Origin of the sequence: Catenuloplanes atrovinosus (assembly GCF_031458235.1) — a bacterium.
In the GTDB taxonomy this organism is placed as follows: Bacteria; Actinomycetota; Actinomycetes; order Mycobacteriales; family Micromonosporaceae; genus Catenuloplanes; species Catenuloplanes atrovinosus.
Map to the genome: position 1 here is coordinate 8,432,590 of NZ_JAVDYB010000001.1, position 56,707 is coordinate 8,489,296.

At 72.3% G+C, this 56,707-nt stretch carries 53 protein-coding genes; 28 read left to right on the forward strand and 25 right to left on the reverse strand.

Annotated elements, in window-relative coordinates; translation table 11 throughout:
• Positions 1–108: 108 nt before the first annotated feature.
• From J2S41_RS37695 to J2S41_RS37720, 6 genes are all read right to left on the reverse strand, one after another.
• Entirely contained in the window at positions 109–765 is a 657-nt protein-coding gene (locus J2S41_RS37695; protein WP_310375499.1) for an O-methyltransferase, read from the reverse strand.
• An 18-nt stretch (positions 766–783) separates the two neighbouring features.
• A complete protein-coding gene (locus tag J2S41_RS37700) occupies positions 784–1,428 on the reverse strand; it encodes a Maf family protein (RefSeq protein WP_310375502.1) in 645 nt (214 codons plus the stop codon).
• 281 nt (positions 1,429–1,709) lie between these two features.
• Complete coding sequence (gene mycP, locus J2S41_RS37705) at positions 1,710–2,750, reverse strand: type VII secretion-associated serine protease mycosin (RefSeq protein ID WP_310375504.1); 1,041 nt, start codon at positions 2,748–2,750, stop codon at positions 1,710–1,712.
• Positions 2,751–2,791: 41 nt separating this feature from the next.
• Positions 2,792–3,988: a hypothetical protein gene (locus J2S41_RS37710; RefSeq protein ID WP_310375505.1), complete on the reverse strand. Its 1,197-nt coding sequence runs from the start codon at positions 3,986–3,988 to the stop codon at positions 2,792–2,794.
• 4 nt (positions 3,989–3,992) lie between these two features.
• Complete coding sequence (locus J2S41_RS37715; RefSeq protein ID WP_310375507.1) at positions 3,993–4,391, reverse strand: hypothetical protein; 399 nt, start codon at positions 4,389–4,391, stop codon at positions 3,993–3,995.
• Positions 4,392–4,518: 127 nt separating this feature from the next.
• Positions 4,519–4,719: an acyl-CoA carboxylase subunit epsilon gene (locus J2S41_RS37720; protein WP_310375508.1), complete on the reverse strand. Its 201-nt coding sequence runs from the start codon at positions 4,717–4,719 to the stop codon at positions 4,519–4,521.
• A gap of 103 nt (positions 4,720–4,822) precedes the next feature.
• On the opposite strand from J2S41_RS37720, the gene J2S41_RS40015 reads away from it, so the two are divergent.
• A complete protein-coding gene (locus J2S41_RS40015; RefSeq protein WP_445343942.1) occupies positions 4,823–8,287 on the forward strand; it encodes a serine/threonine-protein kinase in 3,465 nt (1,154 codons plus the stop codon).
• A gap of 73 nt (positions 8,288–8,360) precedes the next feature.
• Positions 8,361–8,606 (forward strand): hypothetical protein, encoded by a 246-nt coding sequence (locus J2S41_RS37730; RefSeq protein ID WP_310375509.1) that lies wholly within the window; start codon positions 8,361–8,363, stop codon positions 8,604–8,606.
• 60 nt (positions 8,607–8,666) lie between these two features.
• Here J2S41_RS37730 and J2S41_RS37735 read toward each other — a convergent pair whose 3' ends face one another.
• Positions 8,667–9,053: a hypothetical protein gene (locus J2S41_RS37735; protein WP_310375511.1), complete on the reverse strand. Its 387-nt coding sequence runs from the start codon at positions 9,051–9,053 to the stop codon at positions 8,667–8,669.
• 179 nt (positions 9,054–9,232) lie between these two features.
• On the opposite strand from J2S41_RS37735, the gene J2S41_RS37740 reads away from it, so the two are divergent.
• Positions 9,233–9,970 carry a M50 family metallopeptidase gene (locus J2S41_RS37740; RefSeq protein WP_310375512.1) on the forward strand — a complete coding sequence of 246 codons (738 nt, stop codon included), beginning with the start codon at positions 9,233–9,235 and terminating at the stop codon, positions 9,968–9,970.
• A gap of 36 nt (positions 9,971–10,006) precedes the next feature.
• Here the strand turns inward: J2S41_RS37740 and J2S41_RS37745 are convergent, their stop codons facing one another.
• Positions 10,007–11,572, reverse strand: coding sequence for an acyl-CoA carboxylase subunit beta (locus tag J2S41_RS37745; protein WP_310375513.1), 1,566 nt, complete (start codon positions 11,570–11,572; stop codon positions 10,007–10,009).
• 129 nt (positions 11,573–11,701) lie between these two features.
• Between J2S41_RS37745 and J2S41_RS37750 the strand changes: the two genes are divergently transcribed.
• The 3 genes from J2S41_RS37750 (at position 11,702) to J2S41_RS37760 (ending at position 15,993) form a co-directional block, all read left to right on the forward strand.
• A complete protein-coding gene (locus J2S41_RS37750) occupies positions 11,702–14,374 on the forward strand; it encodes a hypothetical protein (RefSeq protein WP_310375515.1) in 2,673 nt (890 codons plus the stop codon).
• 57 nt (positions 14,375–14,431) lie between these two features.
• The gene (locus J2S41_RS37755) at positions 14,432–15,310 is read left to right on the forward strand and encodes a biotin--[acetyl-CoA-carboxylase] ligase (protein ID WP_310375517.1); all 879 of its coding nucleotides are present in this window, start codon (positions 14,432–14,434) and stop codon (positions 15,308–15,310) included.
• 128 nt (positions 15,311–15,438) lie between these two features.
• Positions 15,439–15,993 (forward strand): PH domain-containing protein, encoded by a 555-nt coding sequence (locus J2S41_RS37760; protein ID WP_310375519.1) that lies wholly within the window; start codon positions 15,439–15,441, stop codon positions 15,991–15,993.
• On the opposite strand, the gene J2S41_RS37765 is transcribed toward J2S41_RS37760, so the two are convergent.
• From J2S41_RS37765 to J2S41_RS37780, 4 genes are all read right to left on the reverse strand, one after another.
• Positions 15,990–16,481: a MaoC/PaaZ C-terminal domain-containing protein gene (locus tag J2S41_RS37765; protein WP_310375521.1), complete on the reverse strand. Its 492-nt coding sequence runs from the start codon at positions 16,479–16,481 to the stop codon at positions 15,990–15,992. The two genes, J2S41_RS37760 and J2S41_RS37765, sit on opposite strands and share 4 nt — an antisense overlap.
• A gap of 8 nt (positions 16,482–16,489) precedes the next feature.
• Positions 16,490–17,137 carry a GtrA family protein gene (locus J2S41_RS37770; protein WP_310375522.1) on the reverse strand — a complete coding sequence of 216 codons (648 nt, stop codon included), beginning with the start codon at positions 17,135–17,137 and terminating at the stop codon, positions 16,490–16,492.
• Positions 17,138–17,207: 70 nt separating this feature from the next.
• On the reverse strand, positions 17,208–17,687 hold the full coding sequence (locus J2S41_RS37775; protein ID WP_310375523.1) for a GtrA family protein: 480 nt from the start codon (positions 17,685–17,687) through the stop codon (positions 17,208–17,210).
• 13 nt (positions 17,688–17,700) lie between these two features.
• Positions 17,701–18,528, reverse strand: coding sequence for a sigma-70 family RNA polymerase sigma factor (locus J2S41_RS37780; RefSeq protein WP_310375524.1), 828 nt, complete (start codon positions 18,526–18,528; stop codon positions 17,701–17,703).
• Between the two features lie 325 nt (positions 18,529–18,853).
• Between J2S41_RS37780 and J2S41_RS37785 the strand changes: the two genes are divergently transcribed.
• Positions 18,854–20,641, forward strand: coding sequence for a phosphoenolpyruvate carboxykinase (GTP) (locus J2S41_RS37785; protein WP_310375526.1), 1,788 nt, complete (start codon positions 18,854–18,856; stop codon positions 20,639–20,641).
• Between the two features lie 150 nt (positions 20,642–20,791).
• Positions 20,792–21,562 (forward strand): isoprenyl transferase, encoded by a 771-nt coding sequence (locus J2S41_RS37790; RefSeq protein ID WP_310375529.1) that lies wholly within the window; start codon positions 20,792–20,794, stop codon positions 21,560–21,562.
• Positions 21,563–21,771: 209 nt separating this feature from the next.
• On the opposite strand, the gene otsB is transcribed toward J2S41_RS37790, so the two are convergent.
• The gene (otsB, locus tag J2S41_RS37795; protein WP_310375530.1) at positions 21,772–22,581 is read right to left on the reverse strand and encodes a trehalose-phosphatase; all 810 of its coding nucleotides are present in this window, start codon (positions 22,579–22,581) and stop codon (positions 21,772–21,774) included.
• 416 nt (positions 22,582–22,997) lie between these two features.
• Here otsB and phoH2 point away from each other — a divergent pair, with 416 nt between their 5' ends.
• The 4 genes from phoH2 (at position 22,998) to J2S41_RS37815 (ending at position 26,995) form a co-directional block, all read left to right on the forward strand.
• A complete protein-coding gene (phoH2, locus tag J2S41_RS37800) occupies positions 22,998–24,335 on the forward strand; it encodes an RNA 5'-3' helicase PhoH2 (RefSeq protein ID WP_310376838.1) in 1,338 nt (445 codons plus the stop codon).
• Between the two features lie 300 nt (positions 24,336–24,635).
• A complete protein-coding gene (locus J2S41_RS37805; protein ID WP_310375532.1) occupies positions 24,636–25,376 on the forward strand; it encodes an aggregation-promoting factor C-terminal-like domain-containing protein in 741 nt (246 codons plus the stop codon).
• 120 nt (positions 25,377–25,496) lie between these two features.
• The gene (locus J2S41_RS37810) at positions 25,497–26,300 is read left to right on the forward strand and encodes a S1 family peptidase (RefSeq protein WP_310375534.1); all 804 of its coding nucleotides are present in this window, start codon (positions 25,497–25,499) and stop codon (positions 26,298–26,300) included.
• A gap of 65 nt (positions 26,301–26,365) precedes the next feature.
• A complete protein-coding gene (locus J2S41_RS37815; RefSeq protein ID WP_310375536.1) occupies positions 26,366–26,995 on the forward strand; it encodes a rhomboid family intramembrane serine protease in 630 nt (209 codons plus the stop codon).
• 93 nt (positions 26,996–27,088) lie between these two features.
• Here the strand turns inward: J2S41_RS37815 and J2S41_RS37820 are convergent, their stop codons facing one another.
• Positions 27,089–28,381: a CE1 family esterase gene (locus J2S41_RS37820; RefSeq protein WP_310375537.1), complete on the reverse strand. Its 1,293-nt coding sequence runs from the start codon at positions 28,379–28,381 to the stop codon at positions 27,089–27,091.
• A 263-nt stretch (positions 28,382–28,644) separates the two neighbouring features.
• Between J2S41_RS37820 and J2S41_RS37825 the strand changes: the two genes are divergently transcribed.
• The 4 genes from J2S41_RS37825 to J2S41_RS37840 all read left to right on the forward strand — a co-directional run bounded on the left by J2S41_RS37825 (position 28,645) and on the right by J2S41_RS37840 (position 32,921).
• A complete protein-coding gene (locus J2S41_RS37825) occupies positions 28,645–29,592 on the forward strand; it encodes a PaaX family transcriptional regulator (RefSeq protein WP_310375539.1) in 948 nt (315 codons plus the stop codon).
• 240 nt (positions 29,593–29,832) lie between these two features.
• Complete coding sequence (locus tag J2S41_RS37830) at positions 29,833–31,116, forward strand: extracellular solute-binding protein (protein WP_310375541.1); 1,284 nt, start codon at positions 29,833–29,835, stop codon at positions 31,114–31,116.
• A 6-nt stretch (positions 31,117–31,122) separates the two neighbouring features.
• Positions 31,123–32,085 (forward strand): carbohydrate ABC transporter permease, encoded by a 963-nt coding sequence (locus J2S41_RS37835; RefSeq protein WP_310375544.1) that lies wholly within the window; start codon positions 31,123–31,125, stop codon positions 32,083–32,085.
• A complete protein-coding gene (locus J2S41_RS37840) occupies positions 32,082–32,921 on the forward strand; it encodes a carbohydrate ABC transporter permease (protein WP_310375547.1) in 840 nt (279 codons plus the stop codon). Before J2S41_RS37835 ends, J2S41_RS37840 begins: the two co-directional genes overlap by 4 nt.
• A 10-nt stretch (positions 32,922–32,931) precedes the next feature.
• Here the strand turns inward: J2S41_RS37840 and J2S41_RS37845 are convergent, their stop codons facing one another.
• Positions 32,932–33,624, reverse strand: coding sequence for a TetR/AcrR family transcriptional regulator (locus J2S41_RS37845; protein ID WP_310375548.1), 693 nt, complete (start codon positions 33,622–33,624; stop codon positions 32,932–32,934).
• A gap of 91 nt (positions 33,625–33,715) precedes the next feature.
• Here J2S41_RS37845 and trpB point away from each other — a divergent pair, with 91 nt between their 5' ends.
• Genes trpB through J2S41_RS37860 form a run of 3 tightly spaced genes read left to right on the forward strand, consistent with a single transcriptional unit; the run spans position 33,716 to position 36,391 of the window.
• Positions 33,716–34,858, forward strand: coding sequence for a tryptophan synthase subunit beta (trpB, locus tag J2S41_RS37850; RefSeq protein ID WP_310375549.1), 1,143 nt, complete (start codon positions 33,716–33,718; stop codon positions 34,856–34,858).
• Positions 34,845–35,591 carry a tryptophan synthase subunit alpha gene (gene trpA, locus J2S41_RS37855; protein WP_310375550.1) on the forward strand — a complete coding sequence of 249 codons (747 nt, stop codon included), beginning with the start codon at positions 34,845–34,847 and terminating at the stop codon, positions 35,589–35,591. The genes trpB and trpA overlap by 14 nt, the downstream gene beginning before the upstream one ends.
• Before the next feature lie 50 nt (positions 35,592–35,641).
• Positions 35,642–36,391: a GntR family transcriptional regulator gene (locus tag J2S41_RS37860; protein WP_310375552.1), complete on the forward strand. Its 750-nt coding sequence runs from the start codon at positions 35,642–35,644 to the stop codon at positions 36,389–36,391.
• Positions 36,392–36,668: 277 nt separating this feature from the next.
• Here the strand turns inward: J2S41_RS37860 and glpX are convergent, their stop codons facing one another.
• Positions 36,669–37,676: a class II fructose-bisphosphatase gene (glpX, locus tag J2S41_RS37865; RefSeq protein WP_310375553.1), complete on the reverse strand. Its 1,008-nt coding sequence runs from the start codon at positions 37,674–37,676 to the stop codon at positions 36,669–36,671.
• 174 nt (positions 37,677–37,850) lie between these two features.
• Here glpX and J2S41_RS37870 point away from each other — a divergent pair, with 174 nt between their 5' ends.
• The 3 genes from J2S41_RS37870 (at position 37,851) to J2S41_RS37880 (ending at position 40,164) form a co-directional block, all read left to right on the forward strand.
• Positions 37,851–38,411, forward strand: coding sequence for a DUF4245 domain-containing protein (locus J2S41_RS37870; RefSeq protein WP_310375555.1), 561 nt, complete (start codon positions 37,851–37,853; stop codon positions 38,409–38,411).
• 99 nt (positions 38,412–38,510) lie between these two features.
• Entirely contained in the window at positions 38,511–39,338 is an 828-nt protein-coding gene (locus J2S41_RS37875; RefSeq protein WP_310375557.1) for a hypothetical protein, read from the forward strand.
• A gap of 13 nt (positions 39,339–39,351) precedes the next feature.
• Positions 39,352–40,164 (forward strand): hypothetical protein, encoded by an 813-nt coding sequence (locus J2S41_RS37880; protein WP_310375559.1) that lies wholly within the window; start codon positions 39,352–39,354, stop codon positions 40,162–40,164.
• Between the two features lie 82 nt (positions 40,165–40,246).
• Here J2S41_RS37880 and J2S41_RS37885 read toward each other — a convergent pair whose 3' ends face one another.
• A complete protein-coding gene (locus J2S41_RS37885; RefSeq protein WP_310375561.1) occupies positions 40,247–40,450 on the reverse strand; it encodes an exodeoxyribonuclease VII small subunit in 204 nt (67 codons plus the stop codon).
• Positions 40,447–41,739, reverse strand: coding sequence for an exodeoxyribonuclease VII large subunit (xseA, locus tag J2S41_RS37890; RefSeq protein WP_310376840.1), 1,293 nt, complete (start codon positions 41,737–41,739; stop codon positions 40,447–40,449). Before xseA ends, J2S41_RS37885 begins: the two co-directional genes overlap by 4 nt.
• Before the next feature lie 191 nt (positions 41,740–41,930).
• Between xseA and J2S41_RS37895 the strand changes: the two genes are divergently transcribed.
• Positions 41,931–42,857, forward strand: a complete 927-nt coding sequence (locus J2S41_RS37895) for an NADP-dependent oxidoreductase (protein ID WP_310375562.1) — start codon at positions 41,931–41,933, stop codon at positions 42,855–42,857.
• 93 nt (positions 42,858–42,950) lie between these two features.
• Here J2S41_RS37895 and J2S41_RS37900 read toward each other — a convergent pair whose 3' ends face one another.
• On the reverse strand, positions 42,951–43,466 hold the full coding sequence (locus tag J2S41_RS37900; protein WP_310375564.1) for a hypothetical protein: 516 nt from the start codon (positions 43,464–43,466) through the stop codon (positions 42,951–42,953).
• A gap of 98 nt (positions 43,467–43,564) precedes the next feature.
• On the opposite strand from J2S41_RS37900, the gene J2S41_RS37905 reads away from it, so the two are divergent.
• Entirely contained in the window at positions 43,565–44,536 is a 972-nt protein-coding gene (locus J2S41_RS37905) for a 4-hydroxy-3-methylbut-2-enyl diphosphate reductase (protein ID WP_310375566.1), read from the forward strand.
• Here the strand turns inward: J2S41_RS37905 and rmuC are convergent.
• Complete coding sequence (gene rmuC, locus J2S41_RS37910) at positions 44,499–45,662, reverse strand: DNA recombination protein RmuC (RefSeq protein WP_374728229.1); 1,164 nt, start codon at positions 45,660–45,662, stop codon at positions 44,499–44,501. The genes J2S41_RS37905 and rmuC overlap by 38 nt on opposite strands.
• A 123-nt stretch (positions 45,663–45,785) precedes the next feature.
• Here rmuC and J2S41_RS37915 point away from each other — a divergent pair, with 123 nt between their 5' ends.
• The 3 genes from J2S41_RS37915 to J2S41_RS37925 are packed head-to-tail and all read left to right on the forward strand — an operon-like array spanning position 45,786 to position 47,991.
• On the forward strand, positions 45,786–46,547 hold the full coding sequence (locus J2S41_RS37915; protein ID WP_310375568.1) for a hypothetical protein: 762 nt from the start codon (positions 45,786–45,788) through the stop codon (positions 46,545–46,547).
• A 44-nt stretch (positions 46,548–46,591) separates the two neighbouring features.
• On the forward strand, positions 46,592–47,320 hold the full coding sequence (locus tag J2S41_RS37920) for an MOSC domain-containing protein (RefSeq protein ID WP_310375570.1): 729 nt from the start codon (positions 46,592–46,594) through the stop codon (positions 47,318–47,320).
• A 47-nt stretch (positions 47,321–47,367) separates the two neighbouring features.
• Positions 47,368–47,991: a hypothetical protein gene (locus tag J2S41_RS37925; RefSeq protein WP_310375572.1), complete on the forward strand. Its 624-nt coding sequence runs from the start codon at positions 47,368–47,370 to the stop codon at positions 47,989–47,991.
• Between the two features lie 223 nt (positions 47,992–48,214).
• Here the strand turns inward: J2S41_RS37925 and valS are convergent, their stop codons facing one another.
• The 3 genes from valS to J2S41_RS37940 are packed head-to-tail and all read right to left on the reverse strand — an operon-like array spanning position 48,215 to position 51,895.
• A complete protein-coding gene (gene valS, locus J2S41_RS37930; protein ID WP_310375574.1) occupies positions 48,215–50,779 on the reverse strand; it encodes a valine--tRNA ligase in 2,565 nt (854 codons plus the stop codon).
• 25 nt (positions 50,780–50,804) lie between these two features.
• The gene (locus J2S41_RS37935; protein ID WP_310375576.1) at positions 50,805–51,395 is read right to left on the reverse strand and encodes a hypothetical protein; all 591 of its coding nucleotides are present in this window, start codon (positions 51,393–51,395) and stop codon (positions 50,805–50,807) included.
• Entirely contained in the window at positions 51,392–51,895 is a 504-nt protein-coding gene (locus tag J2S41_RS37940; RefSeq protein WP_310375577.1) for a SigE family RNA polymerase sigma factor, read from the reverse strand. Before J2S41_RS37940 ends, J2S41_RS37935 begins: the two co-directional genes overlap by 4 nt.
• Before the next feature lie 139 nt (positions 51,896–52,034).
• Between J2S41_RS37940 and J2S41_RS37945 the strand changes: the two genes are divergently transcribed.
• Positions 52,035–52,793: a DUF3152 domain-containing protein gene (locus J2S41_RS37945; RefSeq protein ID WP_310375578.1), complete on the forward strand. Its 759-nt coding sequence runs from the start codon at positions 52,035–52,037 to the stop codon at positions 52,791–52,793.
• Positions 52,794–53,150: 357 nt separating this feature from the next.
• Here the strand turns inward: J2S41_RS37945 and J2S41_RS37950 are convergent, their stop codons facing one another.
• The gene (locus J2S41_RS37950; protein WP_374728230.1) at positions 53,151–55,022 is read right to left on the reverse strand and encodes an ABC transporter ATP-binding protein; all 1,872 of its coding nucleotides are present in this window, start codon (positions 55,020–55,022) and stop codon (positions 53,151–53,153) included.
• Entirely contained in the window at positions 55,019–56,701 is a 1,683-nt protein-coding gene (locus tag J2S41_RS37955; protein WP_310375582.1) for an ABC transporter ATP-binding protein, read from the reverse strand. Before J2S41_RS37955 ends, J2S41_RS37950 begins: the two co-directional genes overlap by 4 nt.
• Between the last annotated feature and the right edge of the window lie 6 nt (positions 56,702–56,707).

The following is a 56,707-nucleotide window of genomic DNA, read 5'->3' on the forward strand; positions in this document are numbered from 1 at the left end:
GCTGTTCCGCTGCCTTTGCTCTGCTTACCTGGACATATCGCCGCACGTACCCGGCGAGGTTCTTCAACGTTGTCCCCGGTAAGCAGAGCAAAGGCGCGCGGACTCAGGTCAGCGGCGGCGGGCCAGGGTGATGCCGTCCGCGAGCGGGAGCACGATCGCGTCGACGCGGTCGTCCGTGGCTACGATGTCGTTGAAGCGCACCATCGCCCGGTCGCCGTCGTTGCGTGGGTCGAGCACCCGGCCGTGGCGCAGCACGTTGTCGATGATCAGCAGGCCGCCGGGGCGCATCCGCGGGACCAACTCGGACCAGTACGTGGGGTAGCCGACCTTGTCCGCGTCGATGAAGACCAGATCGAGGTGCGGCTCGGCGGGCAGTTCGCGAAGCCCCTCCGCCGCCGGGCCGATCCGCAGCTCGATCTTCTTGTCCACGCCGGCGCGCTCCCAGTACCGGCGCGCCACCGACGTGTACTCCTCCGAGATGTCGAAGCAGGTCAGCCGCCCATCCTCGGGCAGCCCGCGCGCGATCGCCAGCGACGACAGCCCGGTGAACGTGCCCACCTCCACCGCGGTGCGCGCGCCGACCAGCCGCGTCAGCATGGTCAGCAGGCCGGCCTGCTCCGGCGAGACCTGCATGGCGACCTCGTCCGGCCCGAGCGTGGCGCGCGTCTCCCGGATCAGCTCCTGGAAGACGTCGTCGAGGGGCATGCCATGAGCCAGCGCGTACGCGTACAACTCCGGCGTGTGCGGCAGCGTCTTGAAGTCCATGCCGCTCACGCTATTGCGTCACGCGGTCGTCCAGAAGTCCGTGATGGAGAAGCCGAGCTCCGCGACCAGCCGGCGCAGCAGCGGCAGCGACAGCCCCACCACCGTCCCGTGATCGCCCTCGATCCGCTCCACGAACGCGCCACCCAGCCCGTCGATCGTGAACGATCCGGCCACGTGGAGCGGCTCCCCCGTACCCACGTAGGTCTTGATCTCCTGATCGGACAGCTCCGCGAAGTGCACGACCGTCGCCGCGACGCCCTCGGCCGTCCCGTTGCCGCCCACGTCGACCAGGCTGTGGCCGGTGTAGAGCGTCCCGCTGCGCCCGCGCATCGCCTGCCAGCGGCGCACCGCCTCGTCCGCGTCGCGCGGCTTGCCCAGGATCTCCCCGTCGAACGCCAGCACCGAGTCGCACCCGAGCACGAGCGTCGCCGGCCCGGTGCCGGGCAACGTCGCCGCCTCGGTCTGCCGTACCCGATCGGCGACGGCCGCCGCCTTCAGCCGCGCCAATATCTGACACAGGGTGTCCGCACTGACCGCCTCCACCGCCGACTCGTCCACGCCCGAGACGATCACCTCCACCTCGATCCCCGCGGACTTCAGCAGGGCACGGCGGGCGGGGCTCGCGGAGCCCAGAATCAGGCGGGGCCGGTTCGACGTCTGCACGGTGCTCAACGCTACCGGTAGCGGTGCGGGGTATCGCTAACCGGGCGCGTCAGTCATAAATCGGGCCAAAAGTTAAACGTGGCCGTAACGCAGGGGAATCAGACTCGCAAGATTGTCTTTGTACGGTGCTTGACTTGGGAGGGGGCTTGCGAGCAGCCGCCACCTGCGGCCGCCGGGCGCCTGGTTCAGGTCCTCGTCGAGCAACGCCGCTCGACGCACCGCGCCGGCCGCGGTGACCGTTCGGGACCGCATCGCCGCGGTCCCGAACGCTCCACCTGTGGTCACGGCTCGGCGCGGTTGCGCGGGCGGGCGACGGCGAGGGCGATCACCAGCGCCACGCCTATCAGGCTTCCGATCACCGCTATGAGAATGACGGCGGTCCGCCCCATCGTGTTCGGCACCGGTGCGGCTTGCGCGGTCGCGGTCGGTTCCGCGGCGGGTTCAGTCTCAAGAGGCGGTACATTCGCGGTCAGCGCTGCCACCGGATCCACGATCCCGAACCCGTATTCGGGATCCCGCCCGGGCGCCCCCTTGTCGACGGCGGTCGCCGTCATCCGATGAACGACCTCGGCGGCCGACAACTCCGGGTAACGACTCCACACCAACGCCGCCACCCCAGAAACAATCGCCGCCGACGCCGACGTGCCGGTTCCGGGCTGGTACGTCTGTCCAGTCCAGGTGCTCAACAGATCGACGCCGGGCGCAGCTAGATCGAGTTTTTCTCCGCTGGTTGATATGTCGGCAATGGCGCCGTCTCGTCCCGTAGCACCGACGGCAACTACGCTATCTATATAGGCCGGGAAAGCTATAACGTTGTGCGTAGGCTTATTTCCCGAGCTGGCCACAATCACAACGTCGGCGGCGATGGCCTCCTCGATTGCTTTTCTTACTTCAATATTGGGGCCGCTGGCTGTCGAAATATTTATAATTTTGGCGCCATGTGAGGTTGCCCATCGAATACCCTTGGCGGTATTGTCTGTGCTTCCCCGTCCTTGGGCGTCAAGGATCTTAATAGGGAGAATTTTCGATCCCGGTGCTATTCCAGATGCGCCATCGGTGCCCCCGGATGCAGCAATAAGTCCTGCAATGGCAGTCCCGTGCCCCTGCTCGTCACTCTGTCCTGAGGTCGCGGCGCCGTCCAGTAAGGAGATTCCGGGAAGCAACGCTGGCTGGAGATCGCGATGGGAATCGACGCCAGAGTCAAGCACCGCCACAGTTATTCCCACCCCCGTCGATATTTGGTGCGCCTGGTCAATCTTGAGGGACTCGAGATGCCACTGCTCAAGATGGGCGGCGGTTTGTATGGGGATTCCTGCTGTCATTATGATAGCAACAGCCGCGCGTGTGTAGCTGGCCTTACGGTTCACTTCTCGCGGCCGATTGCTGGACCCGGGTCGATCGCAGAAAGCGGTGGATCTGGTTGTACTATAGGCGGCACTCCAGTTTCGGTAGACCACGGGCTATCGGCCTCTCGGCTAGGGTCATGCTGTTGCATTCGAGAGTCCCGTGGAGCCGTGGTCTGGAATGGCATAACGGTGTTGGGACTGCTTGTTGCGGAAGATGGCAGCAAGGACCCTACGGGCTGAGCGATCGGTGTCGTGCGGCTTCCCGGAGGCGACCCGATGACTAGGCCAGTTCTCCCGTTGTCGACCCTCGGTGAGGTGTTCTGCGTATTTGTTGATCTACTGGTGTGTCCGATGATGCCGGGTGTCGGTATCGGTGGAAGCGATGTGCCCGTTTTGTTGCCCGACGCATTAACGGTCTCCGAGGACGCGCCATTGTTAGGACCGAGTGGGTCTCGAACTCCAGTAAATTCTGCGAGAGAAATATCGCGATCCCGCATGCTTGGCCCCGGTGCTTGATCCGCAAGGGGCAGAGCGACGTCTCCTGAGCGGGATGGTCGTGTCTCAAGCGGTACGACTGGAGGGATGTCTGGAGGTCTTATACCGGTATCGGGTGGTGGGGCGAGAACTGCACTGGAGTCGATATATTTCGGTGGCACCTGGAGGGCTGCTGTTGCTTCGATTAGCTCCTGGCTGGCGCGGTACATCACGGCGCGGGCTTGGGTTGTCAGGTCGGCCTGGCGGGCGGCTGTGTCTGGGGCGACCGCGTGCATGGCCAGACCCGCTTCGATGCCGGCGCCGTGGGCGGCGCGTTGGAAGTCTTGTTCGGCGGTGAGGTTGACCGAGTATTCGTCGGCGATGGGGCGGAGGGCCGTGTATGCGTCGGTGATGATCGCCAGGGCGGCTGCGTAGGCGGTGTAGTTGGCGACGCTGGCGTCGTGGGTGCGCTGGAAGTTGTCGAGGTCGGCGTCGAAATGGGCCAGGTAGGTGGCGGCGGCGGGGCTGTGGGTGGGGTTCCACGCGGTGGCCAGATTGTCCCGGTAGATGCGCATCCGGGTGATGTGCTGGGAGAGCAGTTCCGAGGTGCGGCGCCAGCCGGCGAGGTGGGTGGCATACGCGTCGGGGGTGTGGTGGGCGATGGTGGCCCAGATGGAGGGTACGTCCATGGTGTGCCACGGGGTGCCGGTCCAGTCGGCGCGGCCGTTGTCGAGGGCCATGGGTTTACCGGGCCTCGGTGGCGCCGGAGGCTTCGAGGGCCTCGCGGACGTCGTGGGTCTGGGCGGCGGAGAAGGCGTCGGCGTCGGCGTAGCGGGTGCTGATCTCGGCGGCGGCGTTGCCGAGGCGGTTGCCGGCCTGGACGTACCAGTAGACGTTGTCGGTGGCGGCGCGCATGGCGGTCTCGTGCTCGGCCAGGAAGCGGGCGTGTTCCCGGAAGTCGCCGGCGGGCCGGGGGTGCTCGGCCTCCATGTCGGCGATGACGCGGGTGGCGTGTGGGACGTAGTTGTCCTGGATCTCGGCGATCAGGGCGCGGGCGAACGCGGACATGGCCTCGATGTCGGCCTCGATCCTGCCGTAGTCGCGCAGCCAGGCCGGTCCCAGATCGTCGTCGGGTATCGCCACAAGATCCTCCCGGAGCCGCCTCGGCATCGAGGTTAGCCAATCGAGGCTCACCCTTGGGGGCACCGACAGGGGGCGCGCCGAATTGTCCGGAGGATGCGATTTCTCACATGGGATGGTTACTCATGTGTCATCGGGGGAGTGCGGAGTGTCGCCAGGTGGCGGTGTAGCCGGGACGGGACGACCGGGACCACGGCGCCGCGGCGGGCGGGGCGGCCGGGCGGGACACCCGTGTCAGCGCACGCAAGGCGCCGATCAGCGCGGCCAGTTCCTCGGGCGTGGGCGTACCGTTGACGATCTTGAGATCTGGGGCACGGTCGCCGGAGTGCATTAGGCCAGACTAAGGCCAGAACGCTTGATAACAAACTGATGTGCGTCTCACTCGACGCGGGTCAATTGGTGTGATGAGGGCGGGTGCGGGTACGTTCCTCTGGATGTCTGCCCCCGAATTGATCGCCCACCGATACCGGCTGCTCCGGCCGCTCGGTCAGGGCGGCATGGGCCGGGTCTGGCTGGCGCGCGACGAGGTGCTGCACCGCGACGTCGCGATCAAGGAACTCGTTCCGCCGCCCGGGCTGACCGTGGACGAGCGGCGCGAGATGCGGGAACGGTCGCTGCGCGAGGCGCGCGCCATCGCCCGCCTGAACAACATCAACGTGGTACGCGTCTTCGACGTGCTCCGCACGGACGGCGACCCGTGGATCGTCATGGAGTACGTGGCCTCGCGCTCGCTCCAGGACATCCTGACCGACGTGGGCCCGGTGCCGCCGGCGCGCGGCATCGAGATAGGGCTCGGGATGCTCAACGCGCTCCGGGCCGCGCACCGCGCCGGGGTCGTGCACCGCGACGTGAAGCCGGGCAACGTGCTGATCGGCGAGGACGGCCGGGTCGTGCTGACCGACTTCGGCCTCGCCACCGTCCCCGGCGACCCGAACGTGACGCGCACCGGCCTGGTGCTGGGCTCCCCGGCGTACATCGCGCCGGAGCGCGCCCGGGACGGCACGGCCGGTCCGCAGGCGGACATGTGGTCGCTCGGCGCCACGCTCTACGCCGCGGTGGAGGGCCAGTCGCCGTACGCGCGCCCGTCCGCCATCGGCACGCTCGCCGCGCTCGCCACCGAGCCGCCGCCCACCGCGCGCAACGCGGGGCCGCTGCGGCCGGTGCTGGCCGGGCTGCTGCGCAAGGACCCGACGGAGCGGCTCTCGGCCGAGGAGGCCGAGCGCATGCTGATGCGCGCGGCCGGGCGGAAGTCGCGCGCGCCGCTCAACCTGTGGCAGACGCCGCGCCGCGGGCCGGGCGGCGCCCGGGTCGGCGGCGACACGCAGTCCTCCCCGGCGGTGCCCGCGCCGCGCCCGCCGCTGACCGGTCAGCGGTCCTCGATCGCGCCGGTGACCGGCTCGCATCCGCCGATCTTCTCCAAGGGCCGCGCCGCCGCCGCGGAGAACCGGCCGCCGCTGGACGCCACGCGCGTCGACGGCGCACCGGCCGCGGACGCCACCACGCGCATCCCGGACCCGGGCCGCGACGCGACCACCCGGATCGACCCGCGCATGCTCGCGGGCACGCCGCCGCAGGACACCACCACCCGGATCACCGGCGGCCACCTGCTCGGCGGTCGTGACGCGACCACCCGGATCGACCCGGTCAAGCGGTCCGGAGCTGCGGAAACGTCCGTTCCGGTGCCCCCGGGCGCCGGCGCGCCGGGCCGCGGTTCACAATCGAATACATCCGGCGGTACGCCAGCGGCGTCCGTGTCGGACGAGACCACCGTCGTGCCGCCCGCTGCCCTGGGCGCCGACGCTTCGAGGCCGGGCTCCACCAAGCCGGGCTCCGCCGAGCCGGACGCGGCTGACCCGGGTGCAGCCGGAGTCGCCGCGTCCGGCTCGGCCACCGCCCCGGCTACCCGGAACAACCCCAGGATCGATCCACTGGGTACGGGTGCCAGCGGCGCGTTCCCGGTGATCAGCGGCTTCGGCGGCCGGACGACCGGCACGACGCTCCCGGCCGACCGCCTCACCGGCACCCCGTCCGGCACCTGGGCGACGACGACCCCGGCCGGCCCGGCGGCGCCGGGTGGGACGACCGGGACCGGGACGGGCGCCTCGACGGGCTCGACCAGCTCGACGGGTACGCCGGCGGCCGTATCCGCGGCCACGGCCGGCGCGAGCACGGGCGCGACCGCGGCCGCAGGCGGGGACTCCACCGCCGAGGGCGCCGACGGCGACGCCAACGGCCCCGAGAGCGGGACCGAGGCCGAGAACGGCGCCGAGAGCGGGGCCAAGGCCAAGAGCGGGACCAAGGCCGAGAGCGGGACCAAGGCCGAGAGCGGGACCAAGGCCCGGAGCGGGACCAAGGCCGGGAACGGCGCCGGAGCCGACAGCAGCGCCAAGGCCGGAAGCGGCGCCGACGCTGGAGGCGGCACCAAGAGCACGGCCGCGAGTGGCGTCGACGCCGAGAGCGGCGCCGGAGCCGGGAACGCCGGAGCCGAGAGCGGCACGGAGACCGGCAGCGCTATTGAGGGCGCGAGCGGCACGAACGACGGGGACGCCGACGGCGCGACGACCGCCGCCGTGGGCAGCGGCACGACCGCCCCCGTGAGCAGCGGCACCACCGCCGTGAGCGGCACGGAGACCGGCGACGGCACGGCGAAGGCCACCACCGCGACCCCCGAGACCACCGGCGCCCCCACGGCCACCGCCCCCGCCGCGCGGGACAGCGCCGCACCCGGCGAGACGTCCGACGCCCCCGGCGCGGACGACGCCCCGGCGCCGGACGACGCCCCCGAGACGACCGGCGACACCGCGCCGGCCGGCACCGTGCCCGAGGCCGACGGCGCGCTCGTCACCAGCGTCATCGCCGCCCCCGCCGGTCCGGAATCCGACACCGACGGCACCACCGTCATCCGCGGCGGTGCCGGGGACGTCACCAGCGTCATCGCGGCCGGCGCTCCCGGTCGTACCCCCGAGGCCGTGGGGGGTTCCGGCGACAGCGACTGGGCGCGGGACGCCTGGGCGCGCACGAACCCGGACGCCACCGCCGTGGTCCCGCCGTCCTCGGCGGTGAACCGGGCGGCCAAGACCGGCCGCCCGAACCGCGCCGACGCGAAGAAGGCGCTGGGCGCGCCGCTGGCCCGGTTCGCCCGGTCGGCGCCGCGTGACGGCTTCGAGGACCGCACGCAGGTGGTGGCCCCGGCGCGCAGCGGCGGGTACGACGACTACGACCGGCCGCCGCGGCCGAACCGGGTGTCCCGGCTGGCCGCCGACCCGCGGGCCTGGATCGTGGTGGCGCTGGTCGTCGCGGTCGTGGTCGCGCTGATCCTGGTGGTGCCGAACCTGATGGCGGACGACCGGCGGGACGCGTCGCCGACGCCGTCCGCGACCGGTTCCCCGGCGGCGAGCAGGTCGCCGTCGCCGCGCCCGACCCGTTCCGCCGGGCCCGGGGTGGCGCCGCTGAACATGCCGGACGGCTGGCACACCTACGAGAGCGCGGCCGGCTGGTCGGTACCGGTGCCGGACGACTGGTCGGTGTCCGGCGACGGCAGCCACGTGGAGTTCCGGGAGACGAACGGCGGTGGCCGGCTGATGCTGATCACCATGATCGACGGCCCGATGCAGGACGCCAAGGCGGACGCCACCCAGCAGGAGCAGAACCGGCGCGGCGAGTACCAGGAGTACTCGCTGGTCGGTGTGCGGGACGTGGACTACTTCGACAGCGCGGCGGAGTGGGAGTTCGCGTACGGCCCGGCCGGCAACTACCGCAACCACGTGCTGATCCGCACGTTCGTCACGACGCCGGACCGCGGCTACCAGATCTACTGGGGTACGCCGGACAACGTCTGGGACGACAACCGCCAGCACCTCGATCTCATCATGGCGCTGTTCAAGCCGGACAAAGACTGATCCTTCCGCTCCGTGCATGCGTAGATCCGCCAACTGGCGGGTATCCACCTCGCAACGGAGAGAGGAGGACGACGTGAGCTACTACAAGCGGCACTGCACCAGGACCGCGGTCGCGATGTGGACGATCGCCGCCACGGTGCTGACCGTGGCCAGTGTGGGTACTGCCCTGCTGATCGCGCTCTCGGCGGTCGTCATTATTTCCGTGGCCGCGGTCGGGTCATGGTTTCTGCTGCACCGGGCGGTGCCGCAGCGGGTGCGGGACTCCGCGCCCGTGGGAACGCCGATGCGGGTTCCCGTCGGCGCACGCCGTCAGGCCTGAAACATCGAAACGGCGACAGCCGGACGCCGAGGTCCCGCTGTCGCCGTTCGCTGTGCGGCGTCAGAGCAGATCGATGTCGACGCCCAGGTCGACCTCGATGTCGATCTCGACGTCCAGGTCGAGGTCCAGGTCGGAGTCGTTGCTCTCGCCGTCGTCGTCCCAGTCCTCGTTGGAGTCGGTCTCGTCGAGCGCGTCCGCGACCGCGTCGACGGTGTCCTCGTCGCAGTCGTAGCCGTGCGCCTCCAGCCACTTGGCGACCAGCCACTCCAGCTTCTTCTCGTCCGAGTCGTCGTCGGACTGCGAGTAGCCCCCGCCGTTGCCGTTGCCGTGGCCGTGGCCGTGGCCGCCGCCCGCGAACGCGGCGGACGCGGTGCCGAAGGTGAGGCCGGTGAAGAGCACGGAGCCGGCGGCGAGGACGGTCAGGCGGCGAAGCGTGGTGTTACGCATGATTGTGGTTCCCCCGTGGGTGTCTGTGTGAGTGTGAGCGCCCGCGGCGCCCGCCCTGGCCGACTATGCCCCGCGGATCGCGTACGGGTGAGGAGAATGAAGAAGATTCGGCCGGTACGCGAGGCTTCCGCACCTTCTTCCCAGGAGGCCCTGGGCGCGCTGAGCTAGGCTGCCGAGCTGTGTCGATCGACAGCCTGACCGATCTGCGGGATCAGCTCTTCGGAGCGCAGCCGGACCCGCCGTTCCTGCTCGTCCTCATCACGGCGCTGCTCGCGCTCGCCGTGATCTTCGTGCGCGTGACCTGGCGGGTGGGCCGCAACGCGATCACGATCGCGCACGAGGGCGGGCACGCGCTCGCCGCCGTGCTCACCGGCCGCCGGCTGACCGGCATCAAACTGCACTCGGACACGTCCGGGCTGACGCTCTCGGCCGGCCGCCCGACCGGCCCCGGCATGACGTTCACGCTGCTGGCCGGCTATGTGGCGCCGTCGTTGATCGGCCTGCTCGGCGCGTGGCTGCTGGCCGGCAACCGGATCACGCTGCTGCTGTGGATCACGGTGGCCGCGCTGCTGGCGATGCTCATCATGATCCGGAACGTGTACGGGATCGTGTCGATCCTGGTCACCGGCGCGGTGGTGTTCGGCGTCTCCTGGTACGCGGAGCCGGAGGTCCAGGCCGCGTTCGCGTACACCGGCGTGTGGTTCCTGCTGATCGGCGGCGTGCGCCCGGTCTTCGAGCTCCAGTCGATGCGCAGCTGGGGGCGCATGCCGCAGTCGGACGCGGACCAGCTCGCCGGCATCACCCGCGTCCCGGCGATCTTCTGGGTGGGCGTGTTCCTGGTGGTGAACCTGGCCGCGCTGGCCGCCGGCCTGCTCCTGCTGGCCGGTGGTTACCTGCCGGAGATCACGCTGAACTAGTTTCGGGTCCGGCGCGGGCCGGACCCGAAGGATCTTCTAGAGCGGGATGTTGCCGTGCTTCTTCGGCGGCAGCGTCTCCCGCTTGGTGCGGAGCGCGCGCAGCCCGCGGATCAGGTGGGCGCGCGTCTCCGACGGCCGGATCACCGCGTCCACGTAACCGCGCTCCGCCGCCACGTACGGGTTCGCCAGCGTGTCCTCGTAGTCGGCGACCAGCTCCGCGCGCAGCGCCGCCGGGTCGGCCGCGGCCGCCAGCTCCGAGCGGTAGAGGATGTTCACCGCGCCCTGCGCGCCCATCACCGCGATCTGCGCGGTCGGCCAGGCCAGGTTCAGGTCCGCGCCCAGATGCTTGGAGCCCATCACGTCGTAGGCGCCGCCGTACGCCTTGCGGGTGATCACGGTCAGCTTGGGCACGGTCGCCTCCGCGTACGCGTACAGCAGCTTCGCGCCACGCCGGATGATGCCGTCCCACTCCTGGCCGGTGCCGGGCAGGAAGCCGGGCACGTCCACCAGCGTCAGCACCGGGATGTTGAACGCGTCGCAGGTGCGCACGAACCGGGCCGCCTTCTCCGACGCCGCGATGTCCAGGCAGCCGGCCAGGTGGGTGGGCTGGTTCGCCACCACGCCGACCGGGCGGCCCTCGACCCGGCCGAAGCCGACCACGATGTTCCGCGCGTAGAGCGGCTGCACCTCGAGGAAGTCGTCGACCAAGCGCTCGATGACCCCGTGCATGTCGTACGGCTGGTTCGCCGAGTCCGGGATCAGCGCGTCGAGCTCGTCGTCCGGGGTCAGGTCGGCCTCGGCGTCGAAGACCGGCGGGTCGTCGAGGTTGTTCGACGGCAGGTAGGACAGCAGCGCCTTCACGTACTCGATCGCGTCCTCCTCGCCGGAGGCGAGATAGTGCGCGTTGCCGCTGGTCGTGTTGTGGGTGCGGGCCCCGCCGAGCTCCTCCATGCCGACGTCCTCGCCGGTCACCGTCTTGATCACGTCCGGCCCGGTGATGAACATGTGCGACGTCCGATCCACCATCACGGTGAAGTCGGTGACCGCGGGGGAGTAGACCGCGCCGCCCGCGCACGGGCCCATCACCAGCGAGATCTGCGGGATCACGCCGGACGCGCGGACGTTGCGGAAGAAGATCTCGCCGTACCGGCCGAGGCTGACCACGCCCTCCTGAATCCGCGCGCCGCCGGAGTCGTTGATGCCGATCACCGGGCAGCCGGTCTTCATGGCCAGGTCCATCACCTTGACGATCTTCTCGCCGAAGACCTCGCCGAGCGAGCCGCCGAAGACCGTGAAGTCCTGCGCGAACACGCACACCTGCCGGCCGTCGATGGTGCCGTAGCCGGTCACCACGCCGTCCCCGTACGGCCGGTTGCGCTCCTGCCCGAAGTTCGTCGACCGGTGCCGGGCCAGCGCGTCCAGCTCGACGAACGAGCCCTCGTCGAGCAGCAGCGCGATCCGTTCCCGGGCGGTCCTCTTGCCGCGCGCGTGCTGCTTCTCGACCGCGCGCGCCGAGCCCGCGTGCACGGCCTCGTCGACGCGGCGGTCCAGGTCGGCGAGCCGGCCCGCGGTGGTGTGCGGATTGACGTCGGTGTCGGTCACATCCCGGATCGTATGACTATCGGGGCGGCCGTGCGTGGCGGGATTCGCGCGGTGCCGCTCAATCGTTCGGGGGCGTACCGCCGACATCGTGCGTTTCGTTACACGTGGCGTGACGACAGGGACCCCGCGGTGACGCACTACGGCGTCGCCCTCATCGCCGGCGGCCTCGCCGCTCTCATCGCGCTCAGCCTGGCCATCCGCGCGGCGTCCCGCGCCGCCGCCCGTCGCCGCGACCCGCTCGACGGCGACGACGACCGCATCGGGCAGGCCCGCCGCGCCGCGCACATCCCCGCCCGCGAGCTGCCGCACCTGGCCGCCGCCGAGGCCGCCCGCCGCGCGAACACCCCGGCCCGCCGGTCCCGCGGCCGCGTCGTCCACCCCCGCGCCGAACAGCGGCGCCGGATCACCGCACCGACCATCCTCATCCCGGTGGTCTCCGAACTCACCCAGCTCCTCCCGGCCATCGGCCGCCGTCCCCAGGGCCGGCACACGGCCTCCCGGCCGCGCACCACCAACCCCAGAAACCAGCAGCGGTACGACGAGAAGCCGCTGCCCGCGACCCCGGAGCCCGCGCTGACTCACTCGGACCTCGAGCCCTCGACCGGATCCGCCGACGGCCGCTGGGGCGCGCGCGAGGCACGCCCGTACCCGGACGCGGACACCTACGGCCCCGCGTCGTACGCGGCGGCCGGATACGGCACGGACGCCGCCGGGATGCCGGGGCTGCGGCCGGGTGCGCCCGGCCGGCCCGCGGCCTCCGGTCCGGTGGCCGAGGCACGGCCGGCGGAGGGCGCGGGTACGCGATCGCCGCGCCCCCGTCCGGCGCCGCGGCCCGCGCCGGACGCGGCCACGCTGTCGTACTGGCCGGACGCCGGCGGGACGGCCGAGGCCGAGCCGGAGGCGGCGGACGGGCCGGGACATCCCGGTGTCACGCGGCCGGGCTGGCCGGCCGGCACGCCGGCGCCCGCCTACGACTCCGACGGGTACTACGGCGACTCCGACCGGTACGGGCGGCCCTCCGGCGGCCATGGCGCCTACCGGGGCATGCCGGCCGTGGAGCGGCGTGGCGACGAGCCCGGCCCGGACGGTGAGCGCCGCCGGCCGGCGCCGAGCGGCTCGCCCGACGCGGGCGGGTGGCACGACGGTACGTACGGTGCCGGGTTCGCCGACGCCACGACGGCCCAGACGCCGGTGTTCACGCCGGACCGGGACGGGCGCCGCGGCGCTGGTCCCGCCGGCGACGCGGTCGCGGCGTGGGAGGCGAGCACCAGCCGTACGTCCCGGCGGTCCCGGTCCGCGGTGATGGATCCGCTGGCCGCCGACGGGAACCGGCACGGCGAGCAGACCGCCGCCGGCGACCCGGCGGGTGCCTGGGACGCCCCCACCGTGCGGCCGGTGCGGGACCCGGCGCCCCGCGACCTCACGCCGGGCCGGAGCCGCGCCGCCGGACGGGATCGCCTCCCGGCCGCCGAGCAGGCGGCAAGCCCGGTCTCCGGAACGGGATACGCGGGCGGGCAGGCCTACCACCGCGAGCCGTCCGGCCAGGCCGGCGGCTTCCTCCCGGCCGGCGGCACCGCACCGCACCGCGACCGCGCCCCGGGCGCGGCCGGCGGGGACGTCTCCACGAGTTGGGCCGGCACCGACGGCCGGGCCGAGTCGACCGGCTGGGCCGGGTCCTCCGGCTGGGCGGGTGCCGACGCGTCCGCGGGCTGGGCGGGCGCCGACGTGCGGGGCGGGTCCTCGGGCTGGGCCGGTGCCGACGTGCGGAACGGGTCCTCGGGCTGGGCCGGTACCGATGTGCGGACCGGGTCCACGGGCGCGCCGGGTACCGAGGGCCGGAACGGGTCCCGGGGCTGGGCCGTCACCGACGGGCGCAACGGGTCCGCCGGCTGGACCGGGGCCGAGGACCGGAACGGGTCTTCCGGCTGGACGGAGACCGCTGCCTGGAACGCGCCGGACGGCGGCCGGTCGGCGGCCCGCACCGAGCGGGACGGCTGGAACGACGCGCCGGCCCGCGCCGGCGCCGCGGGCCGGAACCTCAACGGCCGCGGTCAGGTCCCCGGTCAGGCCGGCTCTCCGGACGGCGAGGGGTACGGCGGCCGCGAATCAGACGCGCACCGCAACGGCGGCACGGACGCGCGGTCGCTCACCGGCCGCTCGGCGCGGCGTGGCTTCCCCGCGTCGCATGGCACCGGCCCCACGCGCTCTCCCGGCATCGATCCCGCCGGGTCGCCCGGTTACGGCCCGGCGGCGTCGCCCGGCGCCGGTCCGGCGCCGTCGTCCGGTACAGGCCCGACGCGGTCTCCCTGCATCGATCCCGCCGGGTCGCCCGGCTTCGGCCCGGCGGCGTCGCCCGGCTTCGGCCCGGCGGCGTCGCCCGGCGCCGGTCCCGCGCGGTCGCCCGGCATCCGCCCCGCGGCATCGCGTGACGCCGGTCCCGCGCCGGCGCCGGGCGCCGGTGATGCGCGGCCGGCCGGCACCTCCGGGCCGCGCCCCGCGGCCCGCCGTGCCGCGGCGTCCGGGCCGCAGGCCGGGGACGCCGTCGCCAGCACGCCCAGCCGGGCCGGGCGGAAGGGCTTCGCCAACCTCGGCGACCTCGCCGAGCTCGCGAGGATCGCCGCGAACGCGGAGCGCTCCGGGGCCCGTGACGGTCGCCCGCTCGACGTGCACACGCGGCAGACGGTCTCGCTGAGCCTGCCGCGCCCGGCCGCGGCCGCCGTGGCCGCGCACCTGGCGGATCCGGCGCCGAGCGCACCGACGCCCCGGTCGACCATCTACTCCAGCCGCCACGCGGCCGGCTGACGCCGACTCACCGTTGAGCCCGGTAAGCAGTGCAAAGGCGGCGCGTAGGCTGGGCGGATGTCGTTCGCTGGGGGCGGGAGCCCGTACTCGGACCTTGGCCGCCCGCCGCTGAACGAGCGGGCCCTGCGCCGCGCGCTGCTGACCCCCGGCGCGCTGTGGCAGCGCCTGGAGGTGCGCGCCGAGACCGGCTCGACGAACGCGGACGTGGCCGACGCGGCCCGGGACGGCGCGCCGGAGGGCGTGATCATCGTGGCCGAGCGGCAGGTCGCCGGGCGCGGGCGGCTCGGCCGTAGCTGGGAGTCGCCGGCCCGGGCCGGGCTGTCGCTGAGCGTGCTGCTGCGCCCCGGTACGCCGGACGCCGCGCGCGGCTGGGCCGCGGTGCCCACGGCCGCGTACGGCTGGCTGCCGCTGCTGACCGGGGTGGCGCTGTGCGAGAGCGTGCGCCGGCTGACGGAGCTGGACGCCACGCTGAAGTGGCCGAACGACCTGCTCGTCCCGGTCGGTGACGGCGAGGGCAAGACCGCCGGCATCCTGGCCGAGGGCGTGTCCGGCGCGGTCGTGATGGGCATCGGGCTGAACGTGAGCCTGCGCGAGCACGAACTGCCCGACCGCCCGACCGGGCCGCCGGCCACGTCGCTGGTGCTGGCCGGTGCGCCGGACGCGGACCGGGAGCCGCTGCTCAAGGCGTTCCTGCGGAGCTTCGCGGACTGGTACGCGCGGTGGCGTGCGGCCGGCGGCGACCCGGAGGCGAGCGGGCTGCGCGCGGCGTACCGGGAGCACTGCGGCACGATCGGGCGCCGGGTGCGCGTGCTGCTGCCGGACGGCGCGGACGTGTCCGGCTACGTGACCGGCGTGGACGACGACGCGCGGCTGCTGCTGCGCACGCCCGAGGGCGACCGTCCGCTCGCCGCCGGCGACGTCGTGCACCTGCGCTGACCGCGCGCTCCCCGTCGTACCCGCGAAGCGGTTTTGCGCTGTTCTTCGGATGATCGTGACCCTGCGTCGGAGGTCTGGCACGGACCCGCTAGCGTGCGACCGACATCAGGTGTGCGAGGAGGATCACCGTGGCGTTTCCGGAGGACGTGCTCACCAGCGACGAGCACGTCGTGTTGCACCTTCACCCGCACTGGAAGGCGCTGATCGGACCGGTGACGGTCACCGTGCTCGCGGTCGCGGCCGCCGGTGCGAGCTTCCTGCTGCCCGAGGGCTGGATGGTGGCGCAGCTGGCGATCGCCGTGGTGGCGGTCGTGCTGCTCGGGTGGCTGGCGCTGTGGCCGTTCCTGGTCTGGCGCACCACGCACTACGTGTTCACGAACGAGCGGGTGCTGCTGCAGAAGGGCGTGCTCAACCGGGACCGCCGGGACATCCCGCTCTCCCGGGTGAACGACCACTCGATGACGCAGCGCCTCACCGAGCGGATGCTCGGCTGCGGCACGCTCACCATCGAGTCGGCCGGTGAGCGCGGCCAGTCGGTGCTGACCGACATCCCGCGCATCGAGCAGGTGCAGACCACGCTGTACGAACTGGTCGAGGCGGACCGGGACAAGCACACGCTCGGCGACGACGAACTGCGGGAGGCGCTGAAGGGCGGCGGCCTCACCCAGGAGAAGCCGGCTTAGGCGGCCGACCGCTTCAGGAACCAGCCACGGAACCGGAGGCGGAGCACATCCTCCTCCGGGTATCCGGCCGGGTCGAGGCGGCTCATCGTCCCCTCGAGCGTGACCGTGCCGAGCCCGGGCCGGGCGCTGGACGGCCGGCGGCCGAGCACCTCCAGCCGCGTGCCGAGCTGGTCGCCGCCGCGGACCGGTGCCAGCCAGCGCAGCTCCTCGATGCCGGGCGAGGCGTCGGCGGCGGCGCGCTGGAGCACGTGCTCCACGTACGCGCGCATGAACAGCGCGGCCGTGAACCAGCCGCTCGCGATGAGCCCACGGTACGGGCTGCGCGCGGCCAGGTCGCCGTCCACGTGGTACCACTGCGGGTCGAACCGCTCCGCGAACGTGATCATCTCGACCTCGTCGACGGCCGTCACCCCGAGGTCGAACACGAGCCCCGGGGTGAGGTCCTCGAAGAACACGTCCGCCGGCTCACCCGTGCCGGACAGGATCACCGTGCCGGTCAGGACGTCGGGTTCGGGATGACGGCGTTGCTATCCGCGGTCCGCTGCTGAGGGGCGACCGCGGTCACGCCATTTGGGCGTGGCTCGGCGTCCTTGCCCGTACCGTCCCGGTCGTGGTGGGTCGAGTGCTCGGCCAGCTCCGCGGTGAGGTCCAGGTCGGCCATCGCGTGCGGGTCGATGTGGTCGATGTGCAGGTGGTCGACCTGGCCGGCCGGCACCTTGCGGAACACGAACGTCCGGTACGACCAGAAGCGGAACAGCGTGCCCAGCACCTGACCGCCGAACTTGGCGATGTTCAGCGCGACCAGGGTCTCGACGCCGAGCCCGTACTTGAACGCGGCCAGCACGCCGGACTCGATGCCGAGCGCGACGGCGTTGAAGAAGAAGAAGAGCAGGTACTCGCGGTGCAAGCCCTCCTTCGGCCGGTCCCGGTAGGTCCAGTGCCTGTTCATCAGGTACGACGTCAGGGTCGCGATGCCGGTCGCGATGACGTTCGCCTTCAACTGCCCGCCCTGCATCACGGTCAGGATCAGGATGTTGAAGATGGCGAAGTTGATTCCGAAGTTGACCCCACCGACGATGCCGAACTTGGCCGCCTCGCGGATCAGCTTCTGCCACCGTTCCGGCAGCAGACGGAGAAGACGCATTCGGCCACCTTACGACAGGTTGTCGGTAGTGAGCGGGGGACGGGGCGGTAGCAAATCGATTGCGGTGTTCTTAGTCACGTTCCGTACTTTCCGCAGGTACAGGCGGTGGCGCGCTGGCTACGAAAACGAACGTCCGGTACGACCAGAACCGGACGAGCGTGCCGAGCGCGGTGCCCAGGAACTGGGCGGAGAGGTAGTCCGCGACCTCCGTCCGGAAAACCGGCCAGACGGACCCGAGCCCGTAGTGGGTGAACGCCAGTGTGCCGAGCGCCACACCAATTCCGACCAGGTTGAAGAAGAAGTAGAGACCGTACTCGCGGGCGAGACCGGACCGCTCCCGGTGCCGCCAGGTCCAGAACCGGTTGCCGAAGAACGCCAGCGTGGCGGCGATCGACGCGGCGATCGCCTTCGACGTGAGCGTCTCGATGCCGAGCCCCTGCAGGCACAGCGCGTAGATCGCGAAGTCGACCACGAACGCGATGCCGCCCACCACGCCGAACTTGCCGATCTCCTGGACGAGGTGGCCGAACCGGGCCCAGAGCGTACGCATCCGGCCAGCGTACTCAGGTGCGCGCGTGTCTCATCCGCACGCGGCACCGGCCGCCGTTGACCTCGCTCAGCTCGCCCACCCGCAGCGCGCACTGGCGGCAGCGGGCCAGGTGGTGGCCCACCTTGGTGCGCTCCCGCGCGGAGAGCCGCGCCCGCAGGTAGCCGCCGAGCCGGTCGCTGGTCCACCGGCAGTCCGCGGACGCCACGCCGGCCAGGTGCTCGCGCAGGTAGCCCTGGCGCAGCCCCTCCCGCGCGCGGTGCGCCAGGACCGCGGCCGCGTTCGGCGTGAGCCCGAGCAGCGGTGCGACCTGGCTCGGCGTGGCGCCCTCCACCTCGGTCCGCCACAGCACCTCCCGCCAGCGGGCCGGCAGCTTGCGGAACGCGCGCGCCGCGTAGGCCTGCTCCAGCGCGGCGAGCGTGGGATCGGGGAAGGGCTCGCTCACGTCGTACCGCGTCAGGTCGTCGGTGAACTGGAGCCGCCGGTCCCGGCGTGCCCGGTGGTAGCAGACGTGTCGCAGCGTGGTGCTCAGGTAGGCGCGGAAGGCCAGCTGCGGGCCCTGGCCCGCGCGCAGCTTCGCCAGCACCTTGGCGAACGTCTCCGCGACCAGGTCCTCGACGTCGGCCGGGTCGCGGACCAGGGTGCGGGCCAGCGCGCGGGCCGCGTCCGAGTGACGCTCCCAGAGCGTGCCGTAGGCGGAGCGGTCGCCGGCGCGGACCGCGTCGAGGAGCGCCGCGTCCTCGACCGCGGAGTCCAGCGACTCCAGCCCCAGCGAAGGGTCCGCGGGGACGCCCGCGGGCTTCGCGGGTTTCCCGGATGAGACGGAAGAGTGATCAGTGCCCATTGCTTGCCTCCTGAAGACGGGGTTGGGGAGGTACGCCTGGGATGTCGGATGACTCCGAGCTTATGGCAAAAAGTCCGGATTGTGCAGACCCGGTCCCTCCCCGGAAGTTCTTGCGCAGACCTGCGTGCCCGGCCGTGAAAAACACCGCGAAAGTGCAGCAGGACCGCAATCTGTGCACTTGTTCACCGAACGGCCACGCTGACCTGAAACGTCATTCGCCTTACGCTGTGGAGAACTCCCGTGACGGCCCCAGGCGTGAGCGTGTCGTGCTTACGCCCGGTCTCCGTACACGCGAACGGTCAGCGTCGACCTAAGGAGATCCGCCATGTCAGCCCCCGCCACAGGCCACCGAGATCTGCTCACCTGGGTCCAGCAGGTCGCCGACCTGACGATGCCGGACCGCATCGTCTGGTGCGACGGATCCGACGACGAGTACCGCCGGCTCACCGACGAGCTGGTCGAGACCGGCACGCTGGTCCGGCTCGATCCCGGGCGCCGGCCCGCGTCCTTCTGGGCGCGCACCGACCCGTCGGACGTCGCCCGGGTCGAGGAGCGCACGTTCATCTGCTCGCCCGACGAGGCCGACGCCGGCCCCACCAACAACTGGGTGGCGCCGGACGAGATGAAACGGACGATGACCGCGCTGTACCGCGGCGCCATGCGTGGTCGTGCCATGTACGTGATTCCTTTTTGTATGGGTCCCTTGGACGCCGAGGATCCCAAATTCGGAGTCGAAATCACGGACAGCGCGTACGTCGTGGCCTCCATGCGCATCATGACGCGCATGGGCACGGCGGTGCTGGAGGCGATGGGGACGGACGCGGAGTACGTCCGGGCGCTGCACTCGGTGGGCGCGCCGATCGAGCCCGGCGACGCGGACGTGCCGTGGCCGTGCAGCCGGACCAAGTACATCTCGCACTTCCCCCAGACGCGGGAGATCTGGTCGTACGGCTCCGGCTACGGCGGCAACTCGCTGCTCGGCAAGAAATGCTACGCGCTGCGGATCGCCAGCGTGCTGGCCCGCGACGAGGGCTGGCTGGCCGAGCACATGCTGATCATCAAGGTGACCTCGCCGGACGGTCGGGTGCGTCACATCGCGGGCGCGTTCCCGTCCGCCTGCGGCAAGACCAACCTGGCCATGCTCGACCCCGCGCTGCCCGGCTGGAAGGTCGAGACGATCGGCGACGACATCGCCTGGATGCGATTCGGGCCCGACGGCCGCCTGTACGCGGTCAACCCGGAGTCCGGGCTGTTCGGCGTCGCGCCCGGCACCGGCTGGACCACGAACGCGAACGCCATGCGCACGCTCGCCCGCGGCAACGCGATCTTCACGAACGTGGCGCGCACGGACGACGGCGACGTCTGGTGGGAGGGGATGGGCGACCCGCCCGCGCACCTCACCTCGTGGACGGGCGCCTCCTGGACGCCCGGCTCGGACGAGCCGTCGTCGCACCCGAACAGCCGGTTCTGCGTACCGATCGGGCAGTGCCCCACGCTGGCGCCGGAGTACCACGACCCGCGCGGCGTGCCGATCGACGCGATCCTGTTCGGCGGCCGGCGCAAGACCACGGTGCCGCTGGTCGCGGAGGCGCGGGACTGGAACCACGGCGTCTACCTCGGCGCCACGCTCTCCTCGGAGACCACCGCGGCCGCGGCCGGCGAGGTCGGCGTGGTGCGCCGCGACCCGATGGCGATGCTGCCGTTCATCGGCTACCACGCCGGTGACTACGTCAGCCACTGGATCTCGCTGGGCAAGTCGGCCCCGGCCGCGGCACTGCCGAAGATCTTCTACGTCAACTGGTTCCGGCGGGACGAGGACGGCGGCTTCCTCTGGCCCGGGTTCGGCGAGAACATCCGCGTGCTCAAGTGGATCACCGAGCGGCTGGACGGCCGTGGCGCCGCCGTCGACACCCCGATCGGCCTGGTCCCGCCGCCGTCCGCGATCGACGTCTCCGGCCTGCCGGCCACGGACCTGGAGGCGGCGCTGCGCGTCGATCCCGAGGAGTGGCGCGCGGAGCTTCCGCTGATCACGGAGTGGTTCGAGCGGTTCGGCACCAAGCTGCCGGCCGTGCTGTGGGCCGAACTGGACGCGCTCAAGGCCCGTCTCGGCTGATCCGCCGCCCGCGGCGGACGGCCGGGTGGCCGGCCGTCCCCCGCGTGGCCGGATTGTGACGTTTTCCTGAGCGCCCAGATCCGGATGAAGGGCGCTTTTGCGGTGTAATCGCCCTGGCGTGTCTTGCCACGATGGCTAGGCTGCGTGGTGATGAATCTGCGGAACCTCGCCTACGGCCTCTACGAACGGCGCCTGACCAGGAAACTGGTCGGCAAGCCGGTGCCCCGGCACGTGGGCGTCATGTGCGACGGCAACCGCCGGTGGGCCAAGGAAATGGGCTTCATCGACCCCAACGACGGCCACCGCGTCGGTGCCGAGCGGATCAAGCATCTGCTCGACTGGTGCGACCAGGCCGGCATCGAGCACGTCACGCTCTACCTGCTGGCCACGGACAACCTGCGGCGGCCCGCCAAGGAGCTGGACCCGCTGCTCAAAATCATCGAGGTTCTCGGCACCGAGCTGGCCGAGGAGGGCAACCCGTGGCGCCTGCGCATGGTCGGCGCCATGGACGTGTTGCCGGTGGAGACCGCCACCGCGCTCAAGGCCGCCGAGGAGAAGACGCGCACCCGCTCCGGCGGCGTCGAGGTCAACTTCGCGGTCGGTTACGGTGGCCGCCGTGAGATCGCCGACGCGGTCCGCTCCCTGCTCTCCGAGCACGCCCGCGCCGGCGGCACGATCGAGGAACTGGTCGAGGTCCTCGACGTCGACCACATCGCCGAACACCTCTACACCCGAGGCCAGCCCGACCCCGACCTGATCATCCGGACCAGCGGCGAGCAGCGCCTCTCCGGCTTCCTTCTCTGGCAGTCCGCCCAGTCCGAGTTCTACTTCTGCGACGCCAACTGGCCCGACTTCCGCCGCACCGACTTCCTCCGCGCCCTCCGCGCCTACGGCGACCGCCAGCGCCGCTTCGGCGCGTAGCCCCGACGCGGCACCGGGGCCGCCGGCCGCTCCTGTGCGAGACCGCCGCCGTCCGGCGGGCGGCTTCCGCACAGGCGGGACCGCGGCTTCCGGCAGGCAGCGACCTTCTGGCGGCGGCACTGAGTGCCTGATCAATCGCTATTGAGCGCCCGATCAATCGCTATTGAGCGCCCGATCAGGCACTCCTGAGCGCCCACTCATCCGCACGGTCAGGCGTTGGCCTTGAGGATGCGGACGGCGTCGGCGAGGAAGGCGCCCACCGCGACCGGCGACTCGATCGTGAAGTCGGCCGCGTCGGAGACCTCCTGGCCGGTCTCGTCCGAGCTGGCCACCGCCACGCAGACCCCCAGGAAACCGGGCTCCACGGCGGTGCGGGCGCGGAGCGCGTCGAAGGCCTTGATGTCCGACACGTCGTCCCCGAAGTACCACGCGCAGCCGACGGACAGCACCGCCTCGCTGATCACGAAGCCCTTGTCCCGGTCGACCGGCGGCTTCAGCTCGATGACCTTGCGGCCGAGCTGCACCTTGAGGCCGCGCCGCTCCGCCTCGGCGTGCGCCCACGCCTCGATCTCGGCGGCGTGTTCCGGGGTCTTGCGCCAGTGCAGCGCCACGGACAGGCGCTTGAACTCCACATATGCCTTCTCGCCGAGGGCGGACGACGCGGCGGCGGCGACCTCCTCGACGACCGGCACCCAGGGGAGCGCGGCCGGCTCGGTGACGGTCTCGCCCTTGCCGTGGCTGCGCTCCAGGCCGTACAGCCCGAAGAGGTCGACCTCGGAGAGGGTGCCGAACCGGTCGCGCAGGAAGTCGACCGGGCGGGCGGAGACGATGGCGACGCGGCGGACGAGGCGGGAGAGTGCGTCGAGCGCCTCGAGCACCTCGGGCACCGGCTGGGACGCGCCGGGGTCGTCGGTGATCGGCGACAGGACGCCGTCGAAGTCGAAGAAGAGGGCGCAGTCAGCCGCACGGTTCGCGGTGGCCTGCCACGCCTCGGTGGGGGTTATCCGGTTCGACGACACGCCGGTCAGCGTACCCGCATGCGAGCACCCCGACCGAGTGAACGGCCGCTCATTCACTGCGTCGAAAATCAGTCTTGACAGTACGTGAATGCCTTCACTCATCGCTGGCCAGCACCTACGGGGCGGCAAAACGTAACCTTGCGCATCTGGTCGTAGTCGCAATGTGCAGTTAGCGTCTTACTCACGGCACGGGGTTTTCCCGAGCCGTCCGGCCGGCCCGGACCTGCGACGGAGTGCGCCACGGGGCCCGCATCCGACCCCGTGACGAAAGGGCCACCGGAGGAGGCGGATTGCGGGCGGGGTTCGGGTGCACGCCCGTTCGGAGCAGGCCTGTGACGATCCGTCCAACCACTTCTCGGGCCGACCACGACCCGACCGCCCTCCCAGTGTCCGAGTCCGCGACCGACGCCCACGAGATGGACGAGGCGGCGGGGACCACGGACGGGGAGCCTCCTCAAGCGCCGCTCTCCCAGGTCTTCGTCCTGGACACGTCGGTGCTGCTGTCCGATCCCGCGGCGTTCCACCGCTTCGCCGAGCACGAGGTGGTCCTGCCCCTCGTGGTCATCACGGAGCTGGAGGGCAAGCGCAGCCACCCCGAACTGGGCTGGTTCGCGCGGCAGTCCCTGCGACTCCTCGACGACCTGCGGATCAAGCACGGCCGGCTGGACCAGCCCGTGCCCGCGAACGACGTCGGGGGCACGCTGCGCGTCGAGCTCAACCACTCGGACGACACGATCCTGCCGCACGGGTTCAGGAACGAGTCGAACGATGCCCGCATCCTCTCCGTGGCGCTCAACTTCGCGGCCGAGGGCCGCGACGTGACGCTGGTCTCCAAGGACATGCCGCTGCGGGTCAAGGCGGCGTCCGTCGGTCTGGTGGCGGACGAGTACCGCCACGGTCAGGCGATGGACGCGACCTGGACGGGCATGGCCGATCTGGAGCTGTCCGAGGAGGAGGTGCAGCGGCTCTACTCCGGGGAGGCGCTCGACCTGGACGAGGCGGCGGGGAAGCCGGTGCACACTGGTCTCGTCGTGCATTCGCCGCGCGGTTCCGCGCTGGCGCGCGTCATGCACGACAAGACCGTCCGGCTGGTACGTGGTGACCGCGAGGCGTTCGGCCTGCGTGGCCGGTCCGCCGAGCAGCGGATCGCGCTGGACCTGCTGCTGGACGAGTCGATCGGGATCGTGTCGCTGGGCGGCCGGGCCGGCACCGGCAAGTCGGCGCTGGCGCTCTGCGCGGGCCTGGAGGCCACGATGGAGCGGAACCGGCACAAGAAGGTGGTGGTCTTCCGCCCGCTGTACGCGGTGGGCGGTCAGGAACTGGGCTACCTGCCCGGCTCCGAGGCGGAGAAGATGTCGCCCTGGGCGCAGGCCGTCTTCGACACGCTGGGCGCGGTGGTGCACGAGAACGTGATGGAGGAGGTCATGGCGCGCGGCATGCTCGAGGTGCTGCCGCTGACCCACATCCGCGGCCGGAGCCTGCACGACGCGTTCGTGATCGTGGACGAGGCGCAGTCGCTGGAGCGGAACGTGCTGCTGACCGTGCTGTCCCGGATCGGTCAGGGCTCGCGCGTGGTGCTCACCCACGACGTCGCGCAGCGTGACAATCTGCGAGTGGGTCGTCACGATGGGGTCACGGCGGTGATCGAGGCGCTGAAGGGGCATCCGATCTTCGCGCACGTGACGCTGACCCGATCCGAGCGGTCACCGATTGCTGAGGTGGTCACGGACCTGCTGGAGGACATCCCACGATAGTTGACCTCGATCAACTGTGATATGTCCTAGTCTGAGGGCATTTTGGTGTGCTACATGTCACAAAAGTGCCTGAGGATTTCGTTTACGCCTTGCGCTGGGTGAGGGTGGTCGGCGAGCGCTCGTCGCGACCCTTGCCGCCGGAGATCATCCTTCGGCCCACCCGGACCACACCGATCCGGGTGGCAGCGAGGCCGATTCCACCGAGTCGGGGGCGCTCGCGGCGTGGATTCGTCACGCTCCGTGGTTGGTCGATGAGGGCCGTCCGCGCCGCGTCCTTGCCCCCGACGAAGGGACCCCTTCGTGAGTCCGCTGTGGAGCCGTTACGGTGTCCGCTCGGCGTCCGTCGCCCTCCTCCTCTCCGGAGTCGCCGGCGGCGTGTACCTGAGCCAGGACCGTGAGATTCAACAGCAGAGCGTCTCCGCGCAGGCCGAGTTCGATGCCACGCTCGCCGAGGAGCGGTACATCAAGGATCGGCACGCCGAGTACACCAAGGTGCACGCCCAGGAGGCCGAGTCCGAGCGGCTCGCCGCCGAGAAGGCGGCCGAGGCCGCCCAGGCCGCCGCCAAGCGCGCCGCCGCCGCCGAGGAGTCCGCCAGCCGCAAGGCCGAGCGGGAGAAGGCGGAGAAGGAGGCCGCGGAGCGGGCGAAGGCCGAGGAGGAGGCCGCCGCGAACGAGGACGACGGCGGTTCCTCGGAGCCGGTGCCGTTCAGCGGCCCGATCCCCGAGTCGTGCGCCGAGTTCAGCGGCAACCGCGCCACCGGCTGCGCGATCATGCTGGACCAGGGCTTCGGCATCGACCAGTTCCCGTGCCTGGACAAGCTGTGGACCAGGGAGTCCGGCTGGAACCACACGGCGACCAACCCGAGTTCCGGCGCCTACGGCATCCCGCAGGCGCTGCCGGGCCCCAAGATGGCGTCCGCGGGCGGCGACTGGGAGTCCAACCCGGCGACGCAGATCAGCTGGGGCCTCGGCTACATCAAGGGCCGCTACGGCACCCCGTGTGAGGCCTGGGCGCACTCGGAGAGCGTCGGCTGGTACTAGCCCGCAGCGGGCATGAGCTGCCGGAAGGGCGCGTGAGCGGTTCGCTCGCGCGCCCTTCGCGTTCCCGAAGATCGCCTGAAAAGCGCCATCCGTCGTATACGCCCACTTATGCTGCCAGGGATGTCACGATACGTCCCGAAGCGCGCGCTCGCCGTACCGCTGCTGCTGCTCCTCGCCCTGGTCCTTCCGGTGTCCGCCGGGGCGCCGCCGGCCGCGGCCGCGCGCCACGAGCCGGAGGTGGTCGGCGGTGACCTGGCCCGGGCCGGCCAGTTCCCATGGGTCGTGCGGCTCTCCGCGGCCTGCGCCGGCACGCTGGTCGCGGCGCGGGTGGTGCTGACCGCCGCGCACTGCGTCGCCGGCATGCCGATCGAAGGACTCTCGGTCACGGCCGGCACCGTGGACCTGGACGACGCGCGGGCCCACCGGGTGCGGGTCACGCGCGCGATCGTGGCCCCGGGGTTCACGCAGGTCACCGACGGGGACGACTGGGCGCTGCTACGACTGGACCGTGAGCTGCGCCTTCCGACGATCCCGGTCAACGACGCACCGGGGTACGACACCGGCCGGTTCACCGTGATCGGCTGGGGCGCCACCGCCGAGGACCAGGCACAACAGCGCAGGCTGCGGTACGTCGAGGTGCCGCTGGTCGCGGACCGCCGGTGCGTCGCCGCGTATCGCGAGGCCGGATACACGTACCGGCCGGACGAGATGCTCTGCGCCGGATATCCCGAGGGTCCGCGGCGCGACGCCTGCTACGGCGACTCCGGCGGCCCGCTGGTGCGGCGCGACCCGTACGGCGGATGGCGGCAGGTCGGCGTGGTGAGCTGGGGCATCGGCTGCGCGCGCCCCGGCCTGGCCGGCGTCTACACCCAGCTCTCCACGCACGCGCCCGACCTGAGGGCGGCGCTGTCCGCGCTGCGCTGAGCGTCGCCTGTGACCTCAGCCGCCCGGGTGGCGCGAAGCGCAACCGCCTGGTAGCTCTTTGAGTTGTGAGCTACTACGCGGACCAGGATGCCGCCGGTCGGTTCGGCACCGACGCGTTCTACGCCGCGATCGGCCGGGCGTTCGTGGCGATGTGCGCGGTGGTCCCGCTGCTGTTCGTCATCGAGGCGCTCGACGTCTTTCTCCGGCTCGGCCTGGACTACTCGCTGGGCATCCTGCCCTACCACGTGGAGGGCCTGGACGGCATCGTCTTCGCCCACTTCCTGCACGCGGACTGGGATCACCTCTACGGCAACAGCATCCCGCTGATTCTGCTCGGCACGTTCGTGCTGGCCGCGGGCGGCAAGCGGTTCATCTGGTCGACCGCACTGATCATGGCGGTCTCCGGCGTCGGCGTCTGGTTCACCGGCAGCCCGGACACGGTGGTGGTCGGCGCCAGCGGCGTCATCTTCGGCTACCTGGGCCTGCTGTTCACCCGCGGCATCGTGGAGCGCAGCTGGTGGAACCTGGGCGTGGTGCTGCTGATCGGCCTGCTCTACGGCTGGTCACTGCTCGGCATCCTGCCCACGAACAGCTCGATCTCCTGGCAGGGGCACCTGTTCGGCCTGATCGGCGGCGCGGTGGCGGCGATCCTCTTCCGCCGCCGCTCGCCCGCCGTGGGCCACGTCGCCGACTAGGGCGCGCCCGGTGGACCTCGCCGCAGGCCGGCGACGATCCGCCGGGCACGCCCTGAGGGGACACCCCGGCCGCCCGGGATGTCCCCTCGCGGGTCAGCCGGTGACGCAGGTGGAGCCGTTGAGCGCGTACGCGGTCGGGGCCGCGCTGTCGCCGGTGTGCGTGGCCTGGAAACCGATGGTGACCGAGCCGCCCGGCGGCAGTTGGGCGTTGTGTCCCACGTTCGTCGCGGTGACCCGCCCGGTCGTGGGCGCGTAGCCGGCGTTCCACCCGTTGGTGATGGTCTGGCCCGCCGGGAGGGTGAACGCGAGGCTCCAGCCGTTCATCGCCGAGCCGCCGGTGTTCGTGACCGTGAGATTCGTGGTCAGGCCGGTGTTCCACGCGGTGACGGTGCCGGCCACCCGGCAGGCCGTGCCGGCCGGCGGGGTCGAGGTCGGCGGCGTGACCGGCGGCGTGACCGGGGGAGTGACCGGCGGCGTGGTCGGGGTGGTGACGCTGCCGAACTGGCTGAAGAACCGCCACACCTCGGGGCCCACCCAGGACGTCGAGGCGTTGCGGTCGGTCGGCAGCGGCACGTGGTCGCCGTCGAACGCCGCCCACTGCACCGGGTACCCGGCCCGGCAGCCCGCGTACGCCGTGGTGATGTGGGTGCCGCTGCCCGAGGCCGGCTCCGGCGGGTTCTGCGCCGCACAGCCGTTGGCCCGGACGAACGTGTCCCGCAGCGAGCGCCCCATCGAGATGTTCAGCACGCTGTCGCGGATGCCGTGGATGCCGAAGTAGGCGACCGGCTGCGAGGCGGTGGAGCAGCCGCCGCTGAGGTTGGCACCGGCGATCGGCGCCACCGCCCGGAACACGTTCGGCCGGGCGCAGGCGAGCGCGAAGCTCATCGCGCCGCCGTAGCTGAAGCCCAGCGCGAACCGCTGCGACGTCTCGACGCACAGGTCGTTCTCGACCACCCGGAGGATGTCGTCGACCAGCGTGACGTCCCGGCCGCCGGTGTTCGCCCAGCCCGCGTCCAGGCCCTGCGGCGCCACGAAGATCGCCGTGTTGTTCGCCTGCTGCTGGAGCCCGTAGAAGCCGTTGCCGACCACGTCGTTCGCGCTGCCGTTCAGCCAGTGCAGGCCGACGACCAGCCGATAGGCCCGGCTGCTGGTGTAGCCGGCCGGCAGCCGCAGGATGTACGTGCGGGACTGCCCGCTGCTGGAGATCGTGTACGTCCCGTCGCGCAGCGTCGGGTTCTTGCCGCAGCCGGCCGAGCCGGCCAGGACGTCCGCCTGCCCGGCCGACGCCGTGCCGCCGGCGAGCACCGTCGCGCCGGCGCCGATCAGCATCGCGGCGGCGACGGCCGTGCCGAGAAGGTGGCGTGTGAATGCGCCTCGCCGTGTCATCGAGGTCTCCTCCCCCTATCGGGAATGCGTGGTGCGGATGTGCGCCGTTTCCGTGGAGTGGCGCATTCTCGTCGGCCATGACGCGCTTTTGTGAAAATGGCGCCCGGCTCACGTGGGACCGGATGGGCCGATCGGACGCGTGGCACTTAGCGTGCTCCACGGGCGGCGAACTGTCAATCGAAGGATGTCGATCGGGTCGAGGCCTCGCGGGAGGCGGTCTACAGTCGTGATCGACCGTCGTCAGGACCCCGCCGGAGCCGCGTGTGACCAGCCCGTACGACATCGACGAGATCTTTCCGGAGGACGCGGCCGGCGCGGTGCGGCTGCCCCGCCGCCAGACCGGGAACTCGCCCCAGGATCTCGCCGTGACCCTGTTGGCCGACTACACGCTGCGTACCCGCGCCTGGCTGCCGTCCGCGGCGATCGTCACGCTGCTGGGCGAGGCCGGGGTGAGCCCGGCCGGCGCGCGGACCGCGATCAGCCGGCTCGCCCGCCGCGGCGTGCTGGAGGGGCGCCGGCACGGGCGGCAGAGCTCGTACCGGCTGACCGCGGCGGCGGCCGGGTTCCTGATCGCCGGGGGCGGCGCGATCGTCTCGCCGGTCGACGGCGGCGCGCCGTGGGACGAGCACTGGACACTGGTCGCGTTCTCGCTGCCGCAGGCGGAGACCGCCCGGCGCCGCGGGCTGCGCGCCCAGCTGCGCTGGATGGGGTACGCGCCGCTGTACGACGGGCTGTGGGTGTCGCCGCGCGCGCTCACCGCGGAGGCCCGGGCGCACCTGGAGCGGCTGGCGCACGGCGCGCTGACCGTGTTCCGCGCCCGGCACGTCGACGTCGGCGCGGCGGGCGGGCGCGCGCCGATCGACGCCTGGGACACCGCGGCCGTCGCCGCCGAGTACGACGCGTTCATCCGGCGCTGGCGCGCGACGCGGCCCCGGGTGGACGCCGGGCACATCGCGGGCGCGGAGGCGGTGCGGGTGCGTACCGAGGTGATGGACGACTACCGGCGGCTGCCGATCCTGGACCCGGGCCTGCCCGCGCCGCTGCTGCCGGCCGGCTGGCTCCGCGAGCCGGCCCGGGACCTGTTCGCCGCGGTCTACGACGGGCTGGCCCACGCGGCGGAGCGGCACGTGCGCGCGGTCGCCGCCGGCGGGCCGGCCCGGGACGTCCGCGCGCACACCGTGGCCGAGCTGGCCGCCGGGCTGGCGGACTGAGTGCCGGAAAATACCGATTGGCGATTGATGAAAAGCGCGCCGGAAATGTATTTCGAAGAAGTGTTATAAGCGGCGTGATCGATAGGTCGCGTTCCCATCGCCGTTCGGCCGGAAAGGCGATTCCTCCCCTTGACCCTTCGATCATCGGGTCGTAGCGTGCGCATACACCGCCGTAAATTTCCGGTCGAGAATCGATAGTTTCGGTCCGATATCCGGCGATGTTCTCGGGAGGGGGATCTGGTGAGGCGATGGAGTCGTAGGTCGGTGCTGGGCCTGGCCGGTGCCGGGACCGCCGGTCTGGTGCTGGGCGGGTGCGGGGGCGGCAGCGGATCCGGCACGGGCACGACGATCCGGTGGTGGCACATCGCCAACACCGATCCGATGCTCTCCGAGTGGGCGAAGATGGCCCGCCGGTTCGAGGCGGACCACCCCGGCGTGACGATCGAGATCACGGCGCTGGAGAACGAGGCGTTCAAGACCAAGCTGACCACCAACATCCAGGCCGGCGACCCGCCGGACATCTTCCACACCTGGGGCGGCGGCGTCCTCGCCCAGCAGGCCGAGGCCGGGCTGATCAAGGACCTCACGGCCGACGTCGGCGGGTGGCGGGACACGCTGATCCCGGCCGCGCTGGACGCCTACACCATCGACGGCAAGGTCTACGGCTCCGCGGTGGACACCGGCATGGTCGGCTTCTGGTACAACAAGGAACTGTTCGCGCGGGCCGGGGTGACCGCGCCGCCGGACACCTGGGCCGGTCTGCTCGACGTGGTGCGCCGGCTCAAGGCCGCGAACGTCACGCCGATCGCGCTGGCCGGCAAGGAGAAGTGGCCGGGGCACTACTACTGGTCCTACCTGGCACTGCGCATCGGCGGGCTGGACCTGATGCGGCAGGCCGGGGACGACAAGGACTTCAGCCGGCCCGACTTCGTGGCCGCGGGCGCGCGCCTGTCCGAGCTGGTCGCGCTCCAGCCGTTCCAGACCGGCTTCCTCGCCGCGGGTTACTCCACCGCGGACGGCCAGGCCGCCACCATGGGCAACGGCAAGGCCGCCATGGAGCTGATGGGCCAGTGGGCGCCGACCGTGCAGAACGACAACTCGGTCGGCCGGAAGGGGCTCGGCGACCGGCTGGGCTTCTTCCCGTTCCCCGCCGTCGAGGGCGGCAAGGGCCGGATCACCGACGCGTTCGGCGGCGGTGGCGGATTCGCGGTCGGCATGAACGCGCCGGCCGAGGCGATCGAGTTCCTCCGGTTCATCGCCCAGCCGGACAACGCCCGCATCGAGGCGCGGACCGCGGGCGTGCTGCCCGTGGTGGCCGCCGCGCAGGACGCCGTCACCGACCCGAACCTCAAGCTGGTGGCGCGGACGCTGGCCACCTCGACCGGCTTCCAGCTCTACCTCGACCAGACGTTCGCGCCCGCGGTGGGCCAGCAGGTCAACGACAGCGTGGCCGAGCTGCTGGCCGGCCAGGCGACGCCCGAGGAGGTGGCCGCGGCCATCACCACCGCGGCGAAGCAGGGCTGACGCGCGGTGGTCACCATCGAGCGGCCGGTCACCGCGACGCGCGCGCCGGCCGGACCCCGGCCGCGCCGCCGGCGCCCCTGGCCGACGATCGCGGTGTTCCTGGCCCCGGCGCTGCTGCTGTTCGGCCTGCTGGTGCTGGCGCCGATCGCGGTCGCCGGGTACGCCAGCTTCTTCACCTGGAACGGCTTCGGCGTACCCACGGAGTTCGTCGGCGCCGAGAACTTCCGGCGGCTGCTGGCGGACGAGGTCTTCGCCGGCGACCTGCGGCGCACCCTGCTGCTGGTCGGCCTCTCCATCGGCGTGCAACTGCCGTTCTCGCTGGCCCTGGCGATGCTGCTGCACCAGCCGCTGCGCGGGCGGCGGGCGTACCGCCTGGTGTTCTTCGCGCCGTACGTGCTGTCCGAGGTGGTCACCGCGGTGCTGTTCACCATGATCTTCTCGCCGAATCAGGGCCTGGCCAACCACGTCACCCGGCTGATCGGCCTCGGCGATCTGGGAGCGACCTGGCTCGCCGACACCCGTACCGTGATGTTCTCGCTGTTCCTGGTCATCTCCTGGAAGTACTTCGGGTTCCACACGCTGCTCTACCTGGCCGCGCGGCAGGGCATCCCGCAGGAACTGCACGACGCGGCCGCCACCGACGGCGCCGGCCCGTGGCGGGCGTTCCGGCACATCACCCTGCCGCTGCTCGGCCCGACCATCCGGATCAGCGTGTTCCTGTCGGTGCTCGGCACCATCCAGCTGTTCGACATGGTCTGGGTGCTCACCGGCGGCGGCCCGATCCGCTCCTCCGAGACGCTCGCTGTCACCATGTTCCAGGAGGGCTTCAAGCGCTTCCAGGTCGGCTACGCCAGCGCGATCAGCATGGCGATCTTCCTGATCAGCCTGGTCTTCGGCCTGCTGTACCAGCGGTTCGTCCTCCGCCGCGACCTGGAGGGCGCGATCACCACGATGGGAGACCGGCGATGAGCCACGCGGACGGCGCCCGGGCGGCCCGGCACGGCGCGCTGCACCTGGTCGCCGTGCTGGTCGGCGCCACCGTGCTGGTGCCGATCGTGTTCGGCGTGCTGGGCGGTTTCAAGGACAACGGCCAGCTGTTCACCAACCCGTTCGGGCTGCCCGATCCCTGGGTGCCCGGCAACTACACCGACATCCTCGGCTCCGGGGAGTTCTGGCGGCAGACCGGCAACAGCCTCGGCATCGCGCTCGCCACCACCGTGCTCGTGGTCGGGATCGGCGCGATGGCCTCCTACATCTTCGCCCGGTACGCGTTCCCCGGCCGCGAGCTGCTGTTCACCGTCTTCGCGATCGGCCTGATGTTCCCGTTCGCGGTCGCGATCCTGCCGCTGTTCGTGCTGCTGCGCGAGCTGGGCCTGCTCGGCAACCCGTTGGGAGTCATCCTCCCGCAGGTCGCGTTCGGGCTGCCGGTCACCATCGTCATCCTGCGCGGCTTCTTCCGCGGCATCCCGGGCGAGGTGGAGGAGTCGGCGGTGCTCGACGGCTGCGGCCCGGTCCGGTTCTTCTGGCGCATCCTGCTGCCCATGTCGCGGCCCGCGCTCGGCACGGTGTCGGTGCTCGCGGTCGTCGGCAGCTGGAACAACTACCTGCTGCCGCTGATCGTCTTCAACGACTCCCGCTGGTGGACGCTCCCGCTCGGCGTGCAGCAGTTCCAGTCGCAGTACTCGGCCGACACCGCGCGGATCCTCGCCTACGTCACGCTGGCGATCCTGCCGGCGCTGCTCTGCTACGCGCTGGCCGAGCGCCAGCTCGTGGCCGGGCTGACCAGCGGCATCGGCAAGGGCTGAGGGTCCGGCGTCACGGCAGGCCGATCAGGTCCGCGGCCATGCCGACCTGGTGGTCGAAGAACGCGGGCCGCTCGAAGACGCTGTTCGCCAGGTGGCCGAAGAGGTCGAAGCTGATCAGCCCGAAGATCTGCACCCAGGCGAGCATGGTGCGGGACACCACGTCCGGCGGCAGCTCCGCGTGCATCAGCCGGGCCACCGCCGCCAGCTCGTCCCGGACCACCGGCGGGATCTCGCGCTGCGGCATCCGGGGCGTGATCCGCCCCGCCGCGACCGCGTCCCGCACCACGCCGATCAGCGCGGCCGGCTGGCGGCTGGCCGGCTCGATCGTGTGCTGCGGCGCGGTGTAGCCGGGCACCGGGCTGCCGAAGATCAGCGCGTACTCGGCCGGGTGCCCGACCGCCCACTCGCGCGTCGCCCGCGCGATCGCGAGCAGCCGCCCCCGGTAGTCGTCGCGCGCCACGGTGGCGTCCGCGGCCTCGGCCGCCTCGCCGATCGCGGTGTACGCGTCGATGATCAACGCGGTGAGCAGTTCGTCGCGGCCGGCGAAGTACCGGTACAGCGCGGACGACACCATCCCCATGTCGCGGGCGACCGCGCGGAGCGAGAGGTTCGCGCCGTCGGCGGCCAGGTGACGGCGGGCGACGGCCTTGATCTCGCTGATCATCTCGGCGCGGACGCGCCGGCGCAGCGACGGTGCGGTCATGTCCTCACTCTAGACCGCCGCAATTGTTCTAGAACTCTCGGCAAAGATATGCCACACTCTCGACAGAGTTATAGAACTGTGGAGGTGGGTCATGACCGTGATGGGCGATCCCACGGCGCTCGGCCGGTTCGGCGACTACGGCGGCCGGTTCGTGCCGGAGAGCCTGGTCCCGGCGTGCGCGGAGGTCGAGGCCGCGTTCCGCGAGGCGTGGGCGGACGACGGCTTCCGCAAGGACCTCGACGACCTGCTCACCGTGTACGCCGGACGGCCCACCCCGGTCACGCCGGCCCGCCGCCTCTCCGCGGAGCTCGGGCTGACGCTGCTGCTCAAGCGCGAGGACCTGGCGCACACCGGCAGCCACAAGATCAATAACGTGCTGGGGCAGGCACTGCTCGCCCGCCGGATGGGCAAGCGCCGGCTGCTCGCGGAGACCGGGGCCGGCCAGCACGGCGTCGCCGCCGCCACCGCGGCCGCGCTGCTCGGGCTGGAGTGCGTGGTGTTCATGGGCGAGCGCGACATCGAGCGGCAGGCGCCGAACGTGCGCCGCATGCGGATGCTCGGCGCCACCGTCGTGCCGGTCGGCTCCGGCAGCCGCACGCTCAAGGACGCCACCAACGAGGCCATGCGACGGTGGGTGGCCGACACCGCGGAGGCGTACTACTGCATCGGCTCGGTGATGGGCCCGCACCCGTACCCGTGGATGGTCCGGCAGTTCCAGCGGGTCATCGGCGACGAGGCGCGTACTCAGGTCGACCGCGTGCCGGACGTGGTGGTGGCGTGCGTGGGCGGCGGGTCGAACGCGGCCGGCACGTTCGCCGGCTTCGCCGACACCGGCGCGCGGCTGGTCGGCGTGGAAGCGGCCGGCGGCGCCGCCATCACCGACGGCGCGCCCGGCGTGCTGCACGGGCACCGGTCGATGGTGCTCCAGGACGCCCACGGGCAGATCACCGAGGCGGAGTCGATCGCGGCCGGGCTCGACTACCCCGGCATCGGGCCGGAGCACGCCCACCTGGCCGCGATCGGCCGGGCTCACTACGCCTGCGCCGGGGACGCCGAGGTGGTCGAGGCCGTGCACCGGCTGGCCCGGACCGAGGGGATCATCCCGGCGCTGGAGTCCGCGCACGCGCTCGCCTGGATCCTGCGCTCCGCCGGCGACCTGGCCGGGCAGACCGTCCTGATGACCCTCTCCGGCCGCGGCGACAAGGACATGGAGATGTTCAATGATCTTCCCTGACAAGACCCACCCCAGGCTGGTGCCGTACGTGACCGGCGGCATCGCGGACGACTGGACCGACTGCCTGCGCGCGTACGCGGACAACGGCGCGGACGCGATCGAGATCGGCCTGCCCTTCTCCGACCCGATGCTGGACGGGCCGACCATCCAGGAGGCCTCCGACCGCGCGCTGGCCCGCGGCGCCACCCTGGACCGCATCCTCGCCGAGGTCCGCGCGGTCCGCACCACCGTGCCGCTGATCGTGATGACCTACGCCAACCTGGCGATCCGCACCGGCTTCTGCGCACGCCTGGCGGACGCCGGCATCCGCGGCCTGATCGTGCCGGACGCGCCGCTCGACGAGGCCGCCCCGCTCCGCGACGCCGCCGGCGCCGCCGGCCTCGACCTGATCCCGCTGGCCGCGCCGTCCACCCCGCCCGCCCGGCTGCGCGACATCGCGGCCGGCGCGCGGGGCTTCGTCTACGCCGTCTCGGTGCTCGGCACCACCGGCGAACGCTCCCGGCTCGACCCGGCCGCGGGCACCCTGGCCACCGCGCTCCGCGCGCTCACCGACCTTCCGGTGCTGATCGGCTTCGGCGTCTCCACCCCCTCCCAGGCCGCCGCGGCGATCGAGCACGCGGACGGGGTGGTGGTCGCGTCGGCCCTGATGCGCCGCCTGCTCGACGGCGCCTCCCCCGCCGACCTCGGCGCGACGATCGCCACCTTCCACGAGGCGATGCGGTCCCGGCGCTAGCCGGCGCCGGGTGGGCCGGTGCCGCCGGTTCGGGCGCTAGTGTCGGGCGGGTGGAGACGCGGGAGCGGCGCGAGCCGAAGTATCTGACGATCGCCGCGGATCTGGCCGCGAAGATCCGGGCGGGGGAGTACGCGCCCGGCGCCGCGCTTCCGCCACAGCGGGAACTGAGCGTGGCGTACGGCGTCACGCTCGCCACGCTCCGCGCCGCGCTGGCCCGGCTGGAGTCGGACGGGCTGCTCAGCCAGCAGGCTGGCCGGGGCACGTTCGTGGCCGAGCCGGCCGCGGCGTACCGGCTGGACTCCCTCCGCAGCCTCGCCGACGACCTGCGCGAACAGGGCCACGTGGTCGGCACCGACCTGATCGGCATCGGCCCCCGCAAGGCCCCGGCCTGGGCCACCGACGCGCTCGGCCTGCCGCCCGGCGACCGGATCACCCGCGTGGAACGCGTCCGCCTGATCGCCGGCCGCCCCGCACTGCACCAGATCTCCTGGGTCCGATCGCCCTACGGCACCCCGCTGCTCGACGTCGACTTCGCCCGCACCTCGCTCTACCACGCCCTCGCCGACCAGGGCGTGGTCGTCCACCGCGCCCACGAACGCCTCCGCCCCGACGTGCTGCGCCCCCCGATCGCACCCCTGCTCCGGCAACCCGAGGGCACCCCGGTCTTCCTCAGCGACCGGGTCACCTACGGCCTGGACGGCATCCCGGTCGTCATGGACCGCGCCACCATCCTCGGCACCACCATGGAGATCCGCGCCGAACGCACCGCCGCCGGCCTCTCCCTGCGCTGGCACGCCTGACCCCGCGCCGGTCGTCGACCCCCGAGCACCCCGCGACAGGCGCTCCGCGCCCGAAATCTCGGCATATCGCGGCCGACGGTTGATCACTCGCGCGACTCTGTGAGCCTCAGGCACGTCATTCGAGCGGAATAACGAATGTGACCCCGCGGGACCGGCAGGGAGGAGCGCCGGCGACGACCGGTGCCCGCGGGAGCATGCGGACCGCGACCACGCCGGAAGCGGGAAAGAAAGGCCTGGCGGATCGCGCGGGAGCATCCGCCAGGCCGGAGGGCCGGTGTCAGAGCTGGCCGTCGAAGTTGATGGAGGAGTAGAGGGCGAGTTTCTCGAGGCGGTGGAAGGAGTCGATGGTGCGGATGGTGCCGCTCTTGGAGCGCATCACGATCGACTGGGTGTAGGCGCCGCCGGAGCGGTAGCGGACGCCCTTGAGGAGGTCGCCGCTGGTGACGCCGGTGGCGACGAAGAAGCAGTTGTCGCCGGTGACCAGGTCGTCGGTGGTGAGGACGCGGTCGAGGTCGTGGCCGGCGGCCAGGGCCTTCTCGCGCTCGGCCGGGTCCTGGGGCCAGAGTTTGGCCTGGATCTCGCCGCCCATGCACTTGAGCGCGCAGGCGGCGGTGATGCCCTCGGGCGTGCCGCCGATGCCCATCAGCACGTCGACCTCGGCGTTCTCGCGGGCGGCGGAGATGGCGCCGGCGATGTCGCCGTCGGAGATGAACTTGATCCGGGCGCCGGCGTCGCGGACTTCCTTGATCAGGTTGGCGTGGCGGGGGCGGTCGAGGATGCAGACCGTGACGTCGGAGACGCTGCCGCCCTTGACCTTGGCGATCCGGCGGAGGTTCTCCTGCACGCCGGCCTCGATGTCGATGACGTCGGCGTACTCGGGGCCCACGGCCAGCTTCTCCATGTAGAAGACGGCGCTCGGGTCGAACATGGCGCCGCGCTGGGCGGCGGCCAGCACCGCGATCGAGCCGGGCATGCCCTTGGCCATCAGCGTGGTGCCGTCGATCGGGTCGACCGCGACGTCGACCTCGGGGCCGGTCTGGTCGCCGACGATCTCGCCGTTGTAGAGCATCGGGGCGTTGTCCTTCTCGCCCTCGCCGATCACCACGACGCCGCGCATGGAGATGGAGTTGATCAGCTTGCGCAAGGCGTCGACGGCCGCGCCGTCCCCGCCCTCCTTGTCGCCGCGGCCCACCCAGCGGCCGGCGGCCATGGCGGCGGCCTCGGTCACGCGGACCAGTTCGAGGGCCAGGTTGCGGTCGAGATCCTGCGGGATGTTGGCGGGCATGCGGCCTCCTCGCTACGTTGCGGAGTCGGTCGATCGCCGTACGCGGTGCGTGGGCGTCTTCATCCGATCCTGGCACGGCGATTCGCCCGGGAGGTAGATGTCCGGCCAGTGGTGTCCGTCGCGCGCGGGTGTGCCGGATGGCACCGCGACGGGCGCATCCGTCAGGATGGGTACGTGGACGCGGCAGCCTCGGCACAGGACCAGCCTCCGGCGCAGCAGCCGGTGACCCGGCACGAGCGGAACTGGAAGGACATGGTCCTGTCGCTGCTGGCCATCATGGTGCCGGTGGCGCTGATGGTCGGCTTCTACCGCTATGTCCTGGACGGCGAGGAGCCGATCGTGGTCGACACCGCGCCGGCGATCGAGGCGGCGCGGGCCTCCCGCGCGTTCCCGGTGCTCGAGCCGGCCGGCCTCGGTGAGGGGTGGCGGCCGACCAGCGCCGGCTTCCGCACGGTCGAGGGCGGAAAATCCCTTCGCATCGGGTACGTCAGCCCGTCCGACGGCGCGGTCCTGCTGATCGAGAGCACGGTCCCGACCGAGAAGCTGCTGCCCGCGGAGCTGACCACCGCCGCGCGCCCCGGCGAGCGCACCACGATCGACGGCCGGGAGTGGCAGTCGTACTCGGCCCGCCCGGGCGAAAGCGCGCTGGTGCAGCTCAGTCCGGAGCGCACCGTTGTGATCGTCGGCACAGGTGAACGGGACGACCTGCGCGAACTGGCCGACAGCCTGGGCTGAGCGCCGCACGGCGCCGAATAATCGCGAGGAATCGTCGGACCCCGTCGGTACGGTCTTCACAGTTTTCTTCCAGCACCCTCCGATGGAGAGAAATCCATAGTGAAGACCACACGGGGTTTCCACGCCGGCATCGCCGGTCTCGCCGCGGTCGCGGTCGCCCTCGGCGGCTGCGGTGCGCAGGGGAGCGCGGCACCGGCCCCCGCCTCGGCCTCGGCCACCGCCCAGGCCGTTCCGGCCGACCCCAAGGCGGCGCTCGCCGCATCCGTCAACGCGATCAACGTCGACACGCACTACGCGTTCGCCGTCGACTCCGCCTCGATGAAGACCTCCGGCGTCGTGCACGGGCCCACCCGTTCCATGGCGCTGACCTCGACGATGACCGGCGAGCCCGCGTTCTCGATGGAGCTGTACTACGTCGAGCCGCACAGTACGTACATGCGGACCGACGTGTTCGCCGTGCTGGCCGAGGCCTTCGGCGCCGGCACCGCGGAGCTCACGCCGCTCGGCCTCGACGGTGAGAAGTGGCTGAGGTTCGACCCGGCGCGGGCGCGGGACTTCACCGCCATCTCGTTCGCGGACACCGACCTGGCCGACGTCGCCGAGCCGCTCGGCAAGGGCCTGGTCTCCGCCGAGCAGACCGGTCCGGGGCAGTACAAGGGGGTGGCGAACCTCTACGACCACACCCCGTCGGAGTACGTGATGTTCCGGGATGAGGACGGGCTCGACGAGAAGCTCAAGGCCGTGCCGTTCACCGCGGCGCTCGACGCCCAGGGCCGGCTCACGTCGGTGGCCTACGACATCGGCGGCGCGCCGCTCACCATCACGTTCTCCGAGTACGGGTCGGCCGCCGCGCCGGCCAAGCCCGCCGGCGCGGACGTGGTCGAGGCCACCGACGCGACGTACTCGCAACTCGACAGCCAGTCCTGAGGGGATCGCGGACATGCCCAGGTCACTCACCGCGATCACCGCGGCCGTCACGCTGTCGGCGCTGCTCGCCGGCTGCGCCACCGTCCCCGGCGGCACCGCCGCCCCGGCGCCCTCGATCTCCTCCGCGCCCGCGGTCGATCCGAAGGCGGCGCTCGCCTCCGCGTTCGCCGCGATGGAGGAGGGCCGCTACGCCTACGACATCGCCTACGATCCGGGTGTCGGCGGCACGGTCCTGGTCGACAACGACTCCGGGTCGATCCACGCGACCGTGACGATCACCGGCGAGGACGACTCGTCGATGACGTTCGAGTACCACATCACCGACGAGTTCCTGTTCATGAAGATGGACATGAGCGCCATCGCCGCGGAGCTCGGCGGCGGGCCGGTGCCGGAGGGCCTCGACGGGCGGAAGTGGATCCGGATCAGCCCGGAGCGGGCCGGCGGCCTCACCGAGAGCATGGACCAGATCGCGCTCGACCCGGCCTACGTCGAGCGCAGCATCCGGACGATCACGCAGCGGACCCCGCACACGTTCAGCGGCACGATCGACCTGACCACGCTCACCCCGAAGCGGTTCGGCCGCCTCGACCAGGACCCGGAGACGAAGGCGTTCGAGGACGCGGCGAAGAACGTGCCGTTCCGCGCGGAGACCGACGTCAAGGGCCGCATCTCGGTCTTCACGGCGACCGTGGAGGTCGACGGCGAGCCGATGATCATGTCGCTGCAATTCCGCGGCTGGGGCGAGGTCGCGTTCCCACCGGTGCCCGGCCCGGGAACGTATGTCGACCCGCCGGCCGGGTTCTCCGGCGCGGAGGTCACGGCCTGATCCGGCCCTCCGGCGCGGGTGGTCCGCCACTCGCGCCGGAGGCGCCGGTGCCGCTGCTCGACGCGGGAGGCGCCGGTGGCCGCTACTGCGCGCGTGCCTCGCGGGCCGCGTCGAGCTTGGCGCGGGCGCCGTCCAGCCAGCGCTGGCAGATCGCGGCCAGCTCCTCGCCGCGCTCCCAGAGCGCCAGCGACTCCTCCAGCGAGGTGCCGCCGGCCTCCAGCCGCTCGACGACGCGGCCCAGTTCCTCGCGCGCCTGCTCGTAGCTCAGCTTCTGCTCCGTGGTCATGCACTGTCCTTCCGGGACTTGCGGGGCTTCGGGGTGGTCGCGCCGGCCGCGGAGTCGTCCGTGACGACCGCGGAGAGTGAGCCGGTGGCCAGGCGGACCCGCAGCGGTGTGCCCGGACCGGCCTCGTCGGCGGCCCGGACCACGTGGCCGTCTGCGGTGCGCTGGACGATCGCGTACCCCCGCTGGAGCGTCGCGGCCGGGGAGAGCGCGCGCAGCCGGGCCAGCGTGTGGGACAGCTCGTTGGCGGCGGTGGCCAGCCGGTGGCCGAGCGTGCGCTCGCCGCGGTCGCGCAGCGCGACCACCTCGGACGCACGCTGGTCGATCATCACGTGCGGGCGGGCGAGCACCGGGCGGGAGCGCCACGCCTCGATGCGCTGCGACTCGCGGTCCAGGCGGTGCAGCACCGCGCGGTCCAGCCGGTGCCGGGCCAGCGAGATCAGCCGCTGCTCCTCGGCCAGGTCCGGGACCAGGCGTTTCGCGGCGTCGGTGGGGGTGGACGCGCGGACGTCGGCCACGTAGTCCAGCAGCGGCGTGTCCTCCTCGTGCCCGATCGCGCTGACCACGGGCGTGCGGCAGGCGAACACGGCCCGGCACAGCGCCTCGTCGGAGAACGGCAGCAGGTCCTCCACGCTGCCGCCGCCGCGCGCGATCACGATGACGTCGACGGTGGGGTCGTCGTCCAGCACCTTCAGCGCGTCGAGGATCTGCGGCACCGCGGACACGCCCTGGGTGGCCACGTTGATCACGCGGAAGTCCACGGCCGGCCACCGGCGTCGCGCGTTCGTCAGCACGTCGCGCTCGGCCGCGGACGCCCGGCCGGTGATCAGGCCGATGCGTTGCGGCAGAAACGGCGGCCGTCGCTTCCGCTCGCGCGCGAACAGGCCCTCCGCGCCGAGCAGCCGCTTCAGCTTCTCCAGCCGGGCCAGCAACTCACCCAGCCCGACCTGCCGGATCTCGTCGGCCCGGAAGCTGAGCGTGCCGCGCGCCGCATAGAACTCCGGCTTCGCGTGCAGAACCACGCGCGCGCCCTCGGACAGCTCGGGCGCGCCGACGCTGAGCACCTCGTGGCTGGTGGTCACGGTCAGGCTCAGTTCCGCGGCCGGGTCGCGCAGCGTGATGAAGACGGTGCCGCTGCCCGGCCGGCGGCTGATCTGCGCCACCTGCCCGTCGACCCAGACCCAGCCGAGCTTGGCGATCCAGGCGCTGACCTTCTGGCTGACCACGCGCACCGGCCACGGCTCGTCCGGCGTGCTGGCACCCGGGGCGCCCGGCGCGCTCGGCGCACCCAGCGCGCCGCCGCCGCGAGGGGTCTGTGTCACCCCCACACCCTAGAACCACCCTCCGACAGTCCCGCCCGCCCGGGACCGGGGGCCGCGGACGCGCTGTCGTCCGGCTCACACCCCGATCAGTTGCTTTGAATCCGAAGCAAGTCCTACTCTTCGATTACTACGAAGTCGAAGCAATGTTCGAGGAGATCGCCATGAAGGCAGTGCGGTTCCATGAGTACGGCGACCCGTCCGTCCTGCGGTACGAGGACGTGGAGCGGCCCGTCCCCGGCGCCGGGCAGGTGCGCATCCGGGTCGCGGCGACGTCGTTCAACGGCGTGGACGGCAACATCCGGGCCGGCTACATGCGGGGCCCGATCCCGGTGACGCTGCCGCACACGCCGGGACTCGACGTGTCCGGCACGGTCGACGCGCTGGGCGAGGGCGTGGACACCGTCACGGCCGGCGACGCGGTCATCGGATTCCTGCCGATGACCGGCACCGGCGCGGCCGCGGAATACGTGATCGCCCCGGCCGGCATCCTGGCGCCGGCGCCCGCGAGCATCCCGCTGCCGGACGCCGCCGCGCTGCCGGTGGTGGGCCTGACCGCGTGGCAGGCGCTGTTCGACCACGCCCGGGTGACCGCGGGCCGGCGGGTGCTGATCAACGGCGCGGGCGGCGCGGTCGGCCGCTACGCCGTGCAACTGGCCAAGAACGCGGGCGCCTACGTGATCGCGACGGCCGCGCCGCGCAGCAGCGAGCGCGTCGCGGCGGCCGACGAGGTCGTCGACTACACCACCACCGAGGTGACCGCGGCCGTCGCCGAGCCGGTCGACGTGGTGCTCAACCTCGCGCCGATCTCCCCGGAGCGGCTCGCCGCGCTGGTCACGCTGATCCGGCCCGGCGGCGTGCTGGTGAACACCACCGTGTGGATGCCCGCGCCGGGCGACGAGGCGCGCGACGTGCGCGGCATCGACCTCTTCGTGCGCAGCGACGCGGCCCAGCTCGCCCACCTGGCGAGCCTGGTCGACGCCGGTGAGCTGCGGGTTGACGTCGCCGCGCGGGTGCCGCTGGCGGAACTCGCGTCGGTCCACGCCGACCCGGCCGCCACGTCCGGCAAGACCGTCATCGTCGTCGCCTGACTCTTTCCTCCCGCGACTTCCTGGCCGGGCACCGCGCCGAACCGGCGGCCTGCTCCGAGTCGTGACGCCGCCACCCGGACGCGGGTGGCGGTGTCACGCGCGGGACCGGGCGGCGCGCACCGCCACGGTGACCAGCACGGCCAGGACCAGGCCGCAGTACGCCCAGAACAGCGCGTCCGCCGCCGCGTACCCCCAGTCCGGGCGCCACGGCACGTCGGACAGCGCGGCCCGGGCCACCGCCACCGACTCGCCCGGCGCGGTCCGGTGCGCCGCGTGCAGCGGATAGCCGAGCCGCAGCGTGTACGAGAACGCCTCCACCGAGCCCTGCTCGCGCACCAGCAGCGACGCCGCGGTCCCGGCCGGCCCGGCGACCGCCGCGGCGCCCAGCGTCCACCGGGTCAGCACGCCCCACCGCGACGCGTACAGCAGCAGCGCGCCGCCGGCCAGGTAGCCGGCGGCCAGCACGACGAGCCGGGAACTGGTCGCCGTGGTCGCCGACATGTAGATCAGCCAGCCGCCGGCGAGCATGCTGAGCAGGGCGAGACTGCGGCGCAGCGCGATCGGCACCGCCGCGCCCAGTGAGGCGAGTCCGCCCTGTTCATCCGGCATGTGGATATTTTGTGCCGGGCCCGAGCGGGACGGGGCGGAACGTGTGCGGTGGGTCGCACGATCACGGGGTACGGCGGCGGGGTGCGTACCATGGCGGTGTGAGCGAGACGAGCCGTAAGCGGGTCCTGCTGGCCAAGCCGCGTGGCTACTGCGCGGGCGTGGATCGGGCGGTGCAGACCGTCGAAGAGTCGCTGAAACTCTACGGTGCGCCGATCTACGTGCGTAAGCAGATCGTGCACAACAGGCACGTGGTCACCTCGCTGGAGGCCAAGGGTGCGATCTTCGTGGAGGAGAACGAGGAGGTGCCGGAGGGCGCCACCGTCATCTTCTCCGCGCACGGGGTGGCGCCGGAGGTGCACGAGTCGGCGAAGGCCCGCAACCTGCGCGCCATCGACGCGACCTGCCCGCTGGTGACCAAGGTGCACAACGAGGCCCGCCGGTTCGCGGCCGAGGACTACGACATCCTGCTCATCGGCCACGAGGGCCACGAAGAGGTCATCGGCACCGCCGGTGAGGCGCCCGCGCACGTCCAGCTGGTCGACGGCCCGGACGGCGTGGACAAGGTGACCGTCCGCGACCCGTCCAAGGTCGTGTGGCTCTCCCAGACCACGCTCTCCGTCGACGAGACCATGGAGACCGTGGCCAAGCTGAAGACGAAGCTGCCGCTGCTGGTCTCGCCGCCGAGCGACGACATCTGCTACGCCACCTCCAACCGGCAGCACGTGGTCAAGGAGATCGCGCCGGACTGCGACGTGGTGATCGTGGTCGGCTCCACCAACTCGTCGAACTCGGTGCGTCTGGTCGAGGTCGCGCTGCAGTACGGCGCGAAGGCCGGCCACCTGGTCGACTTCGCCCACGAGATCCAGGACGAGTGGCTGGAGGGCGCCACCACGGTCGGCCTGACCTCCGGCGCCAGCGTGCCGGACGACCTGGTCATGGACGTGCTGACGCACCTGGCCGCGCGCGGCTTCGCCGACGTGGAGGAGATCCTCACGGCGGAGGAGCGGCTGACGTTCTCCCTGCCGCAGGAACTCAAGCGGGATATGAAGAAGGCCGTTCAAGCTCGGTGAGCTCCGGCGCCTGCGGTTGCCGCGGCGCGATCTCCAGCTGCGCGGGCGTCTCCAGCACGTCACCGGAGACGCCCAGGTCGGCGAGCTTGCGCGCGCTGACCAGCACGCGTGACTCCAGCGAGCCGACCGCCCGGTTGTACGCGGTGACCGCGCCGCCGAGCGCCGACCCCAGCTTGCCCACGTGGTCGCCGAGCGTGGACAGCCGGCCGTAGAGCTCCCGGGCCAGCCCGTGCACCACGGTCGCGTTCCGGGTCAGCTCCGAGTGCCGCCAGCCGTGCGCGATCGTGCGCAGCAGCGCCATCAGCGTGGCCGGCGTGGCCAGCACGACGTTGCGGGCGAACGCGTGCTCCAGCAGCATCGGGTCGCGCTGCAACGCGGAGTCGAGGAACGGGTCGGCCGGCACGAACAGCACCACGAAGTCCGGCGTGTCGTCGAACGCGGTCCAGTACGACTTCGCGGCCAGCGCGTCCACGTGCGCGCGCAGGTGCCGGGCGTGCGCGTCCAGGTGCGTGTCCCGGGTGCGCTCGTCCCGGGCCTCCATCGCGGACAGGTAACCCTCGAACGGCGCCTTCGCGTCCACCACCACGGTCCGGCCGCCGTGCAGCCGCACCACCAGGTCGGGCCGGACGGTGGCGGCGTCGGTCGCGGCCGTCACCTGCTCCGCGAAGTCGCAGTGTTCCAGCATCCCGGCCGCCTCCACCACCCGCCGCAACTGGTGCTCGCCCCACCGGCCGCGCACCTGCGGCGCCCGCAGCGCGGCGACCAGCTGCTTCGTCTCGGTCTGCAGCCCGCCCGCGACCGCGTTCATGGCCCGGACCTGTTCGCGCAGCTCCGCGTACGCGTCCACGCGCTCGTGCTCCAGTTCGGCCACGCGCGCCTCGTACCGGCGCAGCGCCTCGTGCAGCGGCGCCACCGCGCGGGCCACCGCCTCCTGCGACTGCGCGGTCGACTCGAACGACAGCGCGCGCAGCGACGCCTCCAGCCGCTGCTCGCCCTCGCGGGTCGCCGCGAGCGTCGCCTCCAGCCGGGCCAGGTCGGCCGAGGAGCGGGAGCGGGCCAGCAGCCAGCCGAGCGCGCCGCCCGTACCGAGGCAGACGATCACCACGAGCACCGTCGAGAGTTCCACCCCACCGAGGATGCCGCAGCGGGCGCCGCGCGGCCGGGACCGCCACGGCCGGAATCCGAGAAACCGTCAGAACTCAGCAGACTCACAGGGCGGCGCACGGTGTCGCGGAGCTACCGTTCATTCATGGAGTACGTGCTGTTCCTCGTCCTGGCCGTGATGATCGTCGGATTCCTCTTCTACTGGCGGCAGGCGGCCGCGTCCCGGCGGGAGCGCGAGCTGGCGGACGCCCGCGCCGACGCCCACCGGTGGTACGAGCGGCTCGGCGGCCAGGTGATGAACCTGCACGGCGACGACCCCGCGGCCCGGCAGGCGCTCGCCGACGCGTCCGAGCGCTACAACGCGGCCGGCGGCCAGCTCGACCAGGCCCGCACGCTCCGGCAGTTCGAGCTGGCCCGGGAGACCGCGCTGGAGGGCCTCGCCTACATCCGGGCCGCCCGCACCGCGATGGGCATCGACCCCGGCCCGGAGCTGCCGCAGCTCGCGGCCGCCCGCGGCGCCGGCACGCTCACCAAGGACCGCGAGGTCAGCGTGCAGGGCCAGACGTTCCGGGCGGGCCCGCACTCCAGTCCGCAGACGCCGTACTACTACCCCGGCGGCCGGGTGAACGGCCGCCCGGTGCCCCAGGGGTGGTACTCGACGCCGGTCTGGAAGACCGCGCTCGGCACGGCCGCCGGCGTGGTCGGCGGCATGCTGATCTTCGACGCGCTGTTCTCGCCCGCGTTCGCCGACCCGGGCATGGCCGGCTTCGACGAGGGCTACGCCGACGGCTACCAGGAGGGCTTCGAGGACGCGGGCGGCGGTGATTTCGGCGGCGGAGAAGACGTCGGCGGGGGCGATTTCGGCGGCGGTGACTTCGGCGGTGGCGACTTCGGGGGTGACTTCTAGGCGGGTCGGTTGACAGCTTCACCGCGGCTCGACAGGGTTGGCAGGTGAGGCACGGGATCGAGGTCGGCAGGGTCGCCGCGCTCTGGCGCTACCCGGTCAAGTCGATGGCCGCGGAGCCGCTGGACAGCGCGGAGCTGTCCTGGCACGGTCTCGCCGGCGACCGCCGCTGGGCGTTCGTCCGCGACGTCCCCGCGCGCAACGGCTTCCCGTGGCTGACCATCCGGGAGCGGCCGGATCTGCTGCACTACCGCCCGTGGCTGGCCGAGCCGGACCGCCCGGACGCCTCGCCGGTCCTGGTCACCACGCCCGCGGGGGAGAAGCTCGACGTCGCCGACCCCGCCCTCGCCGCCGAGCTCGGCGACGGCGTACGCGTCATGAAGCTCAACCGCGGCCTGTTCGACTCCGCGCCGCTCAGCCTGCTCAGCACCCGCTCGGTCGACGGCCTGTCCCGTCTGCTCGACGACGCCGAGGTCGACCCGCTGCGCTTCCGCCCGAACCTGCTGATCGAGCCCGGCGACACCGCCCCCGCGTTCCCGGAGGAGGCGTGGATCGGCGCGACGCTGTCCATCGGCGGCGCCCGCCTCCACCCGGACCGCCGTGACAAACGCTGCATGATCGTGAATGTGGACCCGGTCACCGCCCGCCGCGACCCCGGCATCCTGCGCGCCATCGCCCGCCACCGCGACGTGTGCTTCGGCGTCTACGCCTCACCGGTCGAACCCGGCCCGGTGGCCGTCGGCGACCCGGTGGTGGTGACCTCCGCCGAGAGGTAGTGCTAGCCGGATGGCTCCGCCGCCCTCCGCTTGGCAGAGTCGATGCCGTGACCACCACCTCGGAGACCCCGCCCGCCCGGTACGTCGCCGCGCTCGGCCTCGGCATCGCGCTGCTCACCGTCATGGTGCTCAACCTGATCTTCGGCGACACCGGACGCCCCTGGGCCAACGCGATCCTGCTCCCCGCCGCCCTGATCGTCACCTCCGGCCTGGTCCTGCTCACCCGCGGCCGCGGCTACACGTTCCTCGGCTACCTCATCCTCTGCGCCGGCCTGATCGTCGCCACCGTCGGCGCCCTGCTGATCGCGAAGCGGATGACCTGGGGCTGGCCGCTGATGATCACGCTGCCCTGCCTGGCCGTCGCCGGCACCTACCTCTGGGCCCCACGCCACCCCGTGGCCCGCGCCCTGCACCGCACCGTCGCCGGCCTCGCGCTCCTCGCCGCCACGCTCGGCCCCGCCTTCCTCCTGCTCCGCACCGCCCTCTTCACCTGGCCGGCACACTGGTGGGCGCTCTACATGATCGCCGCCGGCGCCGTCGTCCTCCTCAACGCCCTCGAACTCCCCCGCCACCCCATCCGCTACCGCCTCCAGGGCGCCACCCTCCTCGCCGGCCCCGCAATCATTGCCATGCTGCTCGGCTTCCGCTTCCTGACCGGCGCGCTCCCGTAGCGGGGCTCCACGTCCCGCTCCCGGCCAGGTCCGGCCCCGCATGCTCCACTCACCCCACCCCGTCACCGGCACGCCTTGCCGGTCGGGTCGCCGTTGAACGTCGCCGCGGACAGTAGGGACGGCTTCGGGCTTCGCTGTCGAAGACGGCCATGGAGCGGGCCGCCCAGGCGCCCCGGCAAACGATCTACCGGGGCCCGGGCGGCGCCACCTCAGCTGCGGCCGGTCAGAAAGCGCAGGCGATGACCAGGTCGGCCGTGCGGTCCGGAAGCCGGTCCAGTTTGCCGATCCGGGCCGCGGCCCGCAGATCGTCCTCGACCAGCGCCAACCGCTCCAGCACCGCCGCCGGCCCGAGCGCCTCCGCCAGCGGCACCTCCGCCCTCATCGACAGCTTGCGCTCCGACTTGGCCCGGCGGACCTGGGACAGTGCCTCCCCGGCCAGGGCCAGCAGCGACGCATCGATGAGGCCGGAGTCGGAGGCGGAACCGGCGGACAGCTCGTGCACCGTCGGCCACGGCGCGCGGTGCACGGACCCGTACCGCCACCACGACCACGCCTCCTCGGTCGCGTACGGCAGGAACGGGGCGAACAGGCGCAGCTGCACCTCCAGCGCGACCGCCAGCGCGGCGCGCGCCGAGACCGAGGCCGGCCCCTCGCCGTACGCCCGCTCCTTGACCAGCTCGATGTAGTCGTCGCAGAACGTCCAGAAGAACGTCTCCGCGGCCTGGAGCGCGCCGGTGTGGTCGTACGCGGCGAGCGCGTCCGTGGCGGTGCGGACCACGCCGGCCAGGCCGGCCAGCATCGCCCGGTCCAGCGGTTCCGTCGCCGGCTCGCGGAGCGCGGACGCGGCGCCGAGGCCCAGCACGAACTTGGACGCGTTCAAGATCTTGGTAGCGAGCCGGCGGCCGACCTTGATCTGTCCGGGGTCGAACGCGAGGTCGGTGCCGGGCCGCCCGCTGGCCGCCCAGTACCGGACCGCGTCCGCGCCGTGCTGCTCGAGCAGCGCGATCGGCGTGACCACGTTCCCCTTGGACTTGGACATCTTCTTGCGGTCCGGGTCGAGAATCCATCCGGAGAGGACGGTGTCCCGCCACGGCAGCACGCCGTGCTCCAGGTGCGACCGGACGACGGAGGAGAACAGCCAGGTACGGATGATCTCCTGCCCCTGCGGCCGCAGGTCCATCGGGAAGACCCGGGCAAACAGGTCCTCGTCCCGCATCCAGCCGCCGACGATCTGCGGGGTGAGCGAGGAGGTCGCCCAGGTGTCCATCACGTCCGGGTCCGCGATGAAGCCACCGGCGCGTCCACGGTGAACTTCGACAAAACCGGGCGGACACTCGGAAGAGGGATCAATCGGCAACGAGGACTCGTCCGGTGTGAGAGGGTTGTCGTAATCCGGCTCGCCAGCGTTGTCGAGCCGGTACCAGACGGGGATCGGCACGCCGAAGAAGCGCTGCCGGCTGATCAGCCAGTCCCCGGTCAGGCCGCCCACCCAGTGTTCGTACCGGTGGTGCATGTGCCCGGGCACCCAGTTCAGCTCGCGGCCCCGCTCCAGCAGCTCGTCGCGCAGGCCCGCGTCCCGGCCGCCGTTGCGGACGTACCACTGCCGGGTCGCGACGATCTCCAGCGGCGACTCACCGTTCTCGTAGAACTTGACCGGGTGCGTGATCGGCCGCGGCTCGCCGATCATCTCGCCGGACCCGGTCAGCAGCCCGACGATCTCCTTCCGCGCCGCGGCGACGGTCAGCCCGGCCAGCCGCTCGTAGGGCGCGGCGTCGAGCGCGCCGGGCAGCAGCCGCCCGTCCCGGCCGATCGCGACGCGCGTGGGAAGGCGCAGCTCACGCCACCAGACGACGTCCGTGAGGTCGCCGAACGTGCAGACCATCGCGATGCCGGTGCCCTTGTCCGGCGCGGCCAGCGGATGCGCGTGCACCGGGACCTCGATCCCGAACAGCGGCGTGGTGACCGTACCCCCGACGAGGTCCTTGTATCGGTCGTCGGACGGGTGGCAGACCAGCGCGACGCAGGCCGGGAGCAGCTCCGGGCGCGTCGTGTCGATCAGGACGTCGGCGCCGCCGGGACCGTGGAAGACCAGCCGATGGTACGCACCCGGCCGCTCCCGATCCTCCAGCTCCGCCTGCGCGACCGCGGTCCGGAAGCCGACGTCCCACAGCGTGGGCGCGTCCGCCGTGTACGCCTCACCGCGCCGCAGGTTCCGCAGGAACGCGCGCTGCGACGCGGCCCGCGCCGCCTCGCCGATCGTGGTGTACGTCAGCGACCAGTCGACGGACAGCCCGAGCCGCCGCCACAGCGCCTCGAACTCCCGCTCGTCCTCCGCGGTCAGCGACGCGCACAGCTCGACGAAGTTGCGGCGCGAGATCGAGACCGGGTGCTTGCGCGCCTCCGCGGAGATCGGCCGGGCCGGCGGCGTCCAGGCCGGGTCGTAGGGCAGCGCCGGGTCGCAGCGCACGCCGTACACGTTCTGCACCCGGCGCTCGGTGGGCAGGCCGTTGTCGTCCCAGCCCATCGGGTAGAACACGGTCTTGCCGCGCATGCGCTGGAAGCGCGCGACCGTGTCGGTGTGCGTGTACGAGAAGACGTGTCCCATGTGCAGCTCGCCGGATACGGTCGGCGGAGGCGTGTCGATCGCGTACACGTCGGCGCGGTCCCTCGACCGGTCGAACGCGTACGTACCCTCCTCCTGCCAGCGGCGCGACCAGGTGTCCTCGAGCCCGTCCAGCGTCGGGCGCTCGGGAACACCGGCGCGCGCGGAACGCTCCGTGTCCGTCATGCGCCAAGGGTACGGCCGTCCCGGATCAGATCACCCGTGGATTTCCCACCACCGGATCCGGCGACTCGACCGCCGGGAACCAGAAGACCACGATGCCCGGGTCGTCCGGCCACGGCCAGCGCTGTGCCTCCTCGGTCCGCCCGTCGATCTCCGCCACGATCCGGTCCGCCGGTCCCACGTGGTAGCCGAACACCACGCCCGTCTCGCCCGGCACCGTGAACACGTGGAAGCCGGGCACGCGGTCCGACGCGCCGTCCGACATCTCGGCCTGCACCACCAGCGACTCGCCGAGCGCCCAGCCGGTGACCAGCAGCAGCCGCCCGTCCGGGCCGCGCTCCAACTGGAGAATCCGCCCGTCCGGCGCGCCGGTCCGGATCCACCCGGCGGACGGCGCGGTCTCCCCGGCCGCGACCGGCCCCACCGGCGGGTCCGGCCGGTACAGCACCGGCACCGCCACGCCGGCGGCCAGCACGGCCGCGGCGGTCCCCGCCACGATCAGCCGGCGGCGCCAGCGCAGCCGGCGACCCTTCGCGACGATCACGTCGAGGTCGATCGTGCCCGCCTCCGGGCCGAGCGGCGCGTGCAGCTCGCGGCGCAGATCCTCCAGCTCGGTCACGGCAGCTCTCCCTTCAGCGCGGGCTCGCCGATCCGCGAGCGCAGCTTCTGCAACGCCCGCGCGTTCATGCTCTTCACGGTGCCGACCGTGATCCCGAGTTCGTCCGCGACCGCCGTCTCGGTCAGGTCGAAGTAGTGCCGGAGCACGATCACCGCCCGTTCCCGCGCGGTGAGCAGCGCCAGCGCCTCGACCAGCCAGCGCTGCCGGGAGACGCCCTCGGCCACGTCCGCGGGGTCCCGCCGGTCGGGCAGCTCCGCGGTCGCGTACTCGCGGATCGGCCGCCGCCAGCCGTCACGGACGTGGTTGACCAGGATCGCACGGGCGTACGCGTACGGGTCCTGCCGCCGGATCCGCCGCCAGGACGCGTACGTGCGGACCATCGCGGTCTGCGCCGCGTCCTCGGCCCGGTGCCGATCGCCGGTGAGCAGGAAGGCCGCGTGCAGCAGCCGGCCCGACGCCTCCCGCGCGAACTCGGCGAACTCCCGATCTCCCCGGCCCACCGTCACCCCCTTCGCACGCTCCGTCGTCCCTGCCATGACGGACGAGCCGGCCGGAAGGTTGCCGGTTCCGCCAGACAACTTTCACCCTGAGGAGACCGTCAACTGGGCAGCACATCGGAGGACGACGGGAGCATCACTCATGTGGAGGAAGACACTGGTCGCGGCGCTGTGCGCGATCTCGGTGACCGGATGCGGCACCGTCGCGCCCGCACCGGGGTCCCCGCGCTCCGCACCGCCGCTGCCGGTCGCGATGACCGCGGCGCCCACGCCCGCCCCGTCCGAGCTCGACGCCCCACCCGAGATCACCTTCCCCGGCGACGGCCCCGGCACCTGGCGGATCGCGGCCGGCCCCGGCGACACCGCGGGCCGGTCCGGCACGCTGCTGCGCTACCGGATCGCGGTCGAGGACGGCATCGAGGGCGTCTCGCCCGACGAGTTCGCCGACGAGGTCGCCGACGTGCTGGGCGACGACCGGAGCTGGATCACCGGCGGCCAGTGGCGGCTGCGCCGCGCCGCCCCCGGCGAACACCCCGACTTCACGATCTTTCTGGCCACCCCCGGCACCCGCGACGAACTCTGCCAGATGGGCACCGACCGCTACACCTCCTGCCGCAACGGCGACCGTGTGGTCCTCAACGTCGCCCGCTGGGCCGGCGGCGTCCCCCACTGGCGCGGCCCCCTCCCGGAATACCGCGCCTACCTGATCAACCACGAGGTCGGCCACCGCCTCCACCAGGGTCACGAACTCTGCCCCGAACCCGGCGGCCCCGCCCCCGTCATGCAACAGCAGACCCTCGCCCTGCACGGCTGCACCCCCAACGGCTGGCCCTACCCCAACGGCCACGACCGCCTGGCCGGCCCCTCCGGCGCCTACGACGACCCCCTGCCGACCTCCTGAAAGACGTTGGCCGACTCCGGGGACGACCCCGGACCCCGATCTTCCCGCTCCCAGCCCGGTCCGGTCCGCATGCTCCCGCGGGCAAACCTCCGGCTTCCCTCCGACTCCGCTGGCGCTCCGCTCCGGTCCGCCGGTCGGAGCCGGCGTCCGTGTGGTCACCGAAGACCCCGCGAGTCGCGCTCACCCTCTCCCCGCAGCGCGCCATCCGTCCCGCTTTGCTCTGCTTACCCGGGCGGGTCGGGCGCGTCTTCCGGCCCGCTTTGCTCTGCTTACCCGCGCGGGGGCGGCGACGATCGGCTACCTGGGCGAGGCGCGGTCCGCGGGCGACAGGGCCGGCGCACGTGCGGGAAGCCGGGCTCAGATGAGGGACTCGCGCCACTGCTGGTGGAGGGCGGCGTAGCGGCCGCCGGCGTGGATCAGCGAGGACGGCGGGCCGTCCTCGACCACGCGCCCCTCGTGCAGCACCAGCACCCGGTCCGCGATCTCCACCGTGGACAGCCGGTGCGCGATGACCAGTGCGGTGCGGTCCGCCAGGATGGTGCGCAGCGCGCGCTGGACCAGGCGCTCGCTCGGCACGTCGAGTGCGGACGTGGCCTCGTCCAGGATCAGCACCGCCGGGTCCGCGAGGAACGCCCGGGCGAACGCGACGAGCTGCCGCTGCCCGGCGGAGAGCCGGCCGCCGCGTTTGTGCACGTCCGTGTCGTATCCGTCCGGCAGGCGGCGGATGAACTCGTCCGCGCCGATGGTCGCGGCCGCCGCGCGTACCTCCTCGTCACCGGCGTCCGGACGGCCGAACCGGATGTTGTCCGCGATCGTGCCGGAGAAGATGTGGTTCTCCTGCGTCACCATGACGACCGCGCGGCGAAGCTGGGCGTCCGCGAGTTCGCGCAGGTCGACGCCGTCCAGCCGGACCGCGCCGGTCGTCGGGTCGTAGAACCGGGCGGCCAGCTTCGCGATCGTGGACTTGCCGGCGCCGGTCGCGCCGACCAGCGCCACGGTCTGCCCGGCCGCGATCTCGACCGACAGTTCGGGCAGCACCACCTTCCCCGGCCGGTACGCGAACTCGATGCCGGACAGCTCCACCCGGCCCGGCGGACGGCCGGCCGGCAGCGCGCGTGGCCGCTCCGGCTCCGGCACGGACGGCTTCTCGTCCAGCACGGCGGCCAGCTTCTCCAGTGCCGCGGTGGCGGACTGCAGCGCGTTGTAGAACTGGCTCAGCTCCTGCATCGGCTCGAAGAACCGGCGCAGGTAGAGCAGGAACGCGGCCAGCACGCCCACCTCGGCCCGGCCGTGCATCACCTGCCAGCCGCCGTAGGTGAGCAGCACCGCCACGGTCACGTTGCCGATCAGCTTGATCGTGGGGGAGTAGATCGCGATCAGCCGGTACGCGTGTAGCGTGGCCCGCCGGTTGTCGTCGTTTATCCCGGCGAATATCTGCTGGTTGCGCGGCTCGCGCCGGAACGCGTGCACGGCCCGGATGCCGCCCAGCGACTCCCCGAACCAGACGATCAGCAGCGCCACCGCCTCGCGGCTGCGCCGGTAGGCCAGCGACGACGCCCGCGCGAACCACCGCGAGATCAGCAGCAGGAACGGGAACGACAGCAGCGTGACCAGCGCCAGTGGCACGTCCAGCCAGAGCAGGATGCCGGTCACGGAGAGCACGGACAGCCCGGCCAGCACCAGGTCGTCGATGCCGCCGTCGAAGAGTTCCGCGATCGAGTCCATGTCGCTGGTCAGCCGTGCCACCATCCGCCCGGACGTGTACCGCTCGTGGAACCCGACGCTGAGCCGCTGGAACGTGTCGTACACCCGTTGCCGCAGGTCGAACAGCACGGCCTGGCCGATCCGCGCGGAGAGCAGCAGGAACCCGCGCTTCGTGGCGTACTCGGTGAGCGCGGCGGCCAGGAACGCGGTGCCGAGCAGCAGCAACAGCCCGGCGTCGCCGTGGCCGGCCAGCGGCGGTATGCCCCGGTCGATGATCAGCATGACCAGGAACGGCCCGGCCATGCCCGCCGCGTTCTGCAGTAGCAGCAGCGCGACCGCGCCGCCGAGCAGTCGCCGGTGCGGCCGCAGAAGATCACCGAGCAGACGCCGGCTGCGGGTACGCAGCCGCAGCACCGCGCGTTCGTCCGGCGCCTCGGCCGCGGCCCGCTCCGCGTCCTCCTCGACGGCCCGGCCGCGCCACGCCTTCCGGTCGGCCGTCACGCCGGCCCCGCCCGGCGCGCTCATGATCCTTGAGCCGGTGCGGTCTCGGCGGCCAGCACCGCGCGGTACGCCGGCACGGTCGCCAGCAGCTCGGAGTGCGTGCCGACGGCCGCGATCCGCCCGTCCGCGAGCAGCGCGACCCGGTCCGCGTGCGCGATCGTGGACGGCCGGTGCACCACCAGCAGCGCGGTCGTGCCCTTCAGCACACGGGCCAGCGCGTCGTCGACCAGCGCCTCGGTGTGCACGTCCAGCGCGGAGAGCGGGTCGTCGAGCACCAGCACGCGCGGGCGGGCGAGCACGGCCCGGGCCAGCGCGAGCCGCTGCCGCTGCCCCCCGGAGAGCGACAGCCCCTGCTCGCCGATCCGGGTCTCCAGGCCCCAGGGCAGGTCGTAGACGTAACCGGCCTGGGTGACCGCGAGCGCCTCGGCGATCTGCTCGTCGGTGGCCCCGGGCGCGCCCAGCGTGACGTTCTCCCGGACCGACATGGAGAACAGCACCGGCTCCTCGAACGCCACGCCGACCAGGCCGCGCAGGCAGTCCAACCGGATGTCGCGCAGGTCGGTGCCGTCCAGCGTGATGTGGCCGGCGGTCGTGTCGTACAGCCGGGGGACCAGCGAGACCAGCGACGTCTTGCCGCTGCCGGTGACGCCGACGATCGCCATCGTCTCGCCGGGCCGCACCTCCAGGTCGACGCCGCGCAGCACCTCCTGGGTGGTGCCGGGATAGCGGAAGTGCACGTCGTGGAAGACGATCCGGCCGGGCCCGGGCTCCACGGCGCGCGCGTGCGGCGTGTCCGTGACCGCGGGCCGCGTGTCCATCACCTCGAAGACGCGGTCGGCCGCGGTCATCGACTCCTGCCCGTTCGCGATGATCCAGCCCAGCGACTCGATCGGCCAGATCAGCATCAGCTGCAACGACGCGAACGCGACCAGCCGGCCGATGGTCAGCTCGCCGTTCGCCACCGCGAGCGAGCCGCCGACCAGCACCACGGCCAGCGTCAGGTTCGGCACCAGGTCGAACTTGGCGGACGCGCGGGACAGCAGCACGGCCTTGTCGACCGCGATGTCGCGCAGCTCGCCGATCTCGTCCGCGAACCGTGCGGCCATGAAGCGGCTGCGGCCGTACGACCGGATGGTCCGCAGCCCGAGCGCGGTCTCCTCGACCAGCGTGGCCACGTCGCCCTGCTGTTCCTGGAGCGCGCGCGAGGCCTGGAGGTATCCGCGGGCGAACTGCCGCGCGAAGATGAACAGCGGCACCGCGCTGGCGGCCACGACCAGGCCGAGCGGCCAGTAGAGCCGGATCAGCATGGCTGTCACCGTCACGTAGGTGATCGTGTTGACCACCAGGTAGATCAGCCCGAACGACAGGAACCGCCGGATCACGCCGAGGTCGCTGGTGGCACGGGAGAGCAACTGCCCGGACTGCCACCGGTCGTGGAAGGACACCGGCAGTCGCTGGAGGTGGGCGTACAGGTCGTCCCGGATCGCCGCCTCCAGCCCGACCGCGGCGGCCGCGTGCGTCCAGCGCCGGACGAAGATCAGTGCGGCCTCGACCACGCCGAACGCCAGCGCCAGCGCGCCGAGCAGCAGCAACCCGCGGGTGTCACCGCGCGCGACGGGCCCGTCCACGACCCGCTGCACCACCAGCGGGACGGCCAGGCTCGCACCGGCCCCGCCGAGCCCGGTCAGGAGCAACCAGAGCATCTGCCA

Excerpts from the sequence above, each read along its gene's own strand:
- J2S41_RS37695 (WP_310375499.1), bottom strand. The coding sequence starts at position 765 with ATGGACTTCAAGACGCTGCCGCACACGCCGGAGTTGTACGCGTACGCG.
- mycP (WP_310375504.1), bottom strand. The coding sequence starts at position 2,750 with ATGACAGCAGGAATCCCCATACAAACCGCCGCCCATCTTGAGCAGTGG.
- J2S41_RS37710 (WP_310375505.1), bottom strand. The coding sequence starts at position 3,988 with ATGGCCCTCGACAACGGCCGCGCCGACTGGACCGGCACCCCGTGGCAC.
- J2S41_RS37720 (WP_310375508.1), bottom strand. The coding sequence starts at position 4,719 with ATGCACTCCGGCGACCGTGCCCCAGATCTCAAGATCGTCAACGGTACG.
- J2S41_RS40015 (WP_445343942.1), top strand. The coding sequence starts at position 4,823 with ATGTCTGCCCCCGAATTGATCGCCCACCGATACCGGCTGCTCCGGCCG.
- J2S41_RS37735 (WP_310375511.1), bottom strand. The coding sequence starts at position 9,053 with ATGCGTAACACCACGCTTCGCCGCCTGACCGTCCTCGCCGCCGGCTCC.
- J2S41_RS37755 (WP_310375517.1), top strand. The coding sequence starts at position 14,432 with ATGTCGTTCGCTGGGGGCGGGAGCCCGTACTCGGACCTTGGCCGCCCG.
- J2S41_RS37770 (WP_310375522.1), bottom strand. The coding sequence starts at position 17,137 with ATGCGTCTTCTCCGTCTGCTGCCGGAACGGTGGCAGAAGCTGATCCGC.
- J2S41_RS37775 (WP_310375523.1), bottom strand. The coding sequence starts at position 17,687 with ATGCGTACGCTCTGGGCCCGGTTCGGCCACCTCGTCCAGGAGATCGGC.
- J2S41_RS37780 (WP_310375524.1), bottom strand. The coding sequence starts at position 18,528 with ATGGGCACTGATCACTCTTCCGTCTCATCCGGGAAACCCGCGAAGCCC.
- J2S41_RS37785 (WP_310375526.1), top strand. The coding sequence starts at position 18,854 with ATGTCAGCCCCCGCCACAGGCCACCGAGATCTGCTCACCTGGGTCCAG.
- J2S41_RS37790 (WP_310375529.1), top strand. The coding sequence starts at position 20,792 with ATGAATCTGCGGAACCTCGCCTACGGCCTCTACGAACGGCGCCTGACC.
- phoH2 (WP_310376838.1), top strand. The coding sequence starts at position 22,998 with ATGGACGAGGCGGCGGGGACCACGGACGGGGAGCCTCCTCAAGCGCCG.
- J2S41_RS37810 (WP_310375534.1), top strand. The coding sequence starts at position 25,497 with ATGTCACGATACGTCCCGAAGCGCGCGCTCGCCGTACCGCTGCTGCTG.
- J2S41_RS37820 (WP_310375537.1), bottom strand. The coding sequence starts at position 28,381 with ATGACACGGCGAGGCGCATTCACACGCCACCTTCTCGGCACGGCCGTC.
- J2S41_RS37840 (WP_310375547.1), top strand. The coding sequence starts at position 32,082 with ATGAGCCACGCGGACGGCGCCCGGGCGGCCCGGCACGGCGCGCTGCAC.
- J2S41_RS37845 (WP_310375548.1), bottom strand. The coding sequence starts at position 33,624 with ATGACCGCACCGTCGCTGCGCCGGCGCGTCCGCGCCGAGATGATCAGC.
- trpB (WP_310375549.1), top strand. The coding sequence starts at position 33,716 with ATGACCGTGATGGGCGATCCCACGGCGCTCGGCCGGTTCGGCGACTAC.
- trpA (WP_310375550.1), top strand. The coding sequence starts at position 34,845 with ATGATCTTCCCTGACAAGACCCACCCCAGGCTGGTGCCGTACGTGACC.
- glpX (WP_310375553.1), bottom strand. The coding sequence starts at position 37,676 with ATGCCCGCCAACATCCCGCAGGATCTCGACCGCAACCTGGCCCTCGAA.
- J2S41_RS37880 (WP_310375559.1), top strand. The coding sequence starts at position 39,352 with ATGCCCAGGTCACTCACCGCGATCACCGCGGCCGTCACGCTGTCGGCG.
- J2S41_RS37885 (WP_310375561.1), bottom strand. The coding sequence starts at position 40,450 with ATGACCACGGAGCAGAAGCTGAGCTACGAGCAGGCGCGCGAGGAACTG.
- J2S41_RS37895 (WP_310375562.1), top strand. The coding sequence starts at position 41,931 with ATGAAGGCAGTGCGGTTCCATGAGTACGGCGACCCGTCCGTCCTGCGG.
- J2S41_RS37900 (WP_310375564.1), bottom strand. The coding sequence starts at position 43,466 with ATGCCGGATGAACAGGGCGGACTCGCCTCACTGGGCGCGGCGGTGCCG.
- J2S41_RS37915 (WP_310375568.1), top strand. The coding sequence starts at position 45,786 with ATGGAGTACGTGCTGTTCCTCGTCCTGGCCGTGATGATCGTCGGATTC.
- valS (WP_310375574.1), bottom strand. The coding sequence starts at position 50,779 with ATGACGGACACGGAGCGTTCCGCGCGCGCCGGTGTTCCCGAGCGCCCG.
- J2S41_RS37945 (WP_310375578.1), top strand. The coding sequence starts at position 52,035 with ATGTGGAGGAAGACACTGGTCGCGGCGCTGTGCGCGATCTCGGTGACC.
- J2S41_RS37950 (WP_374728230.1), bottom strand. The coding sequence starts at position 55,022 with ATGAGCGCGCCGGGCGGGGCCGGCGTGACGGCCGACCGGAAGGCGTGG.
- J2S41_RS37955 (WP_310375582.1), bottom strand. The coding sequence starts at position 56,701 with ATGCTCTGGTTGCTCCTGACCGGGCTCGGCGGGGCCGGTGCGAGCCTG.